48 protein-coding genes, 1 pseudogene and 1 other annotated feature (2 of these 50 running past the window's edge) are annotated in these 57671 nt (G+C 35.1%); of the genes and pseudogenes, 43 read left to right on the top strand and 6 right to left on the bottom strand.

Annotated features, from left to right (window positions below):
* The 19 genes and pseudogenes from R8749_RS07960 to R8749_RS07870 all read left to right on the top strand — a co-directional run.
* On the top strand, nucleotides 1-727 hold the 3' portion of the coding sequence (locus R8749_RS07960) for a sensor histidine kinase (protein ID WP_317695733.1). It extends 320 nt beyond the left edge of the window; 727 of the gene's 1047 nt are visible here — the last part of the coding sequence; the start codon falls outside the window, past its left edge; it ends in the stop codon at nucleotides 725-727.
* A 4-nt stretch (nucleotides 728-731) separates the two neighbouring features.
* Complete coding sequence (locus R8749_RS07955; RefSeq protein WP_317695731.1) at nucleotides 732-1493, top strand: LytR/AlgR family response regulator transcription factor; 762 nt, start codon at nucleotides 732-734, stop codon at nucleotides 1491-1493.
* A 183-nt stretch (nucleotides 1494-1676) separates the two neighbouring features.
* On the top strand, nucleotides 1677-2729 hold the full coding sequence (locus R8749_RS07950; protein ID WP_317695729.1) for a Fic family protein: 1053 nt from the start codon (nucleotides 1677-1679) through the stop codon (nucleotides 2727-2729).
* A gap of 125 nt (nucleotides 2730-2854) precedes the next feature.
* Nucleotides 2855-3364: a hypothetical protein gene (locus R8749_RS07945; protein WP_317695727.1), complete on the top strand. Its 510-nt coding sequence runs from the start codon at nucleotides 2855-2857 to the stop codon at nucleotides 3362-3364.
* 149 nt (nucleotides 3365-3513) lie between these two features.
* Nucleotides 3514-4482 (top strand): efflux RND transporter periplasmic adaptor subunit, encoded by a 969-nt coding sequence (locus R8749_RS07940; RefSeq protein ID WP_317695725.1) that lies wholly within the window; start codon nucleotides 3514-3516, stop codon nucleotides 4480-4482.
* A 3-nt stretch (nucleotides 4483-4485) separates the two neighbouring features.
* Nucleotides 4486-5157 (top strand): ABC transporter ATP-binding protein, encoded by a 672-nt coding sequence (locus tag R8749_RS07935; protein ID WP_317695723.1) that lies wholly within the window; start codon nucleotides 4486-4488, stop codon nucleotides 5155-5157.
* Nucleotides 5154-6347: an ABC transporter permease gene (locus R8749_RS07930; RefSeq protein WP_317695721.1), complete on the top strand. Its 1194-nt coding sequence runs from the start codon at nucleotides 5154-5156 to the stop codon at nucleotides 6345-6347. Before R8749_RS07935 ends, R8749_RS07930 begins: the two co-directional genes overlap by 4 nt.
* Before the next feature lie 19 nt (nucleotides 6348-6366).
* Nucleotides 6367-6600 carry a hypothetical protein gene (locus R8749_RS07925; RefSeq protein ID WP_317695719.1) on the top strand — a complete coding sequence of 78 codons (234 nt, stop codon included), beginning with the start codon at nucleotides 6367-6369 and terminating at the stop codon, nucleotides 6598-6600.
* A gap of 5 nt (nucleotides 6601-6605) precedes the next feature.
* Nucleotides 6606-7133 (top strand): hypothetical protein, encoded by a 528-nt coding sequence (locus R8749_RS07920; protein ID WP_317695717.1) that lies wholly within the window; start codon nucleotides 6606-6608, stop codon nucleotides 7131-7133.
* A 48-nt stretch (nucleotides 7134-7181) separates the two neighbouring features.
* Nucleotides 7182-7373: a type II toxin-antitoxin system PemI/MazE family antitoxin gene (gene mazE / locus R8749_RS07915; protein WP_317695716.1), complete on the top strand. Its 192-nt coding sequence runs from the start codon at nucleotides 7182-7184 to the stop codon at nucleotides 7371-7373.
* Nucleotides 7374-7586: 213 nt separating this feature from the next.
* Nucleotides 7587-8888 (top strand): MFS transporter, encoded by a 1302-nt coding sequence (locus tag R8749_RS07910; RefSeq protein ID WP_317695714.1) that lies wholly within the window; start codon nucleotides 7587-7589, stop codon nucleotides 8886-8888.
* On the top strand, nucleotides 8885-9766 hold the full coding sequence (locus R8749_RS07905; RefSeq protein ID WP_317695712.1) for an ABC transporter ATP-binding protein: 882 nt from the start codon (nucleotides 8885-8887) through the stop codon (nucleotides 9764-9766). Before R8749_RS07910 ends, R8749_RS07905 begins: the two co-directional genes overlap by 4 nt.
* On the top strand, nucleotides 9763-11433 hold the full coding sequence (locus tag R8749_RS07900) for an ABC transporter permease subunit (protein ID WP_317695710.1): 1671 nt from the start codon (nucleotides 9763-9765) through the stop codon (nucleotides 11431-11433). The genes R8749_RS07905 and R8749_RS07900 overlap by 4 nt, the downstream gene beginning before the upstream one ends.
* Nucleotides 11434-11565: 132 nt before the next feature.
* Nucleotides 11566-11991 (top strand): 50S ribosomal protein L11, encoded by a 426-nt coding sequence (gene rplK / locus R8749_RS07895; RefSeq protein ID WP_317634822.1) that lies wholly within the window; start codon nucleotides 11566-11568, stop codon nucleotides 11989-11991.
* Nucleotides 11992-12045: 54 nt separating this feature from the next.
* On the top strand, nucleotides 12046-12738 hold the full coding sequence (gene rplA / locus R8749_RS07890; protein ID WP_317695708.1) for a 50S ribosomal protein L1: 693 nt from the start codon (nucleotides 12046-12048) through the stop codon (nucleotides 12736-12738).
* 30 nt (nucleotides 12739-12768) lie between these two features.
* Nucleotides 12769-12882, top strand: a sequence feature (ribosomal protein L10 leader region).
* A gap of 27 nt (nucleotides 12883-12909) precedes the next feature.
* Nucleotides 12910-13398, top strand: a pseudogene (gene rplJ, locus R8749_RS07885) (50S ribosomal protein L10); the annotation flags it as partial.
* 117 nt (nucleotides 13399-13515) lie between these two features.
* Nucleotides 13516-13884 carry a 50S ribosomal protein L7/L12 gene (gene rplL / locus R8749_RS07880; RefSeq protein ID WP_317695706.1) on the top strand — a complete coding sequence of 123 codons (369 nt, stop codon included), beginning with the start codon at nucleotides 13516-13518 and terminating at the stop codon, nucleotides 13882-13884.
* A 373-nt stretch (nucleotides 13885-14257) separates the two neighbouring features.
* Nucleotides 14258-17458, top strand: coding sequence for a BspA family leucine-rich repeat surface protein (locus tag R8749_RS07875; RefSeq protein WP_317695704.1), 3201 nt, complete (start codon nucleotides 14258-14260; stop codon nucleotides 17456-17458).
* A gap of 133 nt (nucleotides 17459-17591) precedes the next feature.
* Nucleotides 17592-20903 (top strand): BspA family leucine-rich repeat surface protein, encoded by a 3312-nt coding sequence (locus R8749_RS07870; RefSeq protein ID WP_317695702.1) that lies wholly within the window; start codon nucleotides 17592-17594, stop codon nucleotides 20901-20903.
* A gap of 60 nt (nucleotides 20904-20963) precedes the next feature.
* Here the strand turns inward: R8749_RS07870 and R8749_RS07865 are convergent, their stop codons facing one another.
* Together R8749_RS07865 and R8749_RS07860 are read right to left on the bottom strand one after the other, a co-directional pair.
* The gene (locus R8749_RS07865; protein ID WP_317695699.1) at nucleotides 20964-21635 is read right to left on the bottom strand and encodes a 2,3-bisphosphoglycerate-dependent phosphoglycerate mutase; all 672 of its coding nucleotides are present in this window, start codon (nucleotides 21633-21635) and stop codon (nucleotides 20964-20966) included.
* A 43-nt stretch (nucleotides 21636-21678) separates the two neighbouring features.
* On the bottom strand, nucleotides 21679-22233 hold the full coding sequence (locus R8749_RS07860; protein ID WP_317695696.1) for a 5-formyltetrahydrofolate cyclo-ligase: 555 nt from the start codon (nucleotides 22231-22233) through the stop codon (nucleotides 21679-21681).
* A 90-nt stretch (nucleotides 22234-22323) separates the two neighbouring features.
* Between R8749_RS07860 and rsmG the strand changes: the two genes are divergently transcribed.
* From rsmG to R8749_RS07785, 15 genes are all read left to right on the top strand, one after another.
* Complete coding sequence (gene rsmG, locus R8749_RS07855) at nucleotides 22324-23058, top strand: 16S rRNA (guanine(527)-N(7))-methyltransferase RsmG (protein WP_317695693.1); 735 nt, start codon at nucleotides 22324-22326, stop codon at nucleotides 23056-23058.
* Nucleotides 23048-23959, top strand: coding sequence for a ParB/RepB/Spo0J family partition protein (locus R8749_RS07850; RefSeq protein WP_317695691.1), 912 nt, complete (start codon nucleotides 23048-23050; stop codon nucleotides 23957-23959). The genes rsmG and R8749_RS07850 overlap by 11 nt, the downstream gene beginning before the upstream one ends.
* A gap of 7 nt (nucleotides 23960-23966) precedes the next feature.
* Nucleotides 23967-24740 carry a ParA family protein gene (locus tag R8749_RS07845; protein ID WP_317695690.1) on the top strand — a complete coding sequence of 258 codons (774 nt, stop codon included), beginning with the start codon at nucleotides 23967-23969 and terminating at the stop codon, nucleotides 24738-24740.
* Nucleotides 24730-25602: a ParB/RepB/Spo0J family partition protein gene (locus R8749_RS07840; RefSeq protein WP_317695688.1), complete on the top strand. Its 873-nt coding sequence runs from the start codon at nucleotides 24730-24732 to the stop codon at nucleotides 25600-25602. Before R8749_RS07845 ends, R8749_RS07840 begins: the two co-directional genes overlap by 11 nt.
* On the top strand, nucleotides 25602-25835 hold the full coding sequence (locus R8749_RS07835) for a DUF951 domain-containing protein (RefSeq protein WP_317695685.1): 234 nt from the start codon (nucleotides 25602-25604) through the stop codon (nucleotides 25833-25835). The genes R8749_RS07840 and R8749_RS07835 overlap by 1 nt, the downstream gene beginning before the upstream one ends.
* A complete protein-coding gene (gene ychF, locus R8749_RS07830) occupies nucleotides 25832-26932 on the top strand; it encodes a redox-regulated ATPase YchF (RefSeq protein ID WP_317695683.1) in 1101 nt (366 codons plus the stop codon). The genes R8749_RS07835 and ychF overlap by 4 nt, the downstream gene beginning before the upstream one ends.
* Nucleotides 26932-27609, top strand: a complete 678-nt coding sequence (locus tag R8749_RS07825) for a DUF1129 domain-containing protein (RefSeq protein ID WP_317695680.1) — start codon at nucleotides 26932-26934, stop codon at nucleotides 27607-27609. The genes ychF and R8749_RS07825 overlap by 1 nt, the downstream gene beginning before the upstream one ends.
* A gap of 38 nt (nucleotides 27610-27647) precedes the next feature.
* Nucleotides 27648-28802, top strand: a complete 1155-nt coding sequence (guaB, locus tag R8749_RS07820; protein ID WP_317695678.1) for an IMP dehydrogenase — start codon at nucleotides 27648-27650, stop codon at nucleotides 28800-28802.
* 115 nt (nucleotides 28803-28917) lie between these two features.
* A complete protein-coding gene (locus tag R8749_RS07815) occupies nucleotides 28918-31806 on the top strand; it encodes a hypothetical protein (protein WP_317695676.1) in 2889 nt (962 codons plus the stop codon).
* A gap of 148 nt (nucleotides 31807-31954) precedes the next feature.
* A complete protein-coding gene (locus R8749_RS07810; protein WP_317695673.1) occupies nucleotides 31955-34831 on the top strand; it encodes a hypothetical protein in 2877 nt (958 codons plus the stop codon).
* A 230-nt stretch (nucleotides 34832-35061) separates the two neighbouring features.
* Complete coding sequence (locus R8749_RS07805) at nucleotides 35062-37932, top strand: hypothetical protein (RefSeq protein ID WP_317695671.1); 2871 nt, start codon at nucleotides 35062-35064, stop codon at nucleotides 37930-37932.
* A gap of 129 nt (nucleotides 37933-38061) precedes the next feature.
* Entirely contained in the window at nucleotides 38062-40536 is a 2475-nt protein-coding gene (locus R8749_RS07800; protein WP_317695669.1) for a hypothetical protein, read from the top strand.
* Nucleotides 40537-40696: 160 nt separating this feature from the next.
* Entirely contained in the window at nucleotides 40697-43471 is a 2775-nt protein-coding gene (locus tag R8749_RS07795) for a hypothetical protein (protein WP_317695667.1), read from the top strand.
* A gap of 78 nt (nucleotides 43472-43549) precedes the next feature.
* Nucleotides 43550-44035 carry a Panacea domain-containing protein gene (locus tag R8749_RS07790; RefSeq protein ID WP_317695665.1) on the top strand — a complete coding sequence of 162 codons (486 nt, stop codon included), beginning with the start codon at nucleotides 43550-43552 and terminating at the stop codon, nucleotides 44033-44035.
* Nucleotides 44016-44537 (top strand): hypothetical protein, encoded by a 522-nt coding sequence (locus R8749_RS07785; protein ID WP_317695663.1) that lies wholly within the window; start codon nucleotides 44016-44018, stop codon nucleotides 44535-44537. The genes R8749_RS07790 and R8749_RS07785 overlap by 20 nt, the downstream gene beginning before the upstream one ends.
* A gap of 91 nt (nucleotides 44538-44628) precedes the next feature.
* Here the strand turns inward: R8749_RS07785 and R8749_RS07780 are convergent, their stop codons facing one another.
* Entirely contained in the window at nucleotides 44629-45816 is a 1188-nt protein-coding gene (locus R8749_RS07780) for an aminotransferase-like domain-containing protein (protein WP_317695661.1), read from the bottom strand.
* Nucleotides 45817-45930: 114 nt separating this feature from the next.
* Here R8749_RS07780 and R8749_RS07775 point away from each other — a divergent pair, with 114 nt between their 5' ends.
* The 4 genes from R8749_RS07775 to R8749_RS07760 all read left to right on the top strand — a co-directional run bounded on the left by R8749_RS07775 (nucleotide 45931) and on the right by R8749_RS07760 (nucleotide 48785).
* Entirely contained in the window at nucleotides 45931-46827 is an 897-nt protein-coding gene (locus R8749_RS07775; RefSeq protein WP_317695658.1) for a LysR family transcriptional regulator, read from the top strand.
* The gene (locus R8749_RS07770) at nucleotides 46828-47268 is read left to right on the top strand and encodes a hypothetical protein (RefSeq protein ID WP_317695656.1); all 441 of its coding nucleotides are present in this window, start codon (nucleotides 46828-46830) and stop codon (nucleotides 47266-47268) included.
* 54 nt (nucleotides 47269-47322) lie between these two features.
* A complete protein-coding gene (locus R8749_RS07765; RefSeq protein WP_317695654.1) occupies nucleotides 47323-47649 on the top strand; it encodes a hypothetical protein in 327 nt (108 codons plus the stop codon).
* A gap of 176 nt (nucleotides 47650-47825) precedes the next feature.
* Nucleotides 47826-48785: a hypothetical protein gene (locus R8749_RS07760; RefSeq protein ID WP_317695653.1), complete on the top strand. Its 960-nt coding sequence runs from the start codon at nucleotides 47826-47828 to the stop codon at nucleotides 48783-48785.
* Nucleotides 48786-48830: 45 nt separating this feature from the next.
* Here R8749_RS07760 and R8749_RS07755 read toward each other — a convergent pair whose 3' ends face one another.
* Nucleotides 48831-49880 (bottom strand): D-alanine--D-alanine ligase family protein, encoded by a 1050-nt coding sequence (locus tag R8749_RS07755; RefSeq protein ID WP_317695651.1) that lies wholly within the window; start codon nucleotides 49878-49880, stop codon nucleotides 48831-48833.
* 76 nt (nucleotides 49881-49956) lie between these two features.
* Here R8749_RS07755 and R8749_RS07750 point away from each other — a divergent pair, with 76 nt between their 5' ends.
* Entirely contained in the window at nucleotides 49957-50604 is a 648-nt protein-coding gene (locus R8749_RS07750; RefSeq protein WP_317695648.1) for an LVIS_2131 family protein, read from the top strand.
* A 32-nt stretch (nucleotides 50605-50636) separates the two neighbouring features.
* Here R8749_RS07750 and R8749_RS07745 read toward each other — a convergent pair whose 3' ends face one another.
* Nucleotides 50637-51422, bottom strand: coding sequence for an epoxyqueuosine reductase QueH (locus tag R8749_RS07745; protein ID WP_317695647.1), 786 nt, complete (start codon nucleotides 51420-51422; stop codon nucleotides 50637-50639).
* Nucleotides 51423-51495: 73 nt separating this feature from the next.
* Entirely contained in the window at nucleotides 51496-53457 is a 1962-nt protein-coding gene (locus R8749_RS07740; RefSeq protein ID WP_317695645.1) for a BglG family transcription antiterminator, read from the bottom strand.
* Between the two features lie 211 nt (nucleotides 53458-53668).
* Here R8749_RS07740 and R8749_RS07735 point away from each other — a divergent pair, with 211 nt between their 5' ends.
* The 4 genes in view from R8749_RS07735 to mngB are tightly spaced (at most 30 nt apart) and all read left to right on the top strand, a layout consistent with a single transcriptional unit that may run on beyond the window.
* A complete protein-coding gene (locus R8749_RS07735) occupies nucleotides 53669-54127 on the top strand; it encodes a PTS sugar transporter subunit IIA (RefSeq protein ID WP_317695643.1) in 459 nt (152 codons plus the stop codon).
* Nucleotides 54124-54438 (top strand): PTS fructose transporter subunit IIB, encoded by a 315-nt coding sequence (locus R8749_RS07730; RefSeq protein ID WP_317695641.1) that lies wholly within the window; start codon nucleotides 54124-54126, stop codon nucleotides 54436-54438. Before R8749_RS07735 ends, R8749_RS07730 begins: the two co-directional genes overlap by 4 nt.
* A gap of 3 nt (nucleotides 54439-54441) precedes the next feature.
* Nucleotides 54442-55548 (top strand): PTS fructose transporter subunit IIC, encoded by a 1107-nt coding sequence (locus R8749_RS07725; protein ID WP_317695639.1) that lies wholly within the window; start codon nucleotides 54442-54444, stop codon nucleotides 55546-55548.
* 30 nt (nucleotides 55549-55578) lie between these two features.
* A protein-coding gene (gene mngB, locus R8749_RS07720) for a mannosylglycerate hydrolase (RefSeq protein WP_317695637.1) crosses the window boundary here: on the top strand, nucleotides 55579-57671 show its 5' portion. The gene runs 580 nt beyond the window's last position; only the first 2093 of its 2673 coding nucleotides appear in the window; it begins with the start codon at nucleotides 55579-55581; its stop codon lies beyond the right edge, outside the window.

The raw sequence follows: 57671 nt of genomic DNA, 5'->3' as shown, positions 1-57671 counted from the left end.
CTTCCTAGCTTTTGTCAGCTTTATCCTTCTAGTTGCAATTTATATGAGTTACGAGTTAAGCAAAAATCGGCGGCATAAGCGCATTTCTACTGAAAAAGCGATGATGGAAAATTACGTCGATACTTTAGAGAAGATGCAGCTTGATATTCAAAAAGTTCAGCATGACTATCAGAATATGCTGATGGGGATTAACGGTTATATTGAAGGCGATCAGGTTGATGTTCCTGAACTAAAAGAGTTCCTGAAGAAAAATCAGTTGATGCAAAATAATGTTCGAATTAAAACTGGAACGCTCAATCAGCTTAAAAGAATTAATTTACCTGCAGTCAAAGGCTTAATTTCAACTAAAGTAGTTCAAGCAGTTCAGTTGGGCATTAACGTCTCAGTCGAATGCAGTGAAATCATTCAAATCAAAAAAGTTGATCCATTTGATTTGGCAAGAGCTTTAGGTATTATTTTAGATAATGCAATAGAAGAATGTAGAAAACAAGAAAAAGCTGAGATTAAAATTGCCTTTATTGATGATTTAGAAAGAACATTAATTGTAATTGCGAATACTTGCTCGAAGGAGACTCTAAACGTAATTCCCGGAAAATCTACCAAGGGTAAAAATCGAGGGTTAGGACTTCAAAATTTAAAGGAATTTGTGGATGGTTCAAACTATTTAATGCTTGAAACCGGCTGTTCAAATTATATTTTCACTCAAAAATTATCGATTAGGAAATAGACTGATGATTAAAATTTTTATTTGTGATGATCAAGAAATTCATTTAAAAGCGATTCAAAAGATAATCGAAGATGGGATTCTATTTGCAGAAGTACCAATGCAAATCAAGCTGGCAACAACTGATCCTTTTGAGATTGTAAACAATATAACACCTAGTGAAACGAACGTATATTTTTTAGATATAGACTTGTCTAATGAAACTTATGACGGACTTAAGTTGGCGATTAAGATTAGAGAAAGTGATTCTCACGGATTTCTTATTTTCATTACCTCTCATCTTGAATTTGGAATGCTGACCTTTGAGTATAAACTTGGAGCTTTTGATTATATTGTGAAAACTCCAGATACTGAACTTCTTAAAAGTAAAATTAATTCCGCTCTAAAAGCGATTGCTGATCGTTGTCAGACTGACCAGCATAATCAGGAAGAAGACAAGAATCCACAGCGGATCAAATTCACTTCTGATTATGAAGAGAAGTACGTTTTAATTAATGAATTGATTATGTTAGAGGTAATTGGGAATCATAAACTTCAGATTATGTCTAAACATCAGAATTTTGAATGTAACGGAGCGCTAGGAAAGTTAGAATACGAGCTGCCAAATTATTTTTTTCGCTGTAATAGAAGCATCATTATTAATTTAAAAGAAGTTGCGAGCCGTTCGGAGAAAAATGAAACAATCACTTTGTCTAATGGAGCAGAGGTGCAGTGCTCTAAGCGCCAACAAAAGAAATTTGAACAATTGATAACAAAGCTTAATTTGTAGAATCGTTTAAAATGAAAGGACATTTTGGATATTTAAACATACATAGAGAGATCCCGTCATAGAAGGCATGCCTTAAAGAGATGGAGAAGTCTTCTCAAATTAAATTTTTAAAAATTGTCTTATGATTATAATTGTTTTTCTGCATCAAAATGAGTAAAATAATGTAGAAAAGAGAACAATGACGTGAAAAAATTTGATTATAAAACACTGAATAATCTTACTATTACAGCTGAAATGGCAAAAAAAATTGCGCTAATTTTTGAATTACGAGGCAAACTTTCAGTCAGTCTTAAACCAAAATCAGTCGCGCTTGATCGTTTAGTCGAGGTAGCCAAAATTCAAAGTACTGATTCTTCTAATCGAATTGAAGGTATTTATACCAGCCAAGGACGTTTACGTCAGTTAATGGCTGAAAAGACAATGCCTCAAAATAGAAGTGAAGAGGAAATATCAGGATATCGAGATGTTTTGAAGTTAATTCTCGAACAATCCGAGTATATGCCGCTTAATTCAAAGACAATCTTAACTCTTCATAAGCACCTGTTTAACTTTACAAGCAGCAGTTGGGCTGGAAAATATAAAGATTCAGACAATCAAATTATTACCAATTATAAAGATGGACATTCCGAAATCAGATTCATCCCTCCTTCTTCCACAGTTACTCCCGAACTTGTTGATGAATTATGTCAGAAATATACATTAGCTCTTGAAGAAGATCATTTTGTAAAAATCCTTCTGGTAGGAGCCTTTGTGTTTGATTTTGTGTCAATTCATCCTTTCAATGATGGGAATGGCCGGATGTCACGACTGTTAACGCTGATTTTTCTTTATCAAAACGGGTATGATGTCGGCAAGTATATCAGTATTGAAAAATTGATCGAGCGGACTAAAGATCAGTATTATTCGTCTTTACAAGAAAGCTCTGAGGGGTGGTCGGACAATAAAAACTCGTATGAACCTTTTTTAAATTACTTTTTAAGTGTTATGCTCCAAGCATATCGAGAATTAACAGAAAGAATCGATTTTACAGAAGGTACGAAGCATAGCGCTAAAGAATTAATCTTTAAAAATTTAGAAAATGAATTGCGGCCTTTAAGTAAATCAGAACTAGTAGCCTTAATTCCTGATTATAGTCAAACTACAATCGAGCGATCTTTAGGAGAGCTTGTTGCAGCAAATAGAATTACAAAAATTGGTGTAGGAAGAGCAACAAAGTACATCAATCGAATCGTTTAGGTAATACCTGAACGGTTCTTTTTTTGCACTCAGAACTGAAATTGGTCGATTGAGGTAGATTCAGGCAAAATCATTCCAAATGTCGCTAGTATTAATGATAATCAATTAATAAGGAGTATTTGGTTTTGAAAAAATGGAGAACGCTAGCACTGTTGAGCAGTGTTTTACTGCTTACAACAGGCTGTCAAAGCAAGGAAAGTTCAAGTGAAAGCACAGAGTCGAATAAAGTTTCGATTAGCAGTAAATCATCAGAGAGCAGCAAAAAAGATTCTAACAATTCAGAAATAGAAGATATTCCGGCCAGTGAGTTCAAACAAAGAGTAAAAACATTGAAAAATGCAATGATTTTCTTTGGGGATCCTACGGATAAAGATTATGATCAATCGTTAAAAAAGTTTGAAAGTACAGCTAAAAAGGTGTCAGCTAACACTTACAAGGTAAATACATCTACTGAAGAAGGAAAAAAATTAGTTGAAGAAAGGCATATGGATAAACCATACGATTGGGGTGTCACGTTGGGAGGAAACTTCAAAGGTCATTACATAGTCTATAACGTAAAGACAAGTCAAATTCCACCTGAGAGGATTATAAAAGAAGCCATGGCAGGTATTGGTGGAGAAGTAGTTAATAAGTGATAGAAAATATTTAATAATCGTTTAGGTAATACCTGAACGATTCAATTATTCAATTGAGGGGTCAATTCAGGCTGTTAACGAAAAACAAGCTTAAAAATACGATTTGCTCAGTAGAATGAATTTATCCTAATTAAGCAAAGGAAATGAAAATGAAAAAACATTGGCTGGCAATTACGATTAGTTTGATTGCTGTGATTGCATTGGTTATCGGAGGATTTTTCGTTTTAAATCGAAATCTCAGTCCAAGTACTAAGGCTGAAGAGAAGTTTGTCGAAACGGTTCAAGTTAAAAAAAGCGATCCTCTGAGTTTCAATGGAATTTCTAAATCCAAACAAACTCAAAGCATCAATTTTAATCAGGCCTTTGGAGAAACAATCAACTTAGAAAAGCAGAATGGTGAGGCGGTCTCTCAAGGTGATTTAATCGCAATTTATTATAGTTTAAAAGATTACAACAATCTTTTAGATAAAAAGAGCAAGGTTAAACAAAAGAAAATCGAGATCAATAATCTTAAACAAGATGTTCAGATTAATTCAAAGAAAATTACGGCCTTAACTAATGAAGTTAATCAGTTAAATAAAGAAATAACCAAGCTGAGCGATGCAGCACCAAATAAGGTTTACGCCGAGCTTGATGGAATTCTAACGATCCCGACAAGTGCTGGAAATGACGGAATGAAGCCAGTTGCTGAAATCAGCAGTAACGACACGAACGTTGAAATTCAGGTTAGTGAGTATGATCTTAGCCATATTCAAAAGGATCAGACAGTTAAACTAACGCCCGTTGATTCTGGCAATAAGATTAAGGGCACGATCAGTAGCATTGCTCAAAGACCAGATAATACCACGAGTAAAATTTCTACTTACACCGTCAAAATTACTCCCGCATCATCATTAAATAACGGGAATCACGTTCAAGTAAAAATTCCTCTTGATGAAATTAAGGTTCCTCTTTCAGCAGTTAAAGAAGAAGATAAAAAGTTTTATGTCTATAAATCTAATGGACCTCGTTATACCAAAAAAGAGCTTAAAGGTGAAAAGAAAGACAGCTATTTTGTAGTGACGAGTGGTCTAAAAAATGATGAATCGATTGTTAAAAACTATAAAGATGCGGACTAGCCTATGATTAAGATGAGAGGAATTAATAAGGCGTACCTCATGAACGATGACGACACTCCCCAATATGTTCTAAAAGATATCGATCTAGAAATTGAAAAAAAAGAATTCACAGCGATTATGGGACCGAGTGGTTCTGGCAAGTCGACTTTAATTAATATCATCAGTTTTCTGGATCGTGATTTTTCAGGCGAATATTACTTCACTGATGAAGATGTGAAAACATACAAAGATCAGGAGTTATCTACCATGCGTAATCATAATGTCGGATTTGTCTTTCAATCATTTAACTTAATTGAGACCGACACTGTTTATGAAAATGTAGAATTGCCGTTGTTGTATCAAGGAAAAAGCCACCGTAATGCTAAAGAAGCGGTGTTAACTCAATTAGAAAAAGTGGGGCTTCTTTCCAAGAAGGATCAATTACCTAGTCAGCTCTCAGGTGGTCAAAAACAGCGAATTGCGATTGCACGGGCATTAGCCAATGAACCGACCTTTATTGTGGCTGATGAGCCAACCGGCGCATTAGACAGTAAGACTTCGGCTGAAATCATGACCCTTTTTCAAAAATTAAACTCAGAGCATGATACGACAATTTTAATGGTTACACATGATCCTGAAGCTGCTGCTTATTGTAAAAGAGTGATTCAAGTCAAAGATGGTCAGGTGATCGGATGAAACTAACAATTAGTATTGAAACCGCCGTTAAGGCGATTTTAAAAAACAAGCGCCGCAGTTTCTTAACGATCATTGGAATTATTGTCGGAATTGCGGCGGTGATCACAATTGTGACGGTTGGGCGGGGGTACGAAAGATATTCACTGAAGCAGCTTCTAAATACTGATGATATTAAGAACAATCGGACGACAATCAGTTTTACTCCAGAAGATGAAGATAATTTTGGAAAAAGCAGCTTTGTCTACTTCAATGAGCATGATCTAGATTTAGTTCGCAGTGTGTCATGCGTTTCTAAGGTTCAGTACGAAAAAGAAAAGCCAGATCAGATGTATCGTCAGCAGCAGGTTGCTTTGAGTAAAGATTCTCAAAGCACCAAGATCCACTTGGTTGATGAAAAAGGTGAAAAAGTAATTGCTGGAGAAAATTTAAGCAGTGCTGATATTGGCAATAAAGTTGTGACGATTTCAAATCAGTTGGTTAAAGAACTGTTTCCTAATGCAAAAAATAATAGTGATGCGGTGGGAAAAACAATTGAAATTGCTGATGAATCATTTCTGATTAAAGGCGTTTTTGAACCAGATATTACTAATACTACCAAAATCGAAATGAACAAGGCGACCTATGCAAATTATTTCCGTGGAGCCCCACTAAAAAATATTCAAATCACAGTTCCAAGTGACCAGAATATAGCGGAAGTTGCGGACAAAGTTGTCAAAAATCTTAGTAAATCAGGCAGCATGAAAAATTTAGGTAGATACGAGTTTGCTAATGATGCTGCAACGACCAATGCTATTAGTTCAACCTTACAAATGTTAACTCTAATTGTGAGCTTTATTGCTGGAATCTCACTGTTTATCTCAGGTGTTGGCGTCATGAATATGGTTTATACCTCAATCTCAGAGCGAATCAAAGAAATCGGAATTCGCAGAGCGCTCGGAGCAACGGAAAAAGCAATTCAAATGCAATTTCTGTTAGAAGGGCTGATGCTGACGTTGTTAGGCGGAGCCATCGGTTATCTCTTAGGAGAGCTCATTGCTTTTATCATCAGTAATACGATGAAGTTGGATTTTATGTTTGATCCTTTTGTAGCGTTTCTAGCAATGGGGATCTCAGTTCTCGTCGGGTTGGTCTTTAGTTATATTCCTTCGAAGAACGCTTCTAAAAAAGATGTTGTTGAATTAATTAAATAAAATTGAAATGGAGTAAATAATGAAAAAGACAAGTAATAAAAAGAAATTTCTTACAATCGGAGCTGTAATTGGCTTGGTGGTTTTAATTGTAACAGTTTTTATAGTAATCAAATTGAATACAAAACCTGATTACAAACATATGAAAAAAGGCGATTCAATGATTGTGACAGATAAACAGCTTAAAGAAATGGAAAAGGATGGTGCAAAAATCGAGTATAGAGGTGGCCCAAAGGATAACACAGGCGGCAAGTAGTAAATATGAAGAAAAATATTAAAGGTTTAATTTTACTCTTGGGATCCTTAATGGTTTTGACAGGGTGTCAGAAAAAGTCGGAATCAACTTCTGAGAAATCTTCTAGTGTTGCTGTTTCGAGGGAGAAAACCGAATCAAATTCTTCAAGTGAAAAGGATAACTCTAATTCAAAACCTGAAATTGTGAAACTCTCGGTTAAGGATTACAAGAAAAAAATTTATGCCAAAAAGCTTAAAGATTTGAATAAATATAATGGTGAAGTTATCTTTTTTGAAACTCCTGGGAATAAAAAATCTGATCAAGAGTTAAAAAAGATCGCAGCAATATGTCAAAAAAAGGGTAAAACATTATACACAGTAGATATCAGTACTAAAGAAGGAAAAGACATCCCCAAACAAGATGAACGAATTGTTGCGCCTTACGATTTAATAGTTCTAATGAAAGGAAAAGGCAAAATGTATATAGATTTACAAGAAAAATACGATCGACTTCCACCAAATAAAGTTTTAGAAGATTTTATAGCAGCTAAATAAGATAAATTAAAGAATTTTGATGATTGAGCATGGAGGTAAAGAACTACAATGAAGAAAGTAAAAGCAAAAAAATATGGGGATTCAATTATTATTTCGTTAACAAACGATTTGAATATCAAACCAAATCAAGAGTTTTTCTTATCCAAAGATGAAATGGGTTTTATAACTTTAATTCCAGTATTGTCTGATCTTTACTCCAATGTTAGATCTCCGAACTTTGAAGGAATAGATTCAATCTGATAAGCATTCATCTAAAAAATCTCACAGTTTAATATGAATTGTGGGATTTTTTGGTTCATAGATTATTCATATAATAACCTAAAAAAATTCAACCTTGTTAGATATGTTTTTATTAATAATATTTTTAAATTTCTTATTAATTTTCGCCAGTAATCTTAAAGCTACAACCATAAGAAATTTTCCGCTACATAAAAATTTGACGGAGAATACGCCATGAGTTATTTAAAGACCCAGCTGAAAGTCTTTATACGATCAAAAGAGCATCCAATCATCTTGATCTTAATTTTGTTGTCGATCTTCTTTCTGTTTTTGTATAACAGTCAAGAATCAAAGGAAGAAGCAAAGTATATCCATAATGCTTTTGCAACTTCACTTAAAGAATATGAATATTTAACAGTGACTGATTGTGATGTCGGTTCTGATCAGAATTTACATAAAAATTTTACTAATACAAAAACAAATAGTGAGATTCCTGGTCGTCACTACGACATGACTAAAGCTTTAGAAAATCAAAATGTGCCATTTTTATTGAATGATGAATTGGAAAGTTTGCGAATTTATCAAAGAGATTCAGATCGAGCAGAGCGGTTATCACATCATGATGGAAAAGTAACTGCGGAAGATGTACCTTTTCAAGCAAGCGGTGGCCGTATTTACCATTATCTTAAAGGAAAAGAAAAAGTGAATCCTCGCTTACTGAGAGATCATTTAAAGCCAGAAAGTACTCGTTACGGGACTAGTGGGTCACTTTTTATTATTTCGATGCTTAATTATTTAACTTCGTTTGTTGGGATTTTCGCTGTTACTTGGTATGGCATTCGATCAGTTGGCAGGAAATATGAAGGCAATCAGCACAAGTTGTTTGAAACTACTTCAATCGCTAAATGGAAAGTTGTTTTAAGTGATTATTTTGTTTTTACCCTTAATGTTATTGGATTTTTGGCAGCAGCGCTGATCTTTAGTATCGGGATTACAACTATTTATGGTCAAAAGTTTCGGGGCAACTATCCAATTTTGGTGCGAATCAATGGAAAACTAGATTTGATCTCGGCTCAATCTTACATTATCCAGATAATTCTAATGTATCTAATGGTTTTGTCAGTTGCATTTTTTATAGGTTATTTAATAGTCAAAATAATCAGAAATAATTTCTTAAGCGCAGTAATTACAACTTTAATTTTAAGTATTGGTTTTACAGCTTCTATCTTAGGACCATCTGATTCATATAACCCATTTCTCTATTTTCAGCCGACACGAGTTTTAAGTGGTCGTGGAACGGAGAAAGTTAATGATGATTCAGTGTGGATCAATAATGGGGGAGAGAAAGACTATGAGTATATGTTAAGAGATTTTACATTTGAAAATGTTAAATACTACCAAGCAGAAACATTAGGATATCGACTGGAATTACATCTAACGACTATAAAAGGAATAATTGCAATGACACTATTAATAATAATGTTATTCTTTTTCAACGTATTTCCGTATCGAAAATTGATTGGAGCTTTTAAATGATCTTAAAAATAGATAATCTCACTAAAGTTTATGGTAAAAGAGTCATTTTAGACCAACTGTCCCTTGAAGTTGAAGAACCTCAAATCATTGCGTTGGTGGCGCCTAACGGAACTGGTAAGACGACATTATTAAACATCATGTGTGATTTAGAAGGGTATCAGGCAGGAAAGATTGAAATCCTCGATCGACCTAACACTGATCGGCATATTTTTGCCGAAATGACTTACATGCAGGATAATTCGATTCTTTATGACGAGTTAACGGGCATGGATCATCTGAAATTCATTGCATCAATGTATCATAAGACGCAGCAAGATATTGCAGTAACGGCTCATTTGGTGGGAGTTGAAGACTATCTCAATAAATCTGTTGGTAAATATTCGCTTGGCATGAAGCAGCACCTTTTATTTGCAATGGGAATTTTGCCAGAACCTAAAGTTTTCTTGTTGGACGAGCCGCTTAATGGTCTTGATCCTGACAGTGTCATTAATGTTCGAAATATTTTAAAAGAGATGGCAAAATCTGGCACCACAATTCTTTTTTCTTCTCATAATCTCGGAGAAGTGGTTAAGTTAACAGACAATATTCTGTTCTTGCACGAGGGAAAGCTTAAAAGTGAGAAGGATATTTTTGAAAATAAAGAAAAGTGGACATTGGTGGTGGAAGCAGTGAATCCACTTGAAGCATATTTGCAAGATCATAACCTTGATTATCAAATTCTTAGTCCGCACAAAATTGAGATTACGACAACGCAAGATTTATTAGCGCAAATAAAGAACTTTTTAGAAGAACAAAATCTGGCGCTTTGGGACACCCAAAAGACGGATTGGGATTTGGAACAAATCTATTTAGATTTGTTTGAGAAAACATCGTCATGATTAGGTTTGAGGCAAAAAAATGGCGAAAGTCAGTTAAGAATATTTTATTTATTTTGGCTGCAAGTCTATCCGTAATTGCTTTTGTTTTTGTGGTCGGACAAGATGAAAAGAAAGAAAAGAAAATTTATCTAGATGAAGTTCAACAACAATATGGTTCATTGGAAAATGACCAACAAATGCTTGACGCAATTCCAGTTCAAAGCAAAGAAGACAGAGAGCGCAATGAAAAATTATCTAAATTGTATAGTAAGGCCTCGTCTCATTTGAATGATCACTATGGTTATTATTATGAAAATGATTGGCAGCATGCAAACGTTAAGTATCACCATTATCTTAAGACGCTGGTGAAGATCCAAGCTCTTAAGGGAGGTATTCCCAAGCTTGATGATGAACTGCGAGTTCTAATTAATAAATATGCGTATTTTATTAAACATCATATTAAACCAGTAAACATCGGAAAAAGCACGGCAGGGTTTTATTTCACTAAAAAGGTCAGTGATATTTTTACATCTTATCTTGGTGTTGTAATTGTTATTTTGCTGTTTTTTGACCTATACGCTAAAGAATATCGTAAACAATCCTTTAAATTACTTGAAATGCTCCCGATCAAAAAGAATCAAATTAATACTCGAAAGTTTGAATTTTCGCTGACCGTTTCCGTATTATTACCAATTTATAGCTGTATTTTGGCTTTTGGGGTTGGTAGTATTTACTCTAAGAAAATAGGCAGATTTGATTATCCAGTCTTTGTAGATGGCAATGTTGGAAATTTCAAGGTTGTTACGCTTGGACAATATCTGACAACATCAGTTATTACATTTTATGCAGTATTATTTGCAGCTCTTTTAATCATTTATTTTGTTTCTAAGTTTAGCCGTGATACTTTTGTCAGTTTGGTGGGGACAGCACTTCTTGCATTAATGCCAATTGTTTTCATCAACGAATTTTATCCACAAAATAAAATTGCTAAATTTACGCCATTTTATTACACCAATTTATTTGAAAAATCTAAGAATCTTTCGATTTCAAAAACTGTTTTTGTAAATTGGATTCCGTTTTTGATCAGTATTGCAGTAACTGTTATTTTAGCAGTCGTAATTTTTAAGGTTAATTTTCATTGGCGTTTCAATTTTAAGACGAGAGGATCTATTTTAACTGCCAGTGTGATCTTATCGGCTGCAATTATTGGTTTCATAATCCGCTTTTATCAAATAAATCGGGTGGCTGCAGATTATGGTGATATCAAGCAACCTGAGAAAATTACTCGTAAAAGCCCAATTGATAAAAGAATCAAAACTTTTAATTCTAAAATTGCTGAGCGGATTAAGACCGATCAAGGTTTTGCAGCAGGAAAACTCGATGATGATGGTAAGCCTAGTAAAAAAGCTCAGCCAGATCCAGTTTTTACGACAGTTAACTATATCGATTCGATTAAATTAAATAAGGCTGAGTACTTTGTGGCAAAACTAAATCCAACGTTTAACAAGCTGTCATCTAAAGAAAAGACAGGAGTTATTGAAGCAGTAGAGAGTTTAACTTGGTCGACTTCGACAATTCTTTTTGACCAGCTTGAAAAAGACTTTAAGAAAAACAACTTTATTATTTATCAAGTCGGTAATGAAAAAATTGGTAAGGCTACAATGGACAGTGGATTTAAAAAGTATTAATCACAAGCAGTCTAAATATTTCCGTTTAATTCCTAAAATAATTGTGATAATATAAAGGCTGTATGTTTACATACAGTGGGAGATCAAATTTCATGGTCATTAAACCACACACGGATTAAGGAGGTAATTACCGTGGCAAAAAAAGTTGCAAACGTAGTTAAATTGCAAATACCTGCAGGTAAAGCTACACCTGCTCCTCCAGTTGGCCCTGCTTTAGGTCAAGCTGGAGTTAATATTGTTGGTTTTACAAAGGATTTTAATGCTCGTACTGCGGATCAAGCAGGAATGATCATTCCTGTAGTAATCACAGTTTATGAAGATCGTTCTTTTGATTTCATCACAAAGACGCCACCTGCTGCGATTCTTTTGAAGAAAGCAGCTAAAATTGAAAAGGGCTCTGGTGAACCAAATACCAACAAAGTGGCAACAGTTAAACGTGATCAAGTTAAACAAATTGCCGAAACCAAAATGCAAGACTTAAACGCAGCTGATATTGAAGCAGCTATGCGCATGGTCGAAGGTACTGCCCGTTCAATGGGAATTACGGTTGAAGACTAAAAGGCAGGCAAGTGGAAGAGTTAATACTCGTTTAACCACAGCAAGGAGGAAATGATGGCAAAAAGAGGAAAAAATTATAAAAAGGCTTTAGAAAGCATTGAAAAGAACAAAACTTACACTGCTGAAGAAGCAATTAAATTAGTTAAAGAAACTTCATACACGAAGTTTGATTCATCAGTTCAGGTTGCTTACAATCTTTCAGTTGATCCTAAGCAAGCTGACCAAAATATCAGAGGCGCATTGGTATTACCAAATGGTACTGGTAAAACTAAGAAAGTCATTGTTTTTGCAACAGGCGAACAAGCTCACGAAGCAGAAGCAGCTGGCGCTGATGAAGTTGGTGATGATGACTTACTTCAAAAAGTTAAAGACGGCTACATGGATTTTGATGTTGTTGTTGCAACACCACAAATGATGGCTAAAGTTGGTCAATTAGGTAAGATTTTAGGACCTCGTGGTTTAATGCCAAACCCTAAGACTGGCACAGTTACTAACGATGTTAAAAAAGCTGTTGAAAATGTTAAAGCTGGTCAGGTTAACTATCGTGTTGATCGTCAAGGAATTATTTCTGTACCAATTGGTAAAGTTTCATTTGATGTCGATAAGTTAAATGAAAACTTTAAAGCACTTAATGAAGCAATTTTAAGAGCAAAACCTTCTTCTGCTAAAGGAATTTACATGAAGAGTGTTTCAGTTCATTCAACAATGGGCCCTGGCGTTAAGGTTGATGCTTCAACAATTGGCTAAACTTGTTATTTAAACTAAAAACGATATAATAATAAAAGTGATTTTCTGCCGAAGACTCAGGTGGCGTAAGCCTTAATATCCTGCCGAGGAAGTTCGATTTAATTAGATTAAGTAGAGCTTCGGCTCTACTTTTTTTGCAGACTATTACAAAAAAATAAGGAGGAAATATATTTGGCGAGTGAAGCGATTTTAGAAAAAAAGGGAAAAGTTATTTCCCAAGTCGTTGACCAATTTAAGGCAGCTAAAGCAATCGTAGTTGTTGATTATCGTGGCTTGTCAGTTGAAGAAGATACCAAGCTTCGTTCCGAATTAAGACAGGCTGATGTGCATTATGAAGTCATCAAAAATACCTATCTTAAACGGGCAGCTGATGAAACAGGCTACGAAGGCTTAGATGATCTTTTTAAAGGACCAACAGCTGTAGCTTTCTCAAATGAAGATATTGTTGCACCAGCAAAGGTTTTAGCAAATTTTGCTAAAACAGCTGAAGCCTTAGAAATCAAAGGCGGATATATTGACGGCAAAGTATCGACAATTGAAGATATTAACAAACTTGCAACAATGCCAAGCAGAGAGGGACTTCTTTCAATGTTACTTTCTGTATTACAGGCACCAGTTCGCAATGTCGCATATGCTGTTAAAGCTGTTTCTGAACAAAAAGCAGCTAATGGTGAAGATGCAGGAGCTGTGGAAGAACAACCTACAGAAGCTCCAGCAGCAGAAGCAGCAACTGATAATAAAGAATCTGAATAATAAATAACGGAGGAATCGTAAATAATGGCTTTAGACGTACAAGGAATTATTGAACAACTTAAGGGTGCATCTATCCTTGAATTAAATGACTTAGTAAAAGGTATTGAAGAAGAATTTGGCGTAACTGCAGCAGCTCCTGTTGCAGCAGCTGGTGGTGCTGGCGGTGGCGATGCTGCTGCTAAAGACTCATTTGATGTTGAGTTAACAGAAGCTGGCCAAGAGAAAGTTAAAGTTATCAAAGCAGTTCGTGAAATCACTGGCCAAGGTTTGAAAGAATCTAAAGGCTTAGTTGATGGTGCTCCTTCAATCGTTAAAGAAGGTGCTACTGAAGAAGAAGCTAACAAGATCAAAGAACAGTTAGAAGAAGTTGGCGCTACAGTAACTCTTAAATAATTGTTATTTATAAATAAGGTCTGTAACTCGAAAGGGTTGCAGTTTTTTTTTGCGGTTCCATAGTGTCGAGTTGATAATCCAACACCGAAACAGGGCTGGAACAAGTGATTATAGAACTATCCATGGACGTTAAGCTTTATGGCAAGCCCGAGCAATATACCAAAAGCTGGGAGATACAATGCAACCGTAACATTCATGTTAGTGAATGACACGCCTTAACAATAATGAAAATTTTTAAAAGCAATTAATCTTAAATTTGACGGTTAGTTGCTTTTTTTGTAAAAAAAATTATTAAAGATAATATTTAAATTTCTTTAACCCTTGATATACTTATCGTTATTAATTATTAAATAATGCTAGGGACATTAGGGTAATGAATAAATATATTAAAAGACTTGGATATATATTAATAGTTATAGTAACTACCATAATTTTTGGTATAGGGTTAAGTTTTAAACAGGAAAGTCGTGCAGCCGATTTTCCACAAAATACTGCTTTTGAAGATAACATTTCAAATAAACAGTCAAAATTCCCTTTATCTAAAGAGAATCAATTTAAGCCACTGGATTTAACATCAAGAATTATTCCGCCAAATACTAGTTCAACAGTTGTTCGTTATGGTAATTTTCGAATGTATGGAGTTGGTAGCTGGAATGATGTCAATAAACGTAGTGAAGTTACTTTAAATTGGACTGCACCAGCTAATGTTAGCGGGGGTTATCATATTGAAAGAGATACCAGTTCATCTTTTACAACGGCGCATGATGTTGGAACAAACTACGGTAAACGGTTTCAAATATTAAATGTTGCGCCACGACAGCTTTATGGACCGATTAATGCTGCGACTTCAAAATGGTTCGAACAATGGATGAAACAAACTAATTCACGTGGAACAGGTCCTGTTGATATGGGACTTTTTGATATTACAACAGTTTCGCTTGACAGCTATAATGCAAATCCTAATAGCATTTTAAAGAATCCAAATGGAACATATAAATATGATGGCATTTTTTTTGGAGCAATTGATTGGAATGGTTATCAGGATATCAACGAAACTTCTTATCAAGCCACTAAAGCTTTTGGTGATACCGGTCGAGCCATTACTTTTGGTCATGATACGATCGAAGGCTCAGCTGACGATTCACACGGAGGAGATCAGCATTCTGGTGTTCCATGTCATACCTATTTCAATCGTTTTGCTCCTCTTTTAGGACTTAAGGTTTCTCCAGCGTATCACTTTGTCGGAAGTAATAAACTTAAAGTTGCAACTCAAGGATCTTTAACTCAGCAGCCTTATTTTATGGATCCTACGCAAATCTTTTCGGTTTCTCCTTCACATAGTTATGCTTCTTATTATCAATATAATTCAGGAGCAATTCGTTGGTTAAAATATGATGAAAGCAGTTTAGTTGCCAATCACTGGGCTGGTGGGGACTCTGCTGTAACTTACGAACGAGATGCTAGTGGTAAAGTTATTGCCGATAATAATTGGTATCTTGTTTCAAAAAACAATTATGCTCAGATCCAGACTGGTCATACTACTGGTCAATGTACTCCTCAAGAAGCTGAGATTATTTTTAACATGATCTACTACACGTCAAGTCTTAATACCAGTACTACTGGTAAAGATATTACAGTAACTGATAATGCAGCACCTAATTTACCAAGTGTTGCGTCGTCGTCTTCAACGGCTACGAGTGTTAGTTTAAATATTAATGCGATTGATAATTCTACTGATTATTATTTTCGTGGTCGAGCTGATACTTCAGTTGGTAATGTATATTCAGATATTATAAAAGTCCCTGTATTAAGTGGCATTAAAGGATATGTTTATTCTACTGATACAAATCCTAGCGGAGCTCCTGCGGTAAACAGAGATCCAGCAACTAATAGAGTTACTAATATTAATTTATTGCCTTCTGGCGGCACTTCAGCGGGAACTCTGACTTTTAATCGAAGTACAGATTATAACAAGTACGTTCACGTAATAGCAATTGATAATAACAATAATGTATCTGCGGTTAAAACCATATCACTTAAAGACTATATTTGGTGGACTTATGGTGCCGGAATTTTAACGATTTATCCGCACGTCTTAAATGCTGACGTTGATGCAACAATTGATTCTAGTGATCCGAATTTGCCAGTGGTAGTTTGGCCTTGGCACCAATATAAATCTCAACTTACTAAAGCAGTAATCAGTCCAGGCGTTAGCGGTGGCCGATCTCTGAATAATATCTTTGGTTCTTGTACTGTGATGACTAGTATTGAAGGTTTAACTAATCTAAATACAACAAACGTCGAAGATTATACTAATATGTTTAATTATTGTAAAAGCTTAACTTCGCTAAATTTCTCAAACTTTAATACTGTTAAATCAATCGTTATGTTTCGTTTCATGAGACATTGTGAAAACATTACAAGTTTGACATATGGACCGAATTTCATCACGAATAATGTTCAGAACTTTGGTGGTTTTTATGAAGGAATGCATAAGATGACGACCTTTGATTTAAGCCATATTAATACAAGCAGTGCGAAAGCGATGACGGGAATGTTTGGGGACTGTCCGAATTTAAAAACGCTTGACTTAAGTCGCTTTGATACTTCAAAAGTGTCAGATATGCGGTACATGTTTGAATTTGATTATAAATTAGAAGAATTAGACTTAAGCAGCTTTAGTGGAGCGAGCTTAACTTCGATGTATTATATGTTTAAGGATGACACCGCGTTGAAGAGACTTAAGTTTAGCACTACGTTGAACACGCCGCAGTTAACGGATCTGCAGCATACATTTGAGAATTGTTCATCATTAAGCAGTTTAGACTTATCGAGGTTCACGACAAATCCTAATACCACAAATATGGATCAAATGTTTAATGGGATGACAAAATTGTGGCAGCTGAAGTTAGGAGCAAATACTAAGTTATCAAGTATAACTGGGTTAGGGAATCCGACAGCAGGAACTCCAATAACAGATTTAGACAAACCAGTTCCACCTAATCCACAATACTATGCGACTAATCCGCAGTGGCGGGAAGCATTGACTCCGACAACAGTCCATGCACCAACGGGAGCAGCCAAAACTGCAGCTCAGATTGCAGCAGATTCACGAACTAGAACTGATACAAGGACTTACGTTTGGGATCAGATTGGAACGCAGACATTAGGAGCAACTCCAGGCACAATTGATTTGGGAACCCACCTTGGAGCACTGAAAAATAAAGAATACAAAAGTTCAGCGCAAAATATCAATGTAACTGACAACAGAAATGTGAGAACAGGTAAGAGGTGGCATGTGGAAGCTGCGGTAACAACTCCGTTTAAGCTGACAACAGATTCGACAAAGGTCATCAGAGGTAATCCTTTGTATTATCACAATACAACAACGGGGGCAGTGACGCATCTTCTTTCAACAGCACAAACGCTTCACAGCGAGATCGCCACGAGTACTTATCAAGATGTGAAAAATTATCCATGGACATTGAGCTTTAAGGCAGGCCCAAGTGATATTCCTAAAGCTGGGAGATATAATGCGACCGTAACATTTACGTTAGTGAATGACACACCTTAAAATGATTAAGCGACTAATAGCAGTTAGTTGCTTTTTTTGCTAAAAATTTTATGAAAATTAGAATTGAAAAAACCCACTTTTTGATATAATAAATCTAACTTTGTATAAATAAATCAATTTAGGGAGTGAGTTTATGAACAAGTTAGTCAAAAGATTAGGATTTTTTATAGTTGCAATAGTAAGTATTGCAGCTATTGGAATTGTTTTAAACAATAAACAAGCGAGTAAAGCAGCAGATTTTCCACAAAACACAGCAAACGTAAATAATGGTAGCGTTTCCAGGGGGGGGCGTTTAGCTAACAAGCTTACATCCATTTTCAGTGATCCACTGGAACAATTATCACTCCCTAAAATACAACCAAGAGGAATCTCATCAGTAATTAATTCAACAGTTGTAACCCCAGGAAGTTTTCAGATGACTGGTCAGAGCTATTGGAATGATACTGATAATCGTAATGAGGTTAATTTAACATGGGTACCACCGACAAATATTAGCGGGGGATATCATGTTGAGAAAGATACTAGTCCATCATTTACAACAGCAAATGAAATTGGAACTAACTACGGTAAACACTTTAAAATCTTAAACGTCGCACCACGTCAGCTTTATGGACCGATTAATGCTGCGACTTCAAAATGGTTTGAACAATGGATGAAACAAACCAACTCACGTGGAACAGGCCCTGTTGATATGGGTCTATTTGATATTACGACAGTTTCGCTTGATAGCTACAATTCGGATCCTAACAGCATTTTAAAGAATCCAAATGGAACATATAAATATGATGGCATTTTTTTTGGAGCAATTGATTGGAATGGTTATCAAGATATTAACGAGACTTCTTATCAGGCTACTAAAGCTTTTGGAGATACTGGTCGGGCCATCACTTTTGGTCATGATACGATTGAAGGATCAGCTGATGATTCACACGGAGGAGATCAACATTCTGGTGTTCCTGCTCACACTTATTTTAATCGTTTTGCTTCCCTTTTAGGACTTAAGGTTTCTCCAGCGTATCACTTTGTCGGAAGTAATAAACTTAAAGTTGCAACTCAAGGATCTTTAACTAAACAGCCGTATTTTATGGATCCTACGCAAATTTTTTCAGTTTCTCCTTCACATAGTTATGCTTCTTACTATCAATATAATTCAGGAGCGATTCGGTGGTTGAAATATGACGAAGGTAGTTTAGCAGCTAATCACTGGGCTGGTGGGGACGCCTTTGTAACTTACGAACGTGACGCTGGCGGCAATATTATCGCAGATAATAACTGGTATCTCGTTTCAAAAAACAATTATGCTCAAATTCAAACTGGTCATACTACTGGGCAATGTACACCGCAGGAAGCAGAAATCATCTTTAACATGATTTACTATACTTCAGCCTTAAATACTAGTACGACTGGTAAAGATATTACGGTAACTGATGATGCGGCACCTAATTTACCAAGTGTTGCATCATCTTCTTCAACCGCTACGAGTGTTAATTTAAACATTGATGCAGTTGATAATTCTACGGATTATTATTTTAGAGCACGTGCTGATACATCTACAGGTGATTCTTATTCAGATATTATTAAGATTCCTGTAAAGAGTGGAATTAAGGGCTATATTTATACAGTCGATTCTGCGCCAACTGGAACGCCAACAGTTACGAGAGATCCAGCAACTCAGAAAGTCACAAATATTAATTTATTGCCAACAGCCGGAGGGAGTACGGGGACAATAACCTTTAATCGTAATAATGATTATAATAAATATCTCCATATTTTAGCAGTTGATAATAACGATAATGTTTCAGCGGTCAAGAATATAAGTTTAAATGAGTACATATGGTGGAAATACGAAAGTGGAACGTTAACCATCTATCCCCACGAGTTAAACGCAAATCTTGATACAGTAAGTAATGGCTTGACAGATCCAACCATCCCTAATGTTAATTGGCCTTGGAACGATTACCTTACTCAAATTAACAAAGTCGTAATAAGTTCGGGGGTTACCAGTAAAAACTCGTTATATGGTATTTTTGCTGGAATGAAGAATTTGACCCAAATTACAGGCTTAACAAACCTTAATACGACTTCTGTAACAAATATGAGATACATGTTTCAAAATTGTTCCTCTTTACTGAATATTGATGTTAGCAGTTTTGATACCAGCTTAGTGGACGATATGTCCTTTATGTTCGATCAATGTTCATCTTTAAATACAATTGATGTTACTAATTTCGACACTTCTCAGGTTATTAGTATGTACCGAATGTTTCATTTTGATACAAATCTAAAAAACATTTATCTTAATCCAACGAAGTTCAATACAGGAAACGTGATTAATTTTAATGGATTATTTGAAGGGGATAAGAATTTACTTAGTATAGATGTAAGTCACTTTGATACTCACAGTGGACGTTTCTTTGAAGCAATGTTTAGTAGCTGTTCATCGTTAACAAGTCTTGATTTACATAGCTTTGATTCGAGTAATGTTACAAACATGAATTGGATGTTTTATTGTAATTCAGGCTTAACAAATATTGATTTAAGCAGCTTTCGAACGCCAAACTTACATGTAATGGAATCAATGTTTGCGGGATGTTCAGGATTGAAGAAACTTGATCTTAGTATGTTTGATACATCTAATGTTGTTAATTGGAAATATACTTTTTGGAGTTGTACCAATTTGACTGAGTTAGATTTATCGCCACTAACAATAAAGCCTACTGCTGATACGACTTCGTTGTTTTTAAATACTCCAAAGTTATGGAAATTAAAACTAGGGGGAAATTCTAAGCTCGGAAATTCAACCTCATTAGCTGATCCGACTCCTGGGCCGCCAAACGGAGCAATTAACGATCTAGATAAACCAGTTCCGCCTAATCCGCAATATTATGCGACTAATCCACAGTGGCGTGAGGCGTTAACTCCGACAACAGTCCATGCTCCAACGGGGGCAGTGAGAACTGCAGCTCAGATTGCAACAGATTCACAAATGAGAAATGATGTCAGAACTTACGTCTGGGATCAGATTGGAACGCAAACATTAGCAGCAACTCCAGGCAGCATTGATTTGGGAACCCACATGGGGGCACTTAGAAATAAAGAATACAAAAGTTCAGCGCAAAATTTGAAAATAACAGATAACCGTAACGTGAGAACAGGTAAGCGATGGCATGTGGAAGCTGCGGTAACTAATCCGTTTAAGCTGACGACAGATTCAACGAAGGTTATCAGAGGTAATCCGTTGTATTATCGTAATTCTACAACTGGAACAGTTACGCATCTTCTTCCAACAGCACAGACACTTTATAGTGAAACAGCCACAAATACTTATCAAGATGTCAAGAACTATCCGTGGACACTGAGCTTCAAGGCAAGTCCGAGTGATATACCGAAAGCTGGGAGATATAATGCGACCGTGACATTTACTCTCGTGAACGATACACCTTAATTTAAAAACCGCTGATCATGACGACTAGCGGTTTTTATGATGCACCGGATGTTTTAAAAATTAAAGAAATTCTTTGTCTACGACTTCAAGCTGGTGATTAAATTCGTAAACGATCGGAGATCCATTTCCAACCTTAACTCCATCAAGTTCATCGCCAGTAATTTGATCAAAATATTTAATTAAAACTCTAATTGTTGATCCATGAGCAACTAATAAAATATTTTGATTTTGTCTCAGTTTAGGAGCAATATCATCTTCAAAATAGATAAGAACTCTTTTAAGAGACATTTCAAGACTTTCCCCTCGAGGTCTGATATCTTGAGGGACGTTTTGGTATCGGCGGTCAAAAGTTGGATTAGATAATAGAGGAGGAATGGCATAAAGACTTCTTCGCCATTGGGCTACTTTATCTTTACCGTATAATTTTCTTGCTTCATTTTTGTTAATACCTCTTAAAGCTCCGTAGTGGCGTTCGTTTAAACGCCAAGATTTATAAATAGGTAAATAACTTTGATCTATTGTATCTGCAATGATATAAGCAGTCTCAATTGCTCTTGCGAGCAGAGAAGTATGTATTTCAGAAAATTCTATTTGGGCATCTTTAATTTTATTACCGGCCTGAACCGCCTGTTTAATTCCTTTTTCCGTCAAAGATACATCATTCCAGCCGGTAAAAATATTGTCACGGTTTGACGTACTTTCTCCGTGGCGAACAAGAACAAGTTTATTCATTTAATTAGTCCAATCTTTTCATCAAATATTTATTTTACACCTGTTAATAAATACCTTTAGTTGTATAAAGATAGTTGATCGGAATATCAAAAGATTCGATCGGCCAGCTGGGATCCGAAACAATTTGTTCATTCAATACAAGCGAAACCGTAGTACCAGGATAATCAGCTAAAATACGATCATAATATCCCCCGCCAAAACCAAGTCGAAATTTATTGATCACAGAAAAAGTTAGCCCTGGGACCACAATAAGATCTAATTTTGAAGGCTCAATTTCAACTGCCGATGGCATTGGTTCAGAAATCCCTTGTATAATCTGCATGGGTTGATTTTCCTCATAACGGCGAAAAATTAAATGATGATTTTTCCCAATTGTTGGCAAGTAAATTTCTTTTTCTTTGCTGGCATCTTTTATAAAATTATGGGTTGGAATTTCAAGTTCCGTGCTCCAAAAAAGGGCAATTTTTTGAGCATTAAAATAAATTGTTGATTCTTTAAGTAATTGAGTGATTATATTAGCTTGAGTTGTCTTATTATCAGGGTCCATTTCGGCTAATCTTTTAATTTGGATTTCTCTAATTTTCTTTTTTGATTCCATAAGCTTCCTTATTTATAATAAAGATTGAACAATCTTGATTCTTCGTATAAAGTAATTGTGAAACATCTTAGTTTCACGGAGAGGTAATTTTTGGATCCAAGTGAATTTACAAAAGTTTTAGAACAAATTTCGGGAATTGATGCTGAGAAAACAGCAGCCCAATTTGCGCTATATTACGACATGCTAATTGAAACCAATCAGAAGTATAATTTAACACGAATTACTGAGGTGGAGGAAGCATATTTAAAACATTTTTATGACTCGATCATTCCTATTTTAAAGTTTAAAACATCAATTTTTCAATCAGATATGAGAATTTGTGATGTTGGAACCGGTGCAGGATTTCCAGGTGTCCCTTTAAAAATAATTTATCCAGATGTAAAATTAACTCTATTAGATTCTTCTCAAAAGAAATTACAATTTTTGAAAGAATTAACTGATAAGTTACATTTGACTAATGTTGATTTTGTATGGCAGCGGGCCGAAGAATTTGGACAAGGTGAAGGAAGAGAAAAGTATGATTTAGTTGTCTCTCGAGCAGTTGCTAATTTAAGAGTTCTTAGTGAATATTGTTTGCCTTTGGTAAGAAAAGGGGGATATTTCTTAGCTTATAAAGGCAAAAATGGTGATCAGGAAATGATCGAAGCCAAAGATTTAATCAAAACTTTAGGCGGTAATGTGAAGCAGGAATTATTGATAGATTTAAAGCAAGATGATGATTCTCGCTCGTTGTTTTTAATTAAAAAAAATACGATAACTCCTCGAAAATTTCCTCGATCTAATAGTCAGATTAAAGCTAGTATGAAAGGATACCATGCCAAATAATTTTTTCAATTTTTTTAAGGCAGACGAATCGCAAAATGACGAAGGTCGTTTAGTCATTTTGAATGTTGAAGATATTATTCCGAATCGTTATCAACCCCGAAAAGTATTTCAAGAAGATAAAATTAAAGAACTAGCCCAAAGTATTGATAAAAACGGCTTGCTGCAGCCAATTGTAGTCAGAGAATATGAACCTCACAAATATGAGATTGTTGCAGGAGAAAGAAGATTTCGGGCTGTTCAATGGCTTCAGCGTAAGACAATTCAGGCAATAGTTCGTGGATTTGATAATACAGCTTCAGCGATTCAAGCCTTGAATGAGAATTTACAACGTGAAAATTTATCTTCGATTGAAGAAGCTAAAGCCTATAAAGATCTGCTTGACCTCACTAATGGAACGCAGGAATCTTTGGCTCACCAATTAGGAAAAAGTCAAAGTGCAGTTGCGAATAAGCTGCGTTTGTTAAAATTAGATGAAAAAATTCAAACGGCAATAGCTGATGGAAAACTTTCTGAACGTCACGGAAGAGAAATGTTAAGACTTGAACATGATGATCAAATGGAAGTTTTACAAAAAATTACTGAAGAAAATTTAAATGTTACTCAAACAAAAAAATTAATTGATAAGTATTTAAAGCCGCCAAAAGAGATAGTTAAGAAGAAAACAGCAAAATCTAAGCCTAAAAAGCAAGCAAAACCACGCGCAAATATTTTGACTAAAATGGATAGTTTGACCTTAGCGACGCAAACTTTAAAAAAGTCACTTAATGCGATTGAAAAGAGCGGAATAGCAGTTACTCAAGAGTTAAAACAAATTGATCAGGATAACGTGGAAATGGTTATCCGACTCAAAAAAGAAATTTCAGAATCAGAAATAAAAGAAGATAACGGCGATAATAATTAGGATAAATATGGGGAAGATAATAGCTATTGCAAATCAAAAAGGTGGTGTTGGTAAGACAACAACTACTTCTAATCTCGGAGCGTCATTAGGAACATTAGGCAAGAGGACTTTATTGGTTGATTTTGACCCGCAGGGTAATCTGACTACGGGTTTTTTGGGCTCAGCTAAAACAATTATCAAACAAGATATAACAGATGCTTTGACGCAGCAAGTTCCGATTAGAAATACAATAATTAAAACTAAGTTTGCTAATGTAAGTTTGCTTCCAGCTGCCAGTAATCGCTTAGCAAGTGTCGAAACTCAGTACGCTAATACTAACGGGCGTGAGATGCTCTTAAAACAAATTCTGGATGAAGTGAAAAATGATTTTGATTTTATTTTTATTGATTGTCCGCCATCTTTGGGATTACTTTCAATTGAAGCTTTTACTGCGGCAGATACAGTTTTAATTACCTTACAAAGTGAATTTTATGCTTTGGAAGGTCTCAGCCAGTTATTAAATACAATCGATCAAGTTCGTCGTCGTTCTAATCCTCAAATTGGAATTGAAGGAGTCTTGATTACAATGTATGATGCGAGAACTCTCTTGGGAGCTCAAGTAATTGGCGATGTTAGAAATTATTTCTACAATAAAGTTTATGACACGATTATTCCACGAAATATTGGCTTAGCAGAAGCTCCAAGTCATCAAATGCCAATTTACTATTATGATCCTCATTCAAAAGGGGCGATTGCCTATGTTGAATTAGCCAAGGAGGTGCTTGCATCAAATGGCAACTAAAAAGAATCATGGTCTAGGAACCGGGTTGGATGCTTTTTTCTCAAATAATCCAATTCAGGATTTAAATGAGGGATCAGAGGGCGTTACAGAAATAAGTGTGAAGGACATTCGTCCTAATCCTTACCAGCCACGCGAAGTTTTCGACCCGGATAAATTAAAAGAGTTAGCAGATTCTATCTCTGAAAGTGGTGTTTTTCAGCCAATTATTGTCAAAAAAGGAGTCAATGGTTATGAATTGATTGCTGGTGAGCGCCGTTTACGAGCCTCAAAATTGGCAGGAAAAAAAGAAATTCCGGCGATAGTTCGTGATTATACTGATGAACAAGTTTTAGAAATTACAGTTTTAGAAAACTTACAGCGGGAAAATCTTTCACCAATTGAAGAAGGTCAAGCTTTTGTCACATTAATAAAAAAGCTTAATTTAACTCAAGACGAAGTGGCAAAAAAAGTTGGTAAAAGCAGGCCCTATATTACTAATTACATTAGATTGCTTCAGCTTCCTACTGCAGTTAAAACAATGGTTGAAAAGGGTAAAATTTCAAATGCGCAAGCAAGAGCGTTACTAAAGCTTCAAGATCCTGCAGAAATTGAAAAGTTTGCAAAAAAGGTGGTCAGCGAAGGATTAACCGTTCGTCAAATTGAGAAGCTGATCGAAGAAAAGCAAGATACAAAAAAAGTTAAAAAGGAAATTAAAGAACCGACACCTTTTGTACGGACTACTCGCAGCTCCTTGGAAGATTTGTTAGATACAAAGGTAAAAATTCAGCAATCATCAAGGGGAAAAGGTAAAATAGAAATTGCCTTTGCTTCAGAGGATGACTTGGCGAGAATTATGGAGCTCTTACATGTTGAGGAAAATTAATGGAAATTTTACTCAATGATTTAGTAATTATGAAAAAGCCTCATGCCTGCGGTAATAATAATTGGAAAGTGGTTCGAATTGGAGCTGATATTGGAATAATGTGTGTAAGTTGTCAGCGTAAGATTGTGATGCCGCGGGCTGAATTTCTAAAAAAAGTTAAAAAAATTGAACATACACCAGAGAGCGATCAAGGCACTGGTGATGTAATAATTAATAGATTGGAACAAGAATGAGTTTAACAGCTGGAATTGTTGGACTTCCGAACGTTGGAAAGTCCACATTATTTAATGCAATTACAAATGCCGGAGCGGAAATGGCTAACTATCCGTTTGCAACGATTGAACCAAATGTGGGAGTTGTTGAAGTACCTGACAAACGATTAGATCGCCTACAGGAAATTATTCCGGCCAAAAAGATTATTCCGACTACTTTTGAATTTACTGACATTGCTGGAATTGTAAAGGGTGCCAGCAAAGGTGAAGGTTTAGGGAATAAATTTTTAGCAAATATCAGAGAAGTAGATGCGATTGTCCACATCGTTCGAGCTTTTGATGATCCTAATATTACTTCGGTTACCGGAACAGTGGATCCAAAAGATGATATTGAAACAATTAATTTAGAATTAGAAATTGCTGATTTAGATAGTGTTACTAAGCGGTTAGGACGTGTCGAAAAAGTAGCCCGTGCTCATGATAAAGAAGCAATGGCAGAACTTCCGTTGCTTCAAAGGATTAAAAAAGCTTTAGAAGAGGGAAAACCAGCTCGTTCTTTAGAATTTAATAAAGATGAAGCGAAGATTGTGAAAGGATTTTTCCTTCTAACCACTAAACCTGTCATTTATGTTGCAAATATTAGTGATGATAGTATTGCTGATCCGATGCAGTCACCGTATTTTAAAGTGGTTAAAGAAATTGCCGATAGTGAAAATTCACCCGCTTTAGCGATTTCAGTTCGAACTGAAGAAGAGATATCAGAACTTGATCCAAGTGATCGCTCAGATTTCTTAGCGGATCTTGGTGCAAAAGAATCAGGACTTGATCAATTAATTCAGGCAACGTATCGGTTATTAGGACTTGGAACATTCTTTACTGCTGGCGGCAAAGAAAATCGTGCTTGGACCTACAAAGTTGGAACAAAAGCACCGCAAGCTGCCGGCATAATTCACAGTGATTTTGAACGAGGTTTTATTAGAGCAGAAACTGTATCGTTTAGTGATTTAGATCAATATGGCAGCATGGAAGCAGTAAAAGAAGCTGGTCGATTAAGAATTGAAGGTAAAGATTACGTTGTTCAAGATGGAGATATTTTTGAATTTAGGTTTAATGTCTAATGAGTGATAAGAAAGAAAAAGTTATTGAACAAGAATTGCCCAAGCATACATTGGACGAATTATCCAATAAGAATACGGAATATGTTTTTCAACTAAAGAAGTTCTTAACGAATGACTTTAAATATTCAGAAGAAGATGCTGATCAGTATGTTAATCAGATTCTTGATGAAATGGTCGAAGCACAACGCAGAGGCACGCCGGCAAATCGTCTTTTTGGGAGCCCTAGAAAATTAGCGGCAGCGCATGTTAAGGGTGAAGCAGAGAAACCGGCTACCAGTTATTGGCTGTTATGGTTAGATAATTCAGTTATTTTTGGGATGCTGCTTTTCGGAATGAGTTGCTTAATGATGTTCTTCCCAAGTAAAAATAAAGCTACGGGGGCTTCAAACGGCGTTTTAACGATTATTATAATGTCAGTTGAGTTTGGACTCACTTGGGCGTATTTTACGCGTTGGAGCATTCAGCCCAAAGATCAACGGGTTTCAATTCCAAAATTAATTGGAGTTCTGGCCATCGGATTTGTTGGATTGTTCTTAGTGACGGGTCTTGCAGGTTTTATTCCGGCACAGTTTAATCCAGTTTTTAGTGCGATGACCTATTTGATCATCACAATTGCTTTGTTTGGAGCTCATTACTATTTGAAGCATAAATACAATATCAAAGGAACTCTATTTTAGAGTTTTTTTGTTAGAAAATACTTTGGAGGAACTTGTGAATGGAAAAATTAGATAAGATTGTAGGAGACGGATTAACTTTTGATGATGTTTTACTGATTCCAGCGGCTAGTGATGTTTTACCGCAGGATATTGTTTTAAAAATAACTATTGGCGGGAAGTTAAAGTTAAATTTACCAATCATGAGTGCCGGGATGGATACAGTAACCGAACATGAGATGGCATTAACCATGGCTCGCTTAGGCGGTTTAGGTGTTATTCATAAAAATATGAGTGTTGATTCACAAGTAGAAGAAGTTAGAAAAGTTAAAGAACAGGTAGTTGATTTTCAAAAATATCCTTTGGCGGCACATGATGAACAAAACTTATTTTTAGTGGCAGCTGCAGTCGGAGTCACTAATAATACAATTGAACGGGCAAAATTATTAATTGATGCAGGAGCAAATGCAATTGTAGTTGATACAGCTCATGGTCATTCACAAGGAGTTTTAAATAGAGTTTCAGAAATCAGACGGACATTTCCTGAAATAACAATCATTGCCGGTAATGTTGCTACGGCTAATGGGGCAAAAGCTCTGTATGATGCGGGAGCTGATGTTGTTAAAGTAGGAATTGGTCCTGGGTCGATTTGTACAACAAGAGTTGTCGCGGGTATTGGAGTTCCTCAGGTTACAGCAATTATGGAAGCAGCTAAAGTGGCAAAAGAGTATCACAAAACGATTATTGCTGACGGCGGAATTAAATATTCTGGCGATATTGTAAAGGCAATTGCTGCTGGAGGTGATGTGGTAATGCTTGGCAGCATGTTAGCAGGAACTAAAGAAGCTCCTGGTGAAGTTTTTGAAGAGAACGGGAAGAAATATAAAGAATATCGGGGCATGGGTTCCATGGCTGCAATGTCGCAGCAAAATGGTTCGAAAGACCGTTATTTTCAAAGTGAAGTTAACGATGCTAAGAAATTGGTTCCAGAAGGAATTGAAGCACGAGTTCCGTATAAGGGATCAGTTGAAGATATTTTGTACCAACTAGAAGGAGGCCTTCGTTCTGGAATGGGATACACTGGAGCAAGGGATATTGAAGAGCTTAAAGAAAAAGGACAGTTTATCAAAATTTCCAATGCTGGATTAAGAGAATCTCATCCCCACGATGTGAAAATGGAAAAGGCTGCACCTAATTATAAGAGTAGAAATTTTTAGACGTTTAATCTTGTGAGAAGTCAGGATTAAGCGTTTTTTTGAAAATAAAATTATCAATTGTTATAATAATGTCAAGAACAGTGATAAATATTGTTTTTTCAAGGGGGTTATATATATGAAAAAAAATAAAATTAAATACTTTGGCCTATGTGCAACGGCTTTAGTGACAATCGCGCCAATCGTTAGTTCAGTCGGTATTACTGCAAGTCAGGCGTTGACGACTAGTGTGGTAAAAGCTGCTGATGATCAGGCTTATACAGATTTATTAAAAGCGAAGTTTAATTCTAGTGTTAATTTTTCGAAGAGTCAGCTTAAAGACCTGTCTACGAGCAGTTTTGACGGTAAGCTTTCTATCAATACAGCTGAGTACCAAACGACAGATTTATTCAAAAGTGTTACGGATACTAATGCGGTGGTTTATGATAATTTGAAAATTGAAGTTCCTTTTTTTAGATCATTAGTAAAAAGTGATGTAAAAATGGAAGGTCTGGCATCTAGTGATTATAAATTATCTTTGAAAATTACTAGTACCAAATTTTCTGGAGAACCAACTAGTTCGACAGATCTTATTGACAAATTAAAAGCATTAAATGTTGGTGATCAGTTTACGATTACCATGACAATGAAACATGTTAGTAATACGTCTAAAGTGGCTTCTTATCCTATTACAGCCACTGTTACTGCCGATCCAACATCGAAAATTAAGATCCCTGACCTGGGAACTCTTAGTGTAGCTAAAGATAGCAATAAGGCAGATGCAGAAGATGTATCTAAAAATATTAAAGCAATTAAGGATGTAAAAGATACGGCAATTTTTCATTCTTTCGATTTTGGATCATCATATTATTACGGGATAAACGGAAGTACGCAATATAAAACAATTTCTGGCACTACCTTTGCGCTAGGTGATTGGGGTAATGGTACAGGGGCGATCATTACTCAATTGATTCCGATTCATTATAATTATGAGACTGCTTCTAAATATGATCCAAGTAGTTTTGTATTTATCGATGACACTTCACATAAAGTTTTAGATAAAGCTCCTGATCCTAGTGCAACTCAGATAGCTTATATACCAAGAAGAATAATAATTGGTTCGCCTACTTATCCTGAGTTTAGATATACAAGCACAGTTAGTGGAGCACCAGCAAGAAATACCTATGGTAAAGACAGTACTTTGCCGTTAAATACGGTCGATGCAGAAAAACTTACTTATATCTTTAACGATTCTAGAAGTTGGGTGAATTTAGACAGCTACCTGCAGGAAATATTAACCACTGATCGAAATGGTGCAGGCAATCTGGTTGCTTTTGTAAAATTTAATGATGATAAAGATACTGACAATAGAGTAAAAATCACTTACACATTGCCTCATCTTAAAGCGACAACCTCACCACAGAATGCAATCGCAACTGCTATTGATCCTAAAACTGGTGCTGAATCAAAATTGAAAATTCCAGTTAAAGTTACCGATATTCCAAATGTAAATTCAACTCCTTCAATTAGTAAGTTTCCTGAAAACGATTCGGTAACGATTAATAGTAAAACTACATCTAAATATGACATTTATAAAGATGTAGCTGCTACATACCTTGGTGCAGATAATGCGACCCATAATCTGCCTAAAGCTTTCATCAAGGCGACAGTTAAAGATTCTAAAGGAAGTACAGTTTCTTTAAATTATGATGGAACAATGCCGACAACAACAGTTGGGACTTATAAGATTCAGTATGTATTCTCGAATCCAGGTGATTCGACGAAAAAAGTAACAAGAGATCTGACTGTTAATGTTACGGCAACTGATTTAGTAGCTCCTACGGTTAGCGGTTTTTATGATAATGGAACATATACGCTATCAAACGATAAACAAAAGGAAGTCAGTCCTTTTGCCCCCGTTTTAAGAATGGATCGAGTAACTGCTTCTTATATCGGAAGTGATAGTGCTAGTCATTATGTTGATAGTAAAAAAGTTGTTGTGACTGTTAAAAATCAACTTGGTTCATCGGTAAGTTTGAATTCTAATGGCATGATTTCAATGGCAACGCCGGGTACATATACTGTTACCTATACGTGGGCTAACCCAGAAGATACTAGTAAAACAGTTTCCAAGTCTTTGACATTGATTGTAAATCAAATTGCCAGTCAGGCAATTACTCCAAATCTTAGTAATAAGGAAGTCGTTAATCCAACAATTGATACAAATACGACTAGTTTTAATGTTTTAAATAATATCAACTTTACATATAACTATACAGATCCAGCTAGCTCAACACCGTCGACTCAAAGAACGGGAACTATTCCAAATAATTTGATTTCAATTTCAGTTACGAAAGACGGAAAGGATGTCCCTCTATCCAATTATTCATTCCAGCCGACAATTGGTACTTATAAGATAGTTTATACAGCAGTGAACCCACAAGATAATGCGATCACTTTAAGCTATACGAGAACCTTAACAGTTCAGGCACCAAATGCGAATCCAACTCCTACACCTAATCCGTCTCCAACTCCTAACCCAACTGCTCCAACAGTTCAATTTACGAGTGGCGTGCTTTACATTAATTATGTATGGGGTTATGGTGTAAATCTTTGGAAGAACTACAATACAACTGGTGGAATGGAATTAAATTCTGATGGCAGCATTAGAAAATTAATGACGGGATCGGCTTGGAAATATCGTGCAGTTGCGACTTATCCTGATGGCAGTACTTGGTATCGGTTAGGAACAAATCAATGGGTTCAAGGACAGTATGCAAGTTTTGTACCAATGGTAAATCCTAACTCATGGAATATTACTTCAAGTAAAGGTGTCGGCGTTATTCATTATGTTCCAGGCTATAGTGTAAATCTGTGGACATCGCCTAATCAAACCAATTGGACGAAGAAACTTCGCCATGGAACTTCTTGGAAGTATTTTAAAGTAGCAACCAAGAATGGTAAGAGCATGTATAATCTTGGCGGAAACCAATGGGTAGATGGTTCATACTTTTTCCCTAAAAAGTAATCTAAAAAACAAATCCTAAAAATGTATAGGGTTTGTTTTTTTATTAATGGATATATATATTTATTGTAAGCGGTTAAATATTTTGTAGAAAACTTGTTATAATGGGAATATAAGGAATATAAAAGATAGATATTCTTTTGGAGGAATTATGAAAAAAAATAAAATTAAGTACTTCGGTCTATGTGCTGCATCGCTTTTAACTCTTGCCCCGGTTTTGGGATCAGTTGTTTCAGCAGTCTCACAGCCAATTCAATCAAATACGGTTAAAGCTGCCAACGATGCGCTTTATCAATCTTCTCTTAATGCAGCGTTTAACGATAGCGTTAATTTAACGACGACTCAGATTAAGAATATTCAAGCATCAGACATTACCGGAACTTTCCAAACAGATGGAAGTATGTTTTATAGTAATGTTGCTGCGACTGGTTCAAGATTATTTAACAGTTCTAGTATCTCCGGCACTTCATTATTGCGCGATAATTTACAAGATCCTTTTTTGAAACTTTTCGTTCAAACTAATGCTCTCGTGGGGGTTTTGCCGCATGAAGGTTATAAGACGACGGTCAAAGTAACCAGCAGTTCTTTTAGTACGCCGACTTCTCGAGATGATCTGCTCTTAAAATTAAAGAATTTAAGCGTGGATAATAAGTTTACAGTTACGATTTCTACTTTGGATTCAAGCAACAATGTAGTGGCTGACACGAAAACTATCACGGTAACAGTTACGCGTGATACTTCATCGCTAATTAAGATTAATCCGATTAGCGCTACAACAGCTGCCCTTACTGATCTCACTAGTCCTAGAGAGGTAGCAGCAGATATTGCACCTCTAATAAAAGATACTAATGGAAGTCAGGTTTTTGATGCTGCAAGTATTACGGGAGCATATTATTATGCATTGAATGGCAGCAGCAACTATAAAAAGAGCAGTGCGACTAGTAGATATACTGATTTTTATACAGGAAATGTCGGCGCGGTAATTAATCAATTGATTTCCGTTCCTTATACTGCAGCGATTGCTAATAAGTATGATGCAAATAATTTTGTCTTCTTAAATTTATCTGAGGATAAGAATACGGGAACAGTTGCTGCGGCTCCTGCAACAGGCAGTGATACGACAACGGCTTATGTAGTAAGAAAAATAGTGATTGGCAGTCCAGTGTATCCCGTTTTTAGATATACGACGACAGATTCTAATAATATTAGCGTAACAAACACAATCAATAGTGGAGATACTTTAAAACCTAATCCTGTTGACACGGCAAATTTAACCTATATTTATAATAACCAGACTAGCATGAATACCCTCACTAGTTATCTGAATAATAAATTTAACACTAGTAATAATGGAGCTGGTAATTTTTCGGCATATCCTGAATCTAAAAATGGCAGTATCGTTGGAGCGGCACTTACAGTTAAGTATTCAATGCCAGTTTTAAATCCTGCGACAACGCCACAATATATTCTTGCAACTGCATTAAATAGTACAACTGGTGCTGAATCGGTTGTTAAGATCCCCGTAACAATTACGGGAATTCCTAATTCGCTGGTAGCACCAACTGTTACTAAATTTCCAGATACCACTAGTGTAAACAGTAAATCTACTTCTAAGTATGATCCAATGACAGGTGTAGCTGCTACTTATGTTGGAAGTGACGGCAAAACTCATGATTTAACGAAGGCAAACGTAACGATTACTGTTAAAGATGCAAAAGGTAATAATGTAAACTTAAACAGTGACGGGACAGTTGCGACTACGACTCCAGGGATTTATACGATTCACTATGTATTTGCCAACCCGGATGACACAACAAGAACAGTTGCTAAAGATTTGACGTTAAATGTCACGAACTCAGATCTCGTTGCGCCAACAGTTACGGGCTTTTATGAAAATAGTACCTACACTTTATCAAATAATCGTCAAAGTGAAGTAAGTCCATATGCAACAGTTTTAAGAATGGATAAAGTTAGTGCTTCTTATATTGGTGCTGATGGTGCTAGTCACGCAATTGATCGAAGCAAAGTAGCGGTTGCTGTTAAAAACAGTCGTGGTCAAGCAGTTAATTTGAATTCTGCCGGCAATATTTCAATGACCACACCTGACACGTATACAGTTACTTATACTTGGACTAATCCAGATGATACAACTAAAACAATTAGTAAAAGTTTGACCTTGATTATTAATCGAACGATCAGCCAGCCAATTACCGCAAAATATGTAGGTAATGAGATCGCTAATCCGACGATTGACACTAATACAACTAATTTTAATGTCTTAAATAATGTTTCGTTTAATTTAGTTTATACAGATCCTTCAACAAGTACCCCGACAACTCCAATTACGGAAACAGTTCCTAATAATTTTGTTTCAGTAACAGTTTCGAAAAATGGAGTGGATGTTCCTTTGACTAATAATTCATTTGCTCCGACAGAGGGTGTTTACACAATTTCCTATAGTGTTGTTAATCCTAGAGATAATGCGACAGTTTTGACTTATACTCGGACATTAACAGTTACTAAAGCAGTTCCTAAGCCAGTAGAACCAACAATTACTCAAGAACACGGAATTGTTTATATTAAATACGTTTGGGGTTACGGCATTAATCTTTGGAAGAATCATACAGTGACAGATGGGGCAGAAAGAAATGCTGACGGAAGCCTTCGTAAATTAATAACAGGAACTGGTTGGAAATATAGTGCAATTGCAACTTATCCGGATGGTACTAAATGGTATCGCTTGGGTAAGGATCAGTGGATTCCTGCTCAGTATACGAGTTTAGACCCAGTAGTTGATCCAAATAGTTGGACAATAACTCTCCAACAAGGGATTGGTATTGTTAATTACGTTCCTGGATATAGTATTAATGTTTGGACTTCACCTGACCAGAAATCATGGACGAAGAGACTTCGTCATGGAACTGGCTGGAAGTATTTTAAAGTAGCAACTAAAGGTGGCAGTACCATGTACAACTTAGGAGGAGATCAGTGGGTTGATGCTTTATTCTTCTCACCAATTCCTCGCTAATAGATCAAAAACAATCCTTTATAGGGTTGTTTTTTACTCTTATAACATTTCAATTTAGTGCATTTTTGTTAAAAATAATCGTTTAATCGTACATTTGGTTTCAAATATTTCATTTATGAAGGAATTTTGAATTTTGTATTAAAAAACGTCAATAAACGTGCACAGAGGATAAAAGTAGATATAATATAATCATAACACGTAAAAGAAAACTCGGAGGATAAATTATATACATGAGTTTAAATAAAATAAAATATTTTGGTATTTGCGCAACAACATTATTGACAGTAGCACCAATTGCAACAAATGTGGCTACTCTCGCATCTCAGCCAGTAACAACAAACGTTGTCCATGCAGATGCTATCGATACAGAGTATCAAAATTCATTAACTAATGGATTTGGTTCAACAATTAATGTGACTGCTAGTCAACTTAGTGATTTAGCTTCTACTGCGATCAAGGGTGACATAAGCCAAGGATCATTTGTTTATGATAATGTTGGCCCTATTGCTACTAATACAAAAGTTCTTTTTGATAATACTAGTGGTAGTCCAGCAGCTGAGGCTGATCTTTATACAAATTTAAAGGATGATTTTCTGAAACTCTTTGTTACTCCTAATTCTAAAGTTGGATTTTTGGCAAAATCTAATGTTAAAACTAAAATTACTATTACAGGTCCTAAGTTGAGTACACCAACTAGTGCAAGTGATCAAGTTCGTCAACTTCAAACTTTAGTAGACAATGATAAGTTCTCTATTGCGTTATCAACTACAAATGCTAGCGGTGATGTAATCGGAACAAAGACAATCAATGTTACGGTTAGTCCTAAACCAGATAAAATTAGTTTAGCACCAGTTGTCGGAATTACAGCTACTACTGCTACAACACATCTTTCAACTGAAAATGCAACTGATGTAGCAAAAGCTATTAAGAATTCACGTGGAGAACAAGCTTTTAAAGCAAGTGATATTAGTAGTTTTGTTGCAGCAAATCATCCTTTCTACTATGCGGTAGACACTACTGGTGCATTTACTGCAAGTACTTCAACTTCAAAATATGAATTAGCTAGTGGAGTAACTGGTGCAGTTTATACTCAATTGATCCCAATTGAATATACAAGAACAGTTGCTGATACTTATGATGCAAGCAGTTTTGTATTCTTAGATAGCGGAACTAGTAAGATAACTGCTACCGTTCCTGCTGCTGGTCCTGGAGTAGTTGCTTATGTTAAACGATTAGTGACCGTTGGTACTGTTGCAAGTAAGGATTATCCAGTATTTAAATATTTATTCAGTGGTAGCTCTAATCCTACTTATAAAAATGGTGATACCATTTCTCTTAATGCAGATGATAAAGCTAAATTAACATTTAAGTATGGCGACAAACCATCATTGGATGCAGCTGAAGCATACTTAAAGGGATCTATTTTCAATGATAATAACCTTAAAGCATACAAGAGTGTAAGCAGTAACGACGGTGGTGTAGATCAACTTACAGGTGGTGTTATCAAATATACAATGCCTGATCTTAAATCACAGGCTGCTACTTCATATGCAACAGCTAGTGTTACTAATCCTACAAATGGGACTACAAGTACAGTTAAGATTCCTGTTACTGTAACTGATATTCCAACACCTTTATCAGCTCCTACAGTTTCTACATTCCCTACATCTGATCTTTTTGCATCAAGCAAGACTACTAAGAGCATTGATCCATTAAGTGGTGTTAAAGCTACTTACGTTGGTGCTGATGGCAAGACTAAAGACTTACCAAATGCTAACATCAAAGTAACAGTTGCTGATTCTACTAACAAAGCAGTTACTTTGAACTCTGACGGAACTGTACCTACGACTACAAATGGTACATATAAGATTACTTATGTATTCTCTAATCCTGATGATGCAACTAAGACTGTAACTAGAACATTAAATCTTACAGTTGCTGATACAAACTTAGCAGCTCCAACAGTTACTAACTTTGTTGAAGGAACTTACACTTTATCTAATGTAAGTCGTAAATCTATCAGTCCATTTGATGCATTATTAAAGACTGACAAGATCTCTGCATCATATGTTGGATTAGACGGCAAAACTACAACAATTGCTAATGATAAAGTAAAAGTTACTGTTGCTGATTCAAGTAACAAAGCAGTTACTTTAAATACTGATGGTACTATTCCATTAACAACTGCTGGTACATATAAAGTAACTTACACATTCGCTAATGGCGATGATGCAACTAAGACAACTACAAAGACAGTTACTCTTACTGTTAACGGTGTAACAACTTCTGCTCCAACAGCAAGTTATAGTGGAAGTATGGTTCAAAACCCTACAGTTGATTTAAAAGATGGTTCTACTTTTAATCCAATGAGTGGTTTGACATTTAACTATTCAACTACTGCAGCTGGAAGTTCTACTCCAACAACAGCTCAAGTACCAACAAGTAACGTTACTTACGCTGTTACTAAGAATGGTCAGCCAGTAAGAACTAACACTGATGGATCTTTTGCAATTGAAGAAGGTACATACACAATTAACTATACAGTTGTTAACCCTAGTGATAATAGTTTAGTTTTAAATTACACTAGAACTTTAACAGTTAAATCTACTCCTAAAGTAGAGGAACCAACGATTACTCCTGAAAGAGGAATCATCTATGTTAACTATACATGGGGCTACGGTGTTAACCTTTGGAAGAACCATAATGTAACAGATGGTGCTGAAAGATTAGCTGACGGTTCTCTTCGTAAGATGATGACAGGTTCTGCTTGGAAGTATAGTGCAGTTGCAAAATATGCAGATGGTACAACTTGGTATAAGTTAGGTACAAACCAATGGATCCAAGGTGAATATGCAAGCTTAACACCTGTTGTTAATCCAAATGCATGGAAGATTACTAACCAAACTGGTGTTGGTACAATCCACTATGTTCCTGGTTACAGTGTAAATCTTTGGACTTCACCAGATCAGAAATCTTGGACTAAGAAATTAAAACATGGTACATCATGGAAGTACTTCAAGGTTGCTACAAAAGGTAGTCGAGTAATGTATAACCTTGGTGGAAACCAATGGGTTGACGGAACATATTTCATTTTTCAATAATCATTGATTATAAGAAGCCTTCTTTTCTTAAATGAAAAGAGGTTTTTTATTTTCTTCTAAAGATATCTTTTTTTTATATATAAACGTATAATGAAGGAATAAGGAACTGTATATCTATTGGAGGATAAAATGATATTAAATAAAATCAAATACTTGGGCTTGTGTTCAGCTGCTCTCTTGACTATTGCCCCAGTGGCTTCTAATGTTGCATTTTTTGCATCAAAACCACTATCAGTAGTTAGAGCTTACGATTCAGTTGATCCAGCATATCAAAAATCTTTGAATGATGGATTTAACAACAACGTTCAGATTTCAACAGAACAAGTTAAAAAGCTTGCTGCAGATGCTGTTAAAGGAAATTTTGCTAGTAATGGAAACATTACGTATAAAAATGTTGACCTAAACGATCGTACAACTAATTATCTTTTTAATTCTGAGGGAATGCCAGACGTAGTGTTAAGCATCGCATTAAAAGATGGGCTTCTTAAAATGCTTGCTAATCCGAATGCAAGAGTAGAAAGTTTAGCAAAGATGCATTACGATGTAACACTTCAAATAAAGGGTGATAAAGTTAAAGGTGCTACTAATGCAGCTGATTTATCAAATAAAATAAAAAATTTAGTAGACGGAGATAGTTTCTTTGTTAATTTGACAACAACAAATCAATCAGGGCAGGTTGCAGGGACTAAAGATATTAATGTCAAAGTCCTAGACCGTTCTAAGATGATGCTTCAAAAAATGACTCCGATTAATGTAAAACCAGGAACTCCAACCGTTAAGTCGATGGACGAAAAAGAAGAAGCTAAGAGTATTCTTGATTCTACAGGAGTTCCAGCATTTTTTGATGCCAACCTAACTTCTAACGGATTTTACTATGGTGTTAGTGGAACAACTCATTATGATTTGCCACAAAAGATTGAGACATATCAATTAAAAGCAGGAGAGAAAACTACTACTTATAATCAATTGATTCCAGTATCTTATGTCGATGGTGTTGCAGATCGTTATGCTAATAGTAATTTTGTTTTCTTGAAGACTGATGGAAGTGGCGACGTTGATCCTAATGGACCAACCAAGGATACGAAGTTTGCATATGTTGTTCAACCAGTTATTGTAAGTAATGATGCAACTTCTACTCCAGTTGCTCCTACTGATTCTGCTGTGGCAGTTACTGCTTTTCCAACAACTCTTAGTGCAAACAGTACAACTACTAAAAGTATTGACCCTTTAAATGGGGTAACTGCAACTTATACTGATAAAGTTGGTAAAACTCAGCCGCTTACAAAAGCTAATATTAAAGTTACAGTTGCTGATTCAAGTAACAAAGCTGTTACCTTGAATGCTGACGGCACAGTTCCAACCACAACAAATGGGACATATACAGTTACTTATGTTTTTACTAACCCAGACGATACTACAAAGACTTTAACAAAAACTGTAACACTTACTGTTAGTGAAGGAACGACAGCTCTTCCCGTTGTTAATAACTTTGTTGAAGGTACTTACACATTATCAAATGTAAATAGAAAATCGATCAATCCTTTTGATGCAATTTTAAAGACTGATAAAATCGATGCATCTTATACTGGACAAGATGGTAAAGCAGTCAAGATCGATAATAGCAAGGTCAAAGTTGCAGTTACTGATTCTGACAACAAAGCAGTTGCTTTGAACACTGATAATACAATTCCTTTGACTAATACAGGAACTTATAAAGTAACTTATACGTTTGCAAGTGGTGATGATGCAAGTAAGACTGTCAGCAAAACAGTAACGTTAAATGTCAATAGTGTTACTGTTGGTGAAATTACTCCAGTTTATAATAAAGATTCGAAGCAAAGAGAAGAGCTTCCTTTTAATCCACTAGATGTGAATCCTTCAGGTGGTTTATCATTTTCTTTTACTTATACTGATCCAAGTGGTAACTCTAAAGAACCTGTGACGCAAACGGTTCCTAATGGAAATATTTCAGTTAGTGTTACAAAAGATGGCAAGCCAGTAACTTTAAATTCAAAAGGCGAATTTCCTGAAGAAATAGGAACTTTTGATGTTACTTTTACAGTTACTAACCCTAGAGATAACGGAACTGTTTTAACTTATCATCGTTATTTCACATTTAGTGATCCTACTGAACCAAAAGTTACTGCAAAGAAGGGAACTTTGTATATAAATTACGTTTGGGGCTATGGCGTTAATATTAGAAAGAGAGCATTCATTAATAGCGCAAAAGAACTTCTGCCTAATGGAAAACCTCGGACTTTAATGACTGGTTCTGCTTGGAAATATAGTGCAGTTGCTACTGCTTCTAATGGTTCTCTTTGGTATCAAATCGGAAAAGATCAGTGGATTGAAGCTAAATATGTAAGCTTAACTCCAGTTGTAAAACCAAGCGCTTGGGCAATTACTGCGAAAAAGGGTACTGGTAAAGTAACATATAAAGCTGGTTACAGTATTAATGTTTGGACAAGCCCTGATCAAAAGAAATTCACTAAGAAAATCAAACATGGTACTACTTGGAAATACTTCAAGATTGCGAAAAAGGGTAGTAAGACAATGTACAATCTTGGTGGAAATCAATGGATTGACGGTGCATATTTTAAATAGATTCATCAATCAAAGTCTCTTAATTGAGGCTTTTTTAATTTAATTTATGAACAAACATTGAAACTTTTTTGTTTTTTAAAGTAAATTAGATGCATGATTGGTGAAAAATATTATAATAAACTTGATAAGAATATATTGTTCTTGGAGGATTAAATTACAAATGAGTTTAAATAAAATAAAATATTTTGGTGTCTGTGCAACTGCCTTGTTGACAATTGCACCAGTTGCAACAAATATGGTAACTTTTACAGCACAGCAAGCATCAACTGTTAGTGCAGCGACTGATCCAGCTCGCTATCAAGATTCTATGAGTGTCGGATTTGTATCAGGCATTAGTTTAAGAATGGATCAAATTAATAGTTTAAATAATGGTGCCATTAGCGGTGATCCAATTAATAATGGATTTAGCTATACAAATTTTGGCAGCAGTCGGGGTAGTCTTTTTGGTGTAAATCCAGCTCCTTCGTCTGGCTCATCACTTCAATCAAGCTTACAAGATGTCTTTTTGAAATTATTTGTTAATGCCGGAGCAACTGTTGGTGATTTAGTTGGTGATCCTGGTTATACAACGACAATGAGGGTAACTGGTCCTAAAATTACTACTCCTATTACTAGCTCAGCAGATCTTATTGGTAAGTTAAAAACTTTAGTTGCCGGCGATACCTTTAGTGTTAGCTTGACTACTACAAATAGTGGTGGAACTGTTGTTGGTAGCAAATCGATCAGTGTTAACGTCAGTTCTGTTCAAACGAAAAAAACTATTGTCGCTCCTGCAGCTGTTAATGTAAATAATGGTGATGCTTATACGACAATAGAAAATCAAGCTGCAAATAAAGAGGCAATTAAAGATTCTACTGGTGCTTCATCATTAACTCCGACATCCGGGTATCGCTATGCTTTGAATGGAAGTGATACTTTTGTAACAAAAACTGGCATAATCAAATTAAGTGATTTTAATAGTAATGCTACGTCAGGAATTATTACTCAATTAATTCCAATTACTTATAGTACTGATGTTGCCAACAATTATGAAGCAAGCAGTTTTGTATTCCTTGATTCGAATGGAAAAGTAACAAGTACTCCACAGGCGACCGCTTATATAAAACGACAAATTAACGTTGGTAATGTTGATGCCGCTGCCTATCCTGTATTTAAATATACGAAATCAGGCAGTAATCCAGTAGTATTAAAAAATGGCGACACTTTTTCACCAGACAAAGAAGATCAAGCTAAATTGACATTTAAGTATGATGATTCAACTTCAATTGTTGAGCTTGAAACTTTCTTAAAAGGCGCTTTCCAAAACTCTTTTTCTGCTTACGACAGTGCAGAAAGCACTAACAAGATTCCAACGATCACTTATAAGTTACCGGATCGTAAACCATCGTCTTCACCTCAATATGTAATGGCTTCGGTAACTAGCTCAACAACAGGAAAAATCAGCAGTATTAAGATTCCGGTCACTGTCACAGGGCTTCCAAATACGACGACAGCACCAACGATCACAGTTTTCCCAGATGCAGCGGTTAGTGTCAGCAGTAAAACAATGAAAAGTATTGATCCAATCACTGGGATTGGAGTAAGAGCTACTTATGTTGGAAAAGATGGTAAGACAAGCGTAGTACCAAAAAACAATACTAAAGTTACGGTAAAAGATTCCAGCGGCAACATTGTCAATTTGAATTCTGATGGAACGATCCCAACCGATAAAAATGGTGTCTATACTGTTACCTATGTATTTGCTAATCCTGAAGATCTCATCAAAGAAGTTACTAGATCACTAACGCTTAGTGTAGGTGATACGGTCTTGAATGCACCAACCGTTAACGGTTTTGTGGAGGGGACATATGACTTTTCTAACGTTTCCAGAAAATTCATCAGTCCTTTTGATGCAGCATTAAAGACTAATCAAATTGATGCAACTTATGTTGACAAAAATGGTAAGACTCAAAAGATTGATAACAGCAAGATTAAAGTAACCGTTACTGATTCAGCAAATAAAGAAGTAGCCTTAAATACAGACGGAACAATTCCGTTAACTAATGCGGGAGTTTATCGCATTACTTATACTTTTGTTAACGGCGATGATGCTACCCAAAAAGTTTCTAAAAACGTTACGCTGAATGTTAACAGTTTGAAAACTGAAGCACCCGTACCTGTTTATGCAGATGGTGTTTCACAAAATAGTTCTGGAAAAACTGATATTAAATCATTTGATCCAATGGCTGGTTTGAAGTTTAATTACACTTATGGTGATTCCAAACAGACGACTGAGCAAGTTCCAGCAAGTTACATTTCAGTTAGTGTAACTAAAGACGGTCAGCCTTTAAAACTTAATGCAGACGGAACTTTTGCTACTGAGGTCGGATCTTATGCAATAAATTATCGAGTAGTTAATCCGAAAGATAATGGAACAGTTTTAAATTATACGAGAACTCTTACCATTTCAGCGGATCAGCCAAAGCCTACTGAGCCCGCAGTTACTTCTGAAAAAGGCGTGATCTACATTAAATATGTTCCAGGATATGGAGTAAACCTTTGGAATAATTACAATACTAAAGATGGTGCTGTGAAGTTAGCTAACGGAACTAATCGCAAGATGATGCACGGTACTGCATGGAAATATAGTGCAGTTGCTAAATATGCTGATGGTTCAACTTGGTATAAACTTGGCACTAACCAGTGGATTCAAGGGGAATATACAAGTACAACACCAGTTGAAAGTTGGACGATTACTAATAAAACAGGCGTTGGTAAAGTTCATTACAAACCAGGATATGGCATCAACGTTTGGACGAGCCCGGATGCAAAGAAATTCACTAAGAAAGTTAAACATGGTACTTCTTGGAAGTATTTCAAGATTGCCAAAAAAGGCAGCAAAACTATGTATAATCTTGGCGGCAACCAATGGATTGATGGAGCATATTTTAAATAATGTTGAAAAAGTGATCTTAAAGGATCACTTTTTTAATAGGTGATGATATAATTTAAATACAATAGGAGGATTAGAATAATGAGGAGTAATTTTGATGTTTTTAATATTGCTGATTGGTTTATAGCAAATGATAGTTCAATGACACCAAAAAAATTACAAAAAATGGTTTACTATGCTTACGCTTGGACTCTAACCCTCATGAATGACTCCGTAGACAATTTAAAAAATAAATTATTTGATGCACCGATTGAAGCATGGGTTCATGGACCGGTGGTCAAAGATCTTTACCAACGGTATTCTAATTATGGATATAATGTTATCGATTCTAACGATCTTAGTCATCAAGATTCACTAGATAAAATTAAACAAAATCCTGATATTGAAGATATTTTACAGCAAGTTAATGATGTTTACGGTGGATATAATGCAAATGAATTGGAAAGCATTACCCATCAACAGTTCCCATGGCAGCATGCAAGAGAAGGATTGTCGCCGCTTGAGGCCACAAGCAATATAATAACGGATGAAGATATGTATCGCTATTATGTCTCGCAAGAAAGTTAATGAAAGAGCTAAAGTTTCAACTAATGTTAGGAATAATGATAAACCCAGAACAAAAAGCGTTTACATAGATTTTTCAAAGTATGATCGATGGGCACATTCTTTTTCTTATAATGGTTTTAGTAATAAGTTGAAGAATGGCGAACAATTAGGGGAAAATCTCTTTTACTTAATCAATCAATTAATTCCCGAAGTTGAAAATAATCTAAATGAAATCTTAAACGGCAGCCATAGACATTGTCATCGTTTGGATGATAAACATTGTCAAATGGCAAAAGATATTATTAATCATCATTTTGGGATAAAGGTGGGTGATGTTGAACTTTGGCAATTTGGTGTTAAACAAGGGTTAAGATTAATTGGTGAAATTGTTACAGATAAAGAAGGGTATAATGTTTTATATCCATTATTAATTGATTATCATCATTTAATTTATCCAGATCAAAAACATAATACATTAGATATTAAAAATTATAAATTTGTACCGCAAGATGAATATAATTAATGTTCATCTTGCTTTTTTTGAATAAAAAAATTCATAATTAAAATATTTTAGAAAAATAATTATGAGTTTATATTATTAATATTTTAAAGACTTAAACTAGAACAGTTGAAAAGTACTCCGTAAGTGCGCTTCCCAGTCGACTGATCCCATCCCGGATTTGTTCATTAGTAGGCTGAGTAAAGTTTAGTCGAGCACCGTTGTGAATCGATTTTGAGGTGAAAAGATTTTTGGAGGGCACTAGAGTAACATTAGCTACAGGCAAGAGATAATCGTCTAAAAACTGATCCATATCAAATTTTTCAGGCAGCTCAAGCCAAATGAAGAACCCTCCTTCTGGATTGTTAAATTTAACATCTTTCGGCATGTTTTCGGTTAATGCTTGGTACATAAGATTCTTTTTGTGACAATAAACAGTTTTAATTTCTTCAATATGCTGATTAATATCATGATGCTCTAAATAATCATTTACAGCATTCATTGTTAAACTGCTGGTTTCCACGTCGGCACTGCTTTTTAAAGCTTCAAGATCCCCACGGACTTCAGGAGCTGCAACTAGCCATCCAAGGCGCATTGCAGGAGCTAGGATTTTACTGAAACTGCCAACGTAAATTACTCGATCTTCGGTGTCAAATTGTTTAATCGTCGGTAATTGAGTACCGGTGAATCTAAGGTCACGATATGCTGCATCTTCTACAATCATAACATCATAACGATTCGCCAATTTTACCATTGCTTTTCGCTTTTCAACTGACATTACAGTACCAGTCGGATTTTGAAAGTCGGGAATCGTGTAAATCATTTTAACTTCATGATGTTTGAGAATGTGTTCCAATACCTTAATATTCATTCCATCCTGTTCAATTGGCACTTCGTAAAATGTGGGTTCAACTGCATCAAAAGCAGCAAGAGCTCCAATATATGTAGGCCCCTCGACTACCAAACCGTCACCTTTATCAATTAAAAGTTGAGCGGCAAGACTCAATGCTTGCTGCGCGCCTTGGGTTAAAAGGACATCATCTGCAGTTGCGTTGACCCCGTAATCGTTCATTTTAGAGGAAATTTTTTCTCTTAGTTCAGGCATCTGTTTGCCGGTATATTGAAAAACAGTAGAATCGCCACCAGTAATGACGCTATTATATGATTTGGCTAATTCTTCAGATGGAAAAAGAGAATTGTCTGGTAATCCTCCGGCAAAAGAAATTGTTTGAGAATCTTTGGTTTTGAAGATATCATTAAGTCCAGAATGGATTGTTAAGTCAGTTCTACTTGAAAAATTCATTAAAATTATCTCCGATAAGTATTGTTGAATTTATTGTAAAGCTATTTTGATGTGAAGTAAAATTCATTTATTTCACTGTAAGATGAATTATTTTCATCTATAAAGGGAGCAAAAATGTCGAATTTTAGTTATCAAGTATTTAGTGAAGTAGTCGCCAAAGGATCATTTGCCAAAGCTGCTCAAAGCTTAAACGTGACTCCGAGTGCGGTTAGCCATAGTATTAATCAATTGGAAAATGAGATGGGTTTTCCTTTATTAATTAGAAATCGAACGGGTGCTGAATTAACTGCTGACGGGAAAACTTTATTACCAGTAATTAGAAGTATTTTAAATCTTGAAGATCAGTTGCTGCAGGTGGCAAGTAACATCAATGGATCCAACAGTGGACAAGTGCGAATTGGGGCTTTTTCTTCAGTCTCAACCAATTGGCTGCCTAAAATTATTCAAAAATTTAAAGAAAAATATCCGCAGGTAGAAGTTACTGTTGTCCAAGGTGGATTTAATCAAATTGTTGAACAAATTAAACAAGGTCAAGTTGATCTTGGATTTTCATCATTACCGATTGAAGAGGGGGTGGTGGTTGAGCCTTTAATAAGAGATCAAATTTATTGTGTTACTCCCAGAGATTTCACCCCGCATAATAAGAAGTCAATCACTGATACGGATGTTGCCAAACAAAATTTTGTTTTACAGCAGGTGGATTACGATCGTGATACAAAAAGGGCTCTCGATCGCTATCACGTTTCGGGTAATTCAATTAGTTATTCAATTGATGATCCTTCAATTCTAGCAATGGTTGAATCAGGTTTAGGTCTAGGGATTCTGCCTGATTTAGCTTTGACCAGAATGGGAGGAGAGGTAAATATTTATCCTTTTGAAGAACCGTATTACCGTACGTTATGTTTAGTAGTTAATCCGATTACGCAGAAATCTCCTTCAGTTGCCCGGATGAAACAGACAATTGAAGATTATTTAGCAGAAGTTTATCAGGATCGGTATTTAGGTGATTAGATGCGCAAAACAATTCAATTGTTATTAGTATGTTTAATGGCGATCGGTCTTGCCGGCTGCAGTGCTTCTGATAAGCAAACTTTGATGAATTATTATGACAAAATGGCTGAACAGAAATCAACTAAAACGTCGATTTCAGTAAACAACAAAACCTTAAACGTTTCAAAATTTAATAAACTAAAAAAATCTGATCAAAAAATTTTTGAAAATATTAAGCACACGTCCTTATCTGGACAAATTTATTCTGATGGAACAAATGGAAAAGGAAGTTTTAAACTTTATGGAGTTGACGAAAAAAATCCATTGATTTTTATCGGTAATAAAAAGAAATTTTACTTAAATGCAGGTTATTACAAAATATATTTGCAGGTTTTACAAATTTTAGGATCAAAAGTAAAAAAGCCTGATAATTCTCCCTTAGATATTTTATACGTAGACTAAGCAAGGTCGATAAAAGATAAAATAAAGGGCGGTTATGAAAATAATCCTGATTTATTGAAAGTTCTTGCCAGTATTCAGCAAGATTGGGCAGCAATTTTAAAGAAGTCTATAAATGATCTGCCTGAACATGCAGTAACAAAAAATAAGAAAATAATAACTGCAAGGCTTCAAAGAAAAGATGTCAGGAATTTGTTGGAAAATTATAATTCTTATTTCAAAAAGCATGAGAGAGTTAAGGAGAATTTTATTAGTCAAAAGGATATTAATGATCTTTATTCCAATTCTAAGAAGTTAAATTTAATTATTAAATATAATCAAAAAAAATCTGATATAAATTATATTTTTACAGTACAATTAAAAAAAATAGTAAAATTCAAGTAGAAGCAAATACTAAATCAGAGTTGTACAACAAAAAAATTAAAATGCCTGATAAGATTCAGATGTTATCTGGAATCGAAGAGGTCGAATATATCATGGATATAATGAAGAAATATTGATCTTGTAAAGGGTTTTCTCTCGCTTATTTTTATGAGATAATGTTTAAAATGGAGGAAAATATGAAAAATAAAAAGCCATTAATTGTAGTAGCTATTTTATCAATGTTGATGATTTTGACTGGTTGTGGTGCATCAAGCAAGCAGGCTTTAATTAATCACTATGATGAGATGTCTAACCAAAAGTCTGCCAAAGCAACTTTCAAAATGAAAGTTACTGATTTTGATATACCAGTTAAAGGCAGCGGCGACAGTTCTTCTGCAAAGCAGCTCATTGATGTTGTAAAGGCCAGTTCAATTACCGGTGACATCTATTCTGATGGTAAGAACGGCAAAGGAACGATTAAACTTAACACAATGAACAAAACTGTTCCGTTAGAATTCGTTGGCAACGACAAAAATATCTATATGGGAGCAGATTTCTATAATTCGTTATTTCAATTGATGAGTTCTTTTGGGATGACTCCGCCGAAATATGACTTTTCGAAGTTAGCGGGCAAGTATGTTGATCTAATTGCATTGATGAACGAGAGTTCAAGCGTTAAATCAAAGGTCAGTAGTGATCAAAAAGAAGCAGCAACAAAAGCTGTTAACAAATCACAACAGGATAGTTCAGCAGTCTTAAAAGAAATTATTGATACGTTGCCAAAAGATGCGGTAACGAAGAAAGACGGAGTTATCACAGCAACTCTTCATAAAGAAGATGTAAAGAAAACGATCGAAATTTACAATAAGTATATTAAAGATCATAAAGATGTTGATGCTAAGCCAATCAAGCAAAAAGATATTGATGAATTTATGTCAGAATTTAAAGCTTTTGACATTATTATCAAATATGATTCAAAAGCTTCAACTTTAAACTATACGTTGACGGTGGAACCAAAAGACGGTGGAAAAATCGGATTTGAATTTGATACAAAATCTGAAAAATATGATGGAAAGATTGAAATGCCATCAAAAGATAAAATCGTTTCTCCAACTGAATTCACTAATCAAATGAATGCCATTACTGGCGGGCATTAAAAATAAAAAAATATCCCTTCTCAATTTTGAGAAAGGATATTTTTTTTATTTTTCGTTATAAATTTTAATTTTTTCGTTTAAAATCATTTCAATTAAATCAGCATAAGTAATACCCTCAGCGTCTGCTTCTTGAGGTAATAACGATAAAGGGGTGAGACCTGGTAAAACATTTGCTTCAATAATGAAAAATCCCTGGTCGTTTAATAAGTAATCTAATCGATAATAATTGCTTAAATTTAAATCGCGGCCAGCTTTGAGCGATAAAACGTCCATTTCATGCTGTAATTCAGCTGAGAAGTTTTCTGGCGGAGTTTGAAAAACAGTGGTGTTACCGGTTTTAAACTTATGTTCAAAATCGTACCATCCATCATTTACTGTGATCTCAATTGCTGGAAAAGCATGGTTACCGACAACTCCCTGCGAAAACTCACGACCTTTAATAAACTCTTCGATAATGATTTCATCGTCAAAAATAAAATCATCAATAATAGCTTTTTTAGCATCTTCATAGTTATGAGCAATAACCGTGCCAACACTAGATCCACCATTAACCGGTTTTACGACGACTGGATATTTAAAAGAAAATTCTGTTGGAATTGGATCTCCTTTTTGCAGTGAAATAAAGTCAGCAGTTGGCAAGCGATTATATTTCATAATTTCTTTGGATTTGGCTTTGTTCATCGCAATTGCTGCTCCAAAGTAATCTGACCCAGTATATTTAATATCGTAAAGATCAAGAAATGCTTGAACCTGTCCGCTTTCACCAGCTCCGCCGTGAAGAGCGAGGAAAACAAAGTCGGCAGCCCTTAAGATTTTAATGACATTGGGCCCAAAATAGGTTCCATCATCATTTTTACGCAATTTACGAATATCAGCTTCAGTTAACACTGAAGTATCGATATTAACATCGTAATTAACGATTTTAGAAGAAAATAAGGTGTTGAGATCCGTTGGAACTTCTTCAATACCTAAAAAAGAATCAATTAAGAAAACATCGTGCCCTTTTTCCCGTAAAGCGTTGGCAATTTTTTTGCCGGATACAAGAGATACATTACGTTCAGTGCTGAGGCCTCCTGCCAAAACAGCTATTTTCATATTTTTACCTTCTTACGTGTTTATTGAAACTTAATTTTACCATTTATTTAGAAATAATTGTTAACAAGAAGTTCAGATGGGTTATAATTTGATCATGAATATTTGGAATTTATTTGGGGTCTTAATGTGGGCCTTTGCCATTCTTGTTTCTTACTTTTTGATTCATGGGATGAGAATGCGGCGATTAAGATTGGAAATAATCAGCCAAGAAAAGGGAATCAAGCAGTTTACGATTATACGTGATATCATCGATATTTTCATCTTGTTTGTGATGTTGGGCTCATTGATTTTGTTCACTTTCTTTACATCTCCTGATCTTAGTGATCAAGAAAATATTGATACAAAGTATTCCTTTGATACGCTGATTTTACAGCCAGGAGAACCTAGTTATTATGTAAAAGCTCGCTTATCTACTGGGAAAAAGCCGATTCAGTACTTTACATATTGGACGGCAGGGGCAAAGCAGGAGACTAATAGCTGGCACGCTTCGATTTCAGATGGCAAAGATCCGGTTGATATTGCAGGAAAACAGTATAAGTGGCCTCATAAAGAAATAGTTAAGTATGAGAAAAATTCTGAAAAAGCTTTTGTTGCAACAATGATGGCCCGCTATAAGAATACATTTTGGAATGGATTAAAGCTTAAGGCGGGTAGAGTTGCGGATGAATTTCATTTAATCCGTGTTCCAGGCTCGTCTTTTGTTAAAATAACTCATTCAAAATAAAAATCCCTCCTTATAATTTAGGAAGGGATTTTTTATTCAGAGACGGGTTCTTCTTTATGCTGAAAATTAAATTCAACAAGGTTAAAATTTGATTCGCTGTCACTATTTAATTTCACAAATCGATCTGCTTCGCGTGATATTTGTTTAAGATCAAGATTATCCATTTTTCGAGCTGCAAATAGACAGCCACAGTAACTTTGACGATAAATGTTGTATTCTTCACACATCTCGGTTGAACGGTAAAAACCGTTATTTTTTTTGAAATCGGAAGGCAGCCACTTAGTATTGTAAAGATGCTGGATATCGATGCCGATCTCATTAATGGTTTGAGAATTTTTATGAGGACTAATCGTTAAAGCAGTTCCGAAATAATCATATCCATGTTCCTTTGCATAAAGAGCAGCTGATGTGAGTCGAATATTATAGCAGACATTACAGCGCAAGCCGCCTTCTGGTTCATCTCGCAGCTCAGTTACTTCTTTTAAGTAGGTACTGGGTTGATATTCTGTCTCAATAATTTGAACCTCATTGCCAGTTTTTTCATTGAAATCATGCACGAAATTCCGTAAAACGATCCGCCTGCGTTCCCATTCATTGCGAGGCTGAATATTATTGTTGTAATAATAAACCGTCACATCAGCGATATCACAAAGGTATTCTAAAGTAAAAGTTGAACAAGGAGCACAGCACGTGTGCATTAAAATCTTCGGACGTTCATTGTTGTCCTGCCAAGATTTTATGAGCTTTTGTAGAACTCGGTCATAATTTATTTTTTGATCTTTATTCATCCATTTGAGGATTTCATCAGCGTCTTTCATAACCAAACCTTTTAGTTGTTTTATATTTAACTATATTAGACTATCTTATGAAATTCTAAAAGTGTAAAGGGGATTAGTCAATTTCCAAATTAGTTATTGTTGAACAAATCAAAGCGACGATTTCTTTAGGGTTACTGGTTTTTCGCATCATATTTTTTAGATCGTTATTCTTTTGAATATAAAGCAAAAAGTCATAAAGACTTTGGGTATTTTCATAATCATCTTTGTTAATAGCTAACAGAAAGATAAATTGAATTTTATTTTCTTGATCCCACAAAATAGGTTCATTTAATTTGGCAAAAGCGACCTTGGATTCTTTTGCCTGCCAGGATAAAGGGTGAGGAATTGCTATTTCTCCTCCAATTGCTGTTGTAGCAATTTCTTCACGTTGAAGGACGGATTCTTTAAAGTTTGGTTCAACAATTTCTTCTTGTTCAAGTAGTTGAGTTAATTGATTAAGTACGTCTAAACGATCGGTAGGATGGTCAATTTCAATTGTTAGTTGTTCATCGAAAAGCTGCATAATTCTCTCATGATTACTCATATTTGAAGAAATAAAAGACATTAGCTCAGCTGAGTCTTCATCGAAATGAAATAAATCAATTAAGACAATTGGGATTGACGAATTGGTAATTGGGACCGTAGAGATTAAAAAGTCATTGTCAGAGAGATCCAACTTTTGAGATTGAGAAAGAGAATATTTACCAGTTATCTCAATATATTTACCAAAACTATTATTTAGTTTAGCTTCTAAGAGACTAGCGGTGGCGGTTCCTGAACCACAAATGAGGGCGACTTTGCGTTTAGGAACTCGATTGGTAAAATTTCGTTCAATTGAAGCACCAATATGTAAAGTAATAAAAGCAATTTCGCTGTTATCTAACTTAATTTGAAGGTTTTTTTCCAAAATTTTTGAAGCGCTTAAAGTAATATCAAAAGCCAAAGTAAATGTGCTAATGATCATGTTTAATAAAGGATTGACACGCGATCCTTTATTTTTATATATATTTAAAACGGATAAAAGATGATTGGTTAAGTTTTCCTTTAAAATTTTGTCATTCTGTAAATTAAAATGGAATTCCTCGTATATATATGTTAAGAATTCTTGAATGCTTTTTTCAACTAGATCACGATCATTTTGGAAGTCTTTCATGCTACTCGTTAAAGTAACTTTATTAGACAAAAAATGGAAAAGAATGTAATTGATCTCAGCGCTAGTCAAAGTAAAATTAAAGTGTTTTTCTATTTTTTTTAAAAACAAAAGTATTTTGATAGCGTTTTTATTTTTATGATCATATTCAAAGGTAAACTGCTCCAATGGATGATCTGAAAGATCTCGATAAATCGCTAAAGTCAAATGAATTAAAATATTTTTTTGATTTATATCTGACATTTGAGAAAAATTTTGTTGTAAAAATTCAGTAGTCGTTTTTTCCAAATAATCTAGGTCAAGATTATTAAAAAGATTTTTTTCTTTTTCAGTAAAACTAAGAACATAGTGTGGTTTTTTTCGGTCAATTAATTCTTGAATAAATAATTGGCGTTTATTTAATTCGTTTCCAGTTAATTTAAATCCCAGATTTGCTTTGCTAATGATCTTTAAATCATATTTTTCAACAATTGCTTTAACCTCTTTAATATAAGAATACAAAGTATTGCGGCTAATATACATGTGGTCAATTAAATATTCAATTGAAAGATATTGATCTGAAGAAATTAAAAGATCTAAGAGATAAATAATCCGATTATTAGTACTATCCAAATTGAATTTTGGTACATTCTCTTCTAAAAGCATTTTGTTGAGTTTTTTTAGAGTTTCAGAATTTTGTGTTTCAAGGAGATATCCTTTTTTCCGATGATTAACAATTTCTGCATGATACTTCTGTAAAAATTCATTCAATTTAAAAATATCAGTTCTAATAGTTCGGTCACTGACTTGCAGCTTATCAGTTAAATAGCTAATAGGCTGTTCTTTTTTTGCATTTAAAAAAATTTCTAATAATAATTTTAATCGATTATTTAATAGTTTCATCATCTTTTTTTGTATGCGTTTGCAACTTTCCTAATTAAATCCTAACAGTTGAAAGTATGTATTGTAAACTTCCACTTTTTTTTGGAAATTTCGATACAAAATTATAAAAGTGATTTCACTTCTTTTTGGAAAAAAAAGTGATGAAAACTTTTTAGATTTAATTTAGGATAAATATCGTTAAGCGCTTACTAAAATAAAAATTAAAGGTGACGAAATGATTCTTTCACAAGAAAATATTTTCTTAAATGTTAAAGAGACAGATAAAGACGATATTCTTCATCTGATTGCTCAAAAGTCTCAACTATGCGGACTTACAGATGACGTTGATGGTATTTATCAAGCATTTGTTGATCGTGAATCTGAATTCTCTACGGGTTTACCGGATGGATTTGCGATTCCGCATGCAAAAACTGATGCTGCTAAAAAAGTAGGAATTCTTTATTTTCGGTTAACACAGCCGGTGGATTGGCAAAGCTTAGATGATGAATTAGTAACTGATTTATTTGCTCTAATTGTACCAAATGAAAATGCTGGAAAGGATCATTTGCAGATGATTTCTTCCCTAGCAACAGCGTTATTAGATCAGAAATTCAAAAAAAGTTTACGCGAGTTACAAGATCCAAAAAAATTAACAGATTTAATTAATAAAAATATGGAGGTTACAAAATCATGAAAATAGTTGGAGTTTCAGCATGCCCTGCAGGTTTAGCACATACACCAATGGCAGCAAAAGCTTTGGAAGAAGCAGGAAAAGAATTAGGTTATGACGTAAAAATGGAACAACAAGGATCAATGGGTCCAGTAAATCCTATTACTCAAGACGAGGCTGATGCAGCTGATTTTGTATTGATCGCATCTGATCAAAAAATTACTAGCATGGATCGTTTTAAAGGAAAGAAAGTTATCAGAGTTAATATCAATACTTGTATTAAAGCACCTAAAGCGGTTCTTACTAAATGCGTAGAAAAGATTAGCAAGGGGTAAAAAATGAAAAAGTTATTACTTGAGTGGAAGGGATACCTTATGAGCGGGATCTCCTATATGATTCCAACCGTTATTGGCGGGGCAATGATTGTAGGAATTCCTCAAATTATTGGTTTATTGTTTGGGCAAACAAACCTGGATAAGTTTAAAAACACAAACGACTTCTTTCACATGTTATATCAGATTAACCAAGTAGGCTGGGTCGGAATCGGTTTAGTTAATTTAGTAATTGCCGGTTATGTTGCTTATGCGATTGGTGATAAGCCTGCACTGGGAGCAGGATTTATTGGCGGACAGTTGGCCACTAATATTAAAGCTGGATTCCTAGGTGCATTAATTGCTGGATTTGTCGCTGGTTATGTAGCTCGCTGGTGCCGTAAAATAAAAGTCCCTGAAGCTTGGCAGTCAGCTTTACCATTGATGGTAGTTCCCTTACTTACAACGGGTGCAGTAGCAATTGTTGAAGGGGTTATTTTGGCCAATCCTTTAACCGCCTTAAATAACGGGTTAGTTGATTGGGTTAAGCATATGATTTCTAGTGGTACAAATGGTGTGGTTGTTGCGGCTGTCTTAGGAGCAATGATTGGTAGTGACTTAGGTGGGCCAATCAATAAAGCAGCTTGGATGGTAGGAAATATTTTATTCATTGAGGGAATTTACCAACCAGCTCTGATGACTAACGTTGCAATTTGTTGTATCCCACTTGGTTATGCTGTTGCTACATTTATTTATCCTAGAAAGAAATTTTCTGATGAACTTTACTTAGCTGGTAAAAATAATTTGATCATGGGTACTTTTGGGATTACTGAGGGTGCGATTGCCTTTACACTAGTTAGTCCTTTGAAATTATTGTTTGTTAATATGGCCGGTGGAGCCATTGGTGCTGTTGTCGGAGAAGTTTTAGGAATGCACTCTCATATTCCTCCACTCGGCGGATTACCTGGAATTATAACCGCCGATAATAAACTTGCTTATATCATCGGGATTGCAGCTGGTGCATTGTTCATTGGAATTGTAGCACCATTGGTTACCGATTTTAGTGCAACAGCTACTGAAACAAGCGAAGAAATTAACGAAGATGAAATTAAGATTGATATTGAAGATTTTTAAATTTAACCAAATAGGAGCATTAATTTTATAATGAAAAAAACAGTTCATATTTTCCCGCATACTCACTGGGATCGAGAATGGTATTTTACAACTTCACGTTCTAAAGTCTATTTAATGAAAGATTTGCATGATGTGATTGAAAATCTTGAGCATAATCCAGGCTATGATCGATTTGTTCTTGATGGACAAGCATCATTAGTTGAAGATTACTTAAAATGGCGTCCGCAAGATATAGATAAAGTTCGTAAATTAGTTCAAGACAAAAAATTAATTATAGGACCTTGGTATACCCAAACAGATCAATTTGTTATTTCTGGTGAAAGCATTGTTCGAAATCTTCTGAGTGGAATAGAAATTAGTAAAAAGTTCGGAGATTATATGAACGTTGGTTATGTCCCGGATTCATTTGGTCAAGAATCTAGCATGCCTCAAATTTATCAGCAATTTGGCATTAAAGACACAATGTTTTGGCGTGGAGTGTCTGATGAAGATGTAAAACACACAGAATACACTTGGCGCGGTCTTGATGGAACTGATATTAACGTTTATCAAATTCCTTGTGGATACTACATTGGAGGCATTATTGATGAAAGTAAGCTAGATCAAATAATGTCTGAGGAACCTTTTGAAGGAATTGTTAAAAGAAGCACAACTAGTAATGTTGTTTTCCCGGATGGTTTTGATCAAGCACCTCCAAGACATGATTTACCGCAGGTTGTTGATAAATTAAATGAATTAAATCAAGATTTTAATTTTAGAATTAGTTCGATTGAAGAATATATTGCAGCCGTTAAAGCTGAACATCCAGAATTAGAAGAAATTTCTGGAGAGTTAACAAATGGCAAGAATATGCGGATTCATAAGAGTATTTATTCTTCTCGTTCAGATCTGAAGAAATTAAATACCCAATTACAGCATTATTTGGTTAATGTAGTTGAACCCGTTCTGGTAATGGGCGAACAATTTGGAATTGATTATCCGAAATCAACATTAGATGATTTATGGAAATTAATGTTTGAAAATGCAGCTCATGATTCAATCGGTTCATGTGTTTCGGATACAACTAATGAGGATGTTTATTTACGTTATAAACAAATTCGTGATGTTACTACTAATTTAGTAGAAATTACACTGCGTCAAATTGCTGTTCGCATCAAAAAGTCTCAAGATTATCCGATTACGTTAACTGCTTTTAATACGTTACCAATAACTAGAACCACAGTTGTTGAAAAAGAATTTTATACACCAAGTAAAAATTTTCACATTCTAGATAGTGAAGGAAATGAAGTTGATTGTTCAATTGAAAAGATTGAAGATCAAACTGAATATATTCTAGGTCAAACAATTCAATTAGATCCAAGCAAGAAGATTTATAAACCAGAAAATGTTTATAAAGTAACAGCGTATATTTTTGTGCCAGAAGTTCCAGCATTTGGCTATAAGCAGCTTTATTTAGATCCTGAAACTGAAAAAACTGATTTATTAACTGAAGTAAAATCTGATTCTTGTTTAGAAAATGAATTTTATAAAATTACTGTCAATTCAGATGGCAGCTTAAATATTTTAGATAAAATTGCTGGTAAAACATACGAGAATCAAGGTATTTTAGTAGATAATGGTGATGATGGTGACTCATTTAACTATTCACCTGCAAAAAAGGATTGGTTAATCTATTCTACTGATCAAGATAATTCAATCAATATTAAAAAATCTAAAACCGTTGATCTTGCGAAAATTCATTTTGATTTTGAATTGCCTAAAACACTTGATGACAGAGCAGCTCAAAAGAAAAATACTAAAATGCCAGTTGATGTTACGGTTAAATTAACTAAAGGCTCTAAAGTAATTGATTTTAAAGTGAACGTTGATAACCGATTTGTTGACGATCATCGATTATGTGTAGATTTTGATACAAAAATTGCCTCTGAATTTTCTTTTGCTGATGTCCAATTTGGAACTATTGAGCGGCCAGTGTATCGCAAAGAAGCAATGAAGTTATGGGAAGCTAATAAAGATGACTGGAATGAAAAGCCAATCACAATTGAAACTTGTCAATCATTTGTTGCTTTAGCTGATAAAAATTCAACATTTGCGGTATTGCCTAAAGGTGTTAGAGAATATGA

It is taken from the genome of Xylocopilactobacillus apis, from assembly GCF_033095965.1.
GTDB classification, from domain to species: Bacteria; Bacillota; Bacilli; order Lactobacillales; family Lactobacillaceae; genus Xylocopilactobacillus; species Xylocopilactobacillus apis.
This window is presented reverse-complemented; position numbering and strand designations above follow the sequence as displayed.

Coding starts and splice junctions, on each gene's coding strand:
- R8749_RS07955 (WP_317695731.1), top strand. CDS start 732: ATGATTAAAATTTTTATTTGTGATGATCAAGAAATTCATTTAAAAGCG.
- R8749_RS07940 (WP_317695725.1), top strand. CDS start 3,514: ATGAAAAAACATTGGCTGGCAATTACGATTAGTTTGATTGCTGTGATT.
- R8749_RS07935 (WP_317695723.1), top strand. CDS start 4,486: ATGATTAAGATGAGAGGAATTAATAAGGCGTACCTCATGAACGATGAC.
- R8749_RS07930 (WP_317695721.1), top strand. CDS start 5,154: ATGAAACTAACAATTAGTATTGAAACCGCCGTTAAGGCGATTTTAAAA.
- R8749_RS07925 (WP_317695719.1), top strand. CDS start 6,367: ATGAAAAAGACAAGTAATAAAAAGAAATTTCTTACAATCGGAGCTGTA.
- R8749_RS07920 (WP_317695717.1), top strand. CDS start 6,606: ATGAAGAAAAATATTAAAGGTTTAATTTTACTCTTGGGATCCTTAATG.
- mazE (WP_317695716.1), top strand. CDS start 7,182: ATGAAGAAAGTAAAAGCAAAAAAATATGGGGATTCAATTATTATTTCG.
- R8749_RS07910 (WP_317695714.1), top strand. CDS start 7,587: ATGAGTTATTTAAAGACCCAGCTGAAAGTCTTTATACGATCAAAAGAG.
- R8749_RS07905 (WP_317695712.1), top strand. CDS start 8,885: ATGATCTTAAAAATAGATAATCTCACTAAAGTTTATGGTAAAAGAGTC.
- R8749_RS07900 (WP_317695710.1), top strand. CDS start 9,763: ATGATTAGGTTTGAGGCAAAAAAATGGCGAAAGTCAGTTAAGAATATT.
- rplA (WP_317695708.1), top strand. CDS start 12,046: ATGGCAAAAAGAGGAAAAAATTATAAAAAGGCTTTAGAAAGCATTGAA.
- rplL (WP_317695706.1), top strand. CDS start 13,516: ATGGCTTTAGACGTACAAGGAATTATTGAACAACTTAAGGGTGCATCT.
- R8749_RS07875 (WP_317695704.1), top strand. CDS start 14,258: ATGAATAAATATATTAAAAGACTTGGATATATATTAATAGTTATAGTA.
- R8749_RS07870 (WP_317695702.1), top strand. CDS start 17,592: ATGAACAAGTTAGTCAAAAGATTAGGATTTTTTATAGTTGCAATAGTA.
- R8749_RS07865 (WP_317695699.1), bottom strand. CDS start 21,635: ATGAATAAACTTGTTCTTGTTCGCCACGGAGAAAGTACGTCAAACCGT.
- R8749_RS07860 (WP_317695696.1), bottom strand. CDS start 22,233: ATGGAATCAAAAAAGAAAATTAGAGAAATCCAAATTAAAAGATTAGCC.
- R8749_RS07850 (WP_317695691.1), top strand. CDS start 23,048: ATGCCAAATAATTTTTTCAATTTTTTTAAGGCAGACGAATCGCAAAAT.
- R8749_RS07845 (WP_317695690.1), top strand. CDS start 23,967: ATGGGGAAGATAATAGCTATTGCAAATCAAAAAGGTGGTGTTGGTAAG.
- R8749_RS07840 (WP_317695688.1), top strand. CDS start 24,730: ATGGCAACTAAAAAGAATCATGGTCTAGGAACCGGGTTGGATGCTTTT.
- R8749_RS07835 (WP_317695685.1), top strand. CDS start 25,602: ATGGAAATTTTACTCAATGATTTAGTAATTATGAAAAAGCCTCATGCC.
- ychF (WP_317695683.1), top strand. CDS start 25,832: ATGAGTTTAACAGCTGGAATTGTTGGACTTCCGAACGTTGGAAAGTCC.
- R8749_RS07825 (WP_317695680.1), top strand. CDS start 26,932: ATGAGTGATAAGAAAGAAAAAGTTATTGAACAAGAATTGCCCAAGCAT.
- guaB (WP_317695678.1), top strand. CDS start 27,648: ATGGAAAAATTAGATAAGATTGTAGGAGACGGATTAACTTTTGATGAT.
- R8749_RS07815 (WP_317695676.1), top strand. CDS start 28,918: ATGAAAAAAAATAAAATTAAATACTTTGGCCTATGTGCAACGGCTTTA.
- R8749_RS07810 (WP_317695673.1), top strand. CDS start 31,955: ATGAAAAAAAATAAAATTAAGTACTTCGGTCTATGTGCTGCATCGCTT.
- R8749_RS07805 (WP_317695671.1), top strand. CDS start 35,062: ATGAGTTTAAATAAAATAAAATATTTTGGTATTTGCGCAACAACATTA.
- R8749_RS07800 (WP_317695669.1), top strand. CDS start 38,062: ATGATATTAAATAAAATCAAATACTTGGGCTTGTGTTCAGCTGCTCTC.
- R8749_RS07795 (WP_317695667.1), top strand. CDS start 40,697: ATGAGTTTAAATAAAATAAAATATTTTGGTGTCTGTGCAACTGCCTTG.
- R8749_RS07790 (WP_317695665.1), top strand. CDS start 43,550: ATGAGGAGTAATTTTGATGTTTTTAATATTGCTGATTGGTTTATAGCA.
- R8749_RS07785 (WP_317695663.1), top strand. CDS start 44,016: ATGTCTCGCAAGAAAGTTAATGAAAGAGCTAAAGTTTCAACTAATGTT.
- R8749_RS07780 (WP_317695661.1), bottom strand. CDS start 45,816: ATGAATTTTTCAAGTAGAACTGACTTAACAATCCATTCTGGACTTAAT.
- R8749_RS07775 (WP_317695658.1), top strand. CDS start 45,931: ATGTCGAATTTTAGTTATCAAGTATTTAGTGAAGTAGTCGCCAAAGGA.
- R8749_RS07770 (WP_317695656.1), top strand. CDS start 46,828: ATGCGCAAAACAATTCAATTGTTATTAGTATGTTTAATGGCGATCGGT.
- R8749_RS07760 (WP_317695653.1), top strand. CDS start 47,826: ATGAAAAATAAAAAGCCATTAATTGTAGTAGCTATTTTATCAATGTTG.
- R8749_RS07755 (WP_317695651.1), bottom strand. CDS start 49,880: ATGAAAATAGCTGTTTTGGCAGGAGGCCTCAGCACTGAACGTAATGTA.
- R8749_RS07750 (WP_317695648.1), top strand. CDS start 49,957: ATGGGTTATAATTTGATCATGAATATTTGGAATTTATTTGGGGTCTTA.
- R8749_RS07745 (WP_317695647.1), bottom strand. CDS start 51,422: ATGAAAGACGCTGATGAAATCCTCAAATGGATGAATAAAGATCAAAAA.
- R8749_RS07740 (WP_317695645.1), bottom strand. CDS start 53,457: ATGATGAAACTATTAAATAATCGATTAAAATTATTATTAGAAATTTTT.
- R8749_RS07735 (WP_317695643.1), top strand. CDS start 53,669: ATGATTCTTTCACAAGAAAATATTTTCTTAAATGTTAAAGAGACAGAT.
- R8749_RS07730 (WP_317695641.1), top strand. CDS start 54,124: ATGAAAATAGTTGGAGTTTCAGCATGCCCTGCAGGTTTAGCACATACA.
- R8749_RS07725 (WP_317695639.1), top strand. CDS start 54,442: ATGAAAAAGTTATTACTTGAGTGGAAGGGATACCTTATGAGCGGGATC.